Origin of the sequence: Massilia sp. BSC265 (assembly GCF_000740675.1) — a bacterium.
Taxonomy (GTDB): Bacteria; Pseudomonadota; Gammaproteobacteria; order Burkholderiales; family Burkholderiaceae_D; genus Telluria.
This window is the reverse complement of record NZ_JPXI01000039.1, coordinates 1-57,671: the sequence shown is the minus strand read 5'-3', so window position 1 is coordinate 57,671 and position 57,671 is coordinate 1. Positions and strand designations below refer to the sequence as shown.

Annotated in this window: 45 protein-coding genes (1 of these 45 running past the window's edge); 23 read left to right on the top strand and 22 right to left on the bottom strand. The window is 66.7% G+C overall.

Annotation, left to right across the window (positions count from 1 at the left end; all coding sequences use genetic code 11):
* The 5 genes from MA09_RS19135 to MA09_RS19120 all read left to right on the top strand — a co-directional run.
* A protein-coding gene (locus MA09_RS19135; RefSeq protein WP_036252085.1) for a multidrug effflux MFS transporter crosses the window boundary here: on the top strand, positions 1-1,111 show its 3' portion. 98 nt of this gene lie to the left of the window's left edge; the window shows 1,111 of its 1,209 coding nt (coding positions 99-1,209); its start codon lies off the left edge, out of view; its stop codon occupies positions 1,109-1,111.
* A gap of 48 nt (positions 1,112-1,159) precedes the next feature.
* Positions 1,160-1,405 carry a TetR/AcrR family transcriptional regulator gene (locus tag MA09_RS25605; RefSeq protein WP_081897690.1) on the top strand — a complete coding sequence of 82 codons (246 nt, stop codon included), beginning with the start codon at positions 1,160-1,162 and terminating at the stop codon, positions 1,403-1,405.
* Between the two features lie 1,120 nt (positions 1,406-2,525).
* Positions 2,526-3,998: a pilus assembly protein TadG-related protein gene (locus MA09_RS19130; RefSeq protein ID WP_051933605.1), complete on the top strand. Its 1,473-nt coding sequence runs from the start codon at positions 2,526-2,528 to the stop codon at positions 3,996-3,998.
* Positions 3,995-4,474, top strand: coding sequence for a TadE family protein (locus MA09_RS24910; protein ID WP_036252082.1), 480 nt, complete (start codon positions 3,995-3,997; stop codon positions 4,472-4,474). The genes MA09_RS19130 and MA09_RS24910 overlap by 4 nt, the downstream gene beginning before the upstream one ends.
* Positions 4,461-5,072: a TadE/TadG family type IV pilus assembly protein gene (locus tag MA09_RS19120; RefSeq protein WP_036252080.1), complete on the top strand. Its 612-nt coding sequence runs from the start codon at positions 4,461-4,463 to the stop codon at positions 5,070-5,072. Before MA09_RS24910 ends, MA09_RS19120 begins: the two co-directional genes overlap by 14 nt.
* A 276-nt stretch (positions 5,073-5,348) precedes the next feature.
* On the opposite strand, the gene MA09_RS19115 is transcribed toward MA09_RS19120, so the two are convergent.
* The 4 genes from MA09_RS19115 to MA09_RS19100 form a co-directional block, all read right to left on the bottom strand.
* Complete coding sequence (locus MA09_RS19115) at positions 5,349-7,478, bottom strand: GGDEF and EAL domain-containing protein (protein WP_051933604.1); 2,130 nt, start codon at positions 7,476-7,478, stop codon at positions 5,349-5,351.
* Between the two features lie 75 nt (positions 7,479-7,553).
* Entirely contained in the window at positions 7,554-8,549 is a 996-nt protein-coding gene (locus MA09_RS19110; RefSeq protein WP_036252079.1) for an aldo/keto reductase, read from the bottom strand.
* Positions 8,546-9,709, bottom strand: a complete 1,164-nt coding sequence (gene galK / locus MA09_RS19105) for a galactokinase (protein ID WP_081897689.1) — start codon at positions 9,707-9,709, stop codon at positions 8,546-8,548. Before galK ends, MA09_RS19110 begins: the two co-directional genes overlap by 4 nt.
* A 7-nt stretch (positions 9,710-9,716) precedes the next feature.
* Complete coding sequence (locus tag MA09_RS19100) at positions 9,717-10,772, bottom strand: UDP-glucose--hexose-1-phosphate uridylyltransferase (protein ID WP_161783238.1); 1,056 nt, start codon at positions 10,770-10,772, stop codon at positions 9,717-9,719.
* Between the two features lie 246 nt (positions 10,773-11,018).
* Here MA09_RS19100 and MA09_RS19095 point away from each other — a divergent pair, with 246 nt between their 5' ends.
* The 4 genes from MA09_RS19095 (at position 11,019) to MA09_RS19080 (ending at position 17,610) form a co-directional block, all read left to right on the top strand.
* Positions 11,019-13,346 carry a glycoside hydrolase family 2 TIM barrel-domain containing protein gene (locus tag MA09_RS19095; RefSeq protein WP_036252074.1) on the top strand — a complete coding sequence of 776 codons (2,328 nt, stop codon included), beginning with the start codon at positions 11,019-11,021 and terminating at the stop codon, positions 13,344-13,346.
* Entirely contained in the window at positions 13,343-13,843 is a 501-nt protein-coding gene (locus MA09_RS19090; RefSeq protein ID WP_036252071.1) for a hypothetical protein, read from the top strand. Before MA09_RS19095 ends, MA09_RS19090 begins: the two co-directional genes overlap by 4 nt.
* Before the next feature lie 138 nt (positions 13,844-13,981).
* On the top strand, positions 13,982-16,228 hold the full coding sequence (locus tag MA09_RS19085; protein ID WP_152594718.1) for a carbohydrate-binding protein: 2,247 nt from the start codon (positions 13,982-13,984) through the stop codon (positions 16,226-16,228).
* A 2-nt stretch (positions 16,229-16,230) separates the two neighbouring features.
* Complete coding sequence (locus MA09_RS19080; protein WP_051933603.1) at positions 16,231-17,610, top strand: acetylxylan esterase; 1,380 nt, start codon at positions 16,231-16,233, stop codon at positions 17,608-17,610.
* Between the two features lie 264 nt (positions 17,611-17,874).
* On the opposite strand, the gene MA09_RS19075 is transcribed toward MA09_RS19080, so the two are convergent.
* Positions 17,875-18,699 carry a universal stress protein gene (locus MA09_RS19075; protein WP_036252068.1) on the bottom strand — a complete coding sequence of 275 codons (825 nt, stop codon included), beginning with the start codon at positions 18,697-18,699 and terminating at the stop codon, positions 17,875-17,877.
* Between the two features lie 293 nt (positions 18,700-18,992).
* On the opposite strand from MA09_RS19075, the gene MA09_RS19070 reads away from it, so the two are divergent.
* On the top strand, positions 18,993-19,568 hold the full coding sequence (locus MA09_RS19070; protein WP_036252066.1) for a flavin reductase family protein: 576 nt from the start codon (positions 18,993-18,995) through the stop codon (positions 19,566-19,568).
* Positions 19,569-19,576: 8 nt separating this feature from the next.
* On the opposite strand, the gene MA09_RS19065 is transcribed toward MA09_RS19070, so the two are convergent.
* Positions 19,577-20,071 carry a nuclear transport factor 2 family protein gene (locus MA09_RS19065; RefSeq protein WP_036252063.1) on the bottom strand — a complete coding sequence of 165 codons (495 nt, stop codon included), beginning with the start codon at positions 20,069-20,071 and terminating at the stop codon, positions 19,577-19,579.
* 184 nt (positions 20,072-20,255) lie between these two features.
* Between MA09_RS19065 and MA09_RS19060 the strand changes: the two genes are divergently transcribed.
* The 3 genes from MA09_RS19060 (at position 20,256) to MA09_RS23830 (ending at position 27,671) form a co-directional block, all read left to right on the top strand.
* On the top strand, positions 20,256-22,184 hold the full coding sequence (locus MA09_RS19060; protein ID WP_036252060.1) for a PAS domain S-box protein: 1,929 nt from the start codon (positions 20,256-20,258) through the stop codon (positions 22,182-22,184).
* Between the two features lie 154 nt (positions 22,185-22,338).
* Positions 22,339-24,831, top strand: a complete 2,493-nt coding sequence (locus MA09_RS19055; RefSeq protein ID WP_036252058.1) for a heavy metal translocating P-type ATPase — start codon at positions 22,339-22,341, stop codon at positions 24,829-24,831.
* A gap of 182 nt (positions 24,832-25,013) precedes the next feature.
* Positions 25,014-27,671: an ATP-binding protein gene (locus tag MA09_RS23830; protein WP_051933602.1), complete on the top strand. Its 2,658-nt coding sequence runs from the start codon at positions 25,014-25,016 to the stop codon at positions 27,669-27,671.
* Between the two features lie 109 nt (positions 27,672-27,780).
* Here the strand turns inward: MA09_RS23830 and MA09_RS19045 are convergent, their stop codons facing one another.
* Genes MA09_RS19045 through MA09_RS19030 form a run of 4 tightly spaced genes read right to left on the bottom strand, consistent with a single transcriptional unit; the run spans position 27,781 to position 31,393 of the window.
* The gene (locus MA09_RS19045) at positions 27,781-29,151 is read right to left on the bottom strand and encodes a multicopper oxidase family protein (protein WP_036252057.1); all 1,371 of its coding nucleotides are present in this window, start codon (positions 29,149-29,151) and stop codon (positions 27,781-27,783) included.
* Positions 29,148-30,521: a TolC family protein gene (locus MA09_RS19040; RefSeq protein ID WP_036252054.1), complete on the bottom strand. Its 1,374-nt coding sequence runs from the start codon at positions 30,519-30,521 to the stop codon at positions 29,148-29,150. Before MA09_RS19040 ends, MA09_RS19045 begins: the two co-directional genes overlap by 4 nt.
* On the bottom strand, positions 30,521-30,892 hold the full coding sequence (locus tag MA09_RS19035) for a hypothetical protein (RefSeq protein ID WP_036252052.1): 372 nt from the start codon (positions 30,890-30,892) through the stop codon (positions 30,521-30,523). The genes MA09_RS19040 and MA09_RS19035 overlap by 1 nt, the downstream gene beginning before the upstream one ends.
* A 51-nt stretch (positions 30,893-30,943) precedes the next feature.
* A complete protein-coding gene (locus MA09_RS19030; protein ID WP_152594717.1) occupies positions 30,944-31,393 on the bottom strand; it encodes a hypothetical protein in 450 nt (149 codons plus the stop codon).
* A 102-nt stretch (positions 31,394-31,495) separates the two neighbouring features.
* Between MA09_RS19030 and MA09_RS19025 the strand changes: the two genes are divergently transcribed.
* Together MA09_RS19025 and MA09_RS19020 are read left to right on the top strand one after the other, a co-directional pair.
* A complete protein-coding gene (locus tag MA09_RS19025) occupies positions 31,496-31,906 on the top strand; it encodes a hypothetical protein (RefSeq protein WP_152594716.1) in 411 nt (136 codons plus the stop codon).
* Positions 31,907-32,006: 100 nt separating this feature from the next.
* Entirely contained in the window at positions 32,007-34,685 is a 2,679-nt protein-coding gene (locus tag MA09_RS19020) for a bifunctional acetate--CoA ligase family protein/GNAT family N-acetyltransferase (RefSeq protein ID WP_036252045.1), read from the top strand.
* A gap of 142 nt (positions 34,686-34,827) precedes the next feature.
* Here MA09_RS19020 and MA09_RS19015 read toward each other — a convergent pair whose 3' ends face one another.
* From MA09_RS19015 to MA09_RS19010, 3 genes are all read right to left on the bottom strand, one after another.
* Positions 34,828-36,075 (bottom strand): DEAD/DEAH box helicase, encoded by a 1,248-nt coding sequence (locus tag MA09_RS19015; RefSeq protein WP_036252043.1) that lies wholly within the window; start codon positions 36,073-36,075, stop codon positions 34,828-34,830.
* Between the two features lie 102 nt (positions 36,076-36,177).
* The gene (locus MA09_RS25480; protein ID WP_267872588.1) at positions 36,178-36,303 is read right to left on the bottom strand and encodes a hypothetical protein; all 126 of its coding nucleotides are present in this window, start codon (positions 36,301-36,303) and stop codon (positions 36,178-36,180) included.
* A 59-nt stretch (positions 36,304-36,362) separates the two neighbouring features.
* Positions 36,363-37,040, bottom strand: a complete 678-nt coding sequence (locus MA09_RS19010) for a hypothetical protein (protein ID WP_051933601.1) — start codon at positions 37,038-37,040, stop codon at positions 36,363-36,365.
* 216 nt (positions 37,041-37,256) lie between these two features.
* Between MA09_RS19010 and MA09_RS19005 the strand changes: the two genes are divergently transcribed.
* From MA09_RS19005 to MA09_RS18985, 5 genes are all read left to right on the top strand, one after another.
* Positions 37,257-38,555 (top strand): sensor histidine kinase, encoded by a 1,299-nt coding sequence (locus tag MA09_RS19005; protein WP_036252040.1) that lies wholly within the window; start codon positions 37,257-37,259, stop codon positions 38,553-38,555.
* The gene (locus tag MA09_RS19000; RefSeq protein WP_036252039.1) at positions 38,548-39,330 is read left to right on the top strand and encodes a LytTR family DNA-binding domain-containing protein; all 783 of its coding nucleotides are present in this window, start codon (positions 38,548-38,550) and stop codon (positions 39,328-39,330) included. The genes MA09_RS19005 and MA09_RS19000 overlap by 8 nt, the downstream gene beginning before the upstream one ends.
* A gap of 123 nt (positions 39,331-39,453) precedes the next feature.
* Entirely contained in the window at positions 39,454-39,885 is a 432-nt protein-coding gene (locus MA09_RS18995; protein ID WP_036252035.1) for a hypothetical protein, read from the top strand.
* Positions 39,886-40,111: 226 nt separating this feature from the next.
* Positions 40,112-41,353 carry a hypothetical protein gene (locus MA09_RS18990; RefSeq protein ID WP_229440784.1) on the top strand — a complete coding sequence of 414 codons (1,242 nt, stop codon included), beginning with the start codon at positions 40,112-40,114 and terminating at the stop codon, positions 41,351-41,353.
* A 35-nt stretch (positions 41,354-41,388) separates the two neighbouring features.
* On the top strand, positions 41,389-42,243 hold the full coding sequence (locus tag MA09_RS18985; RefSeq protein ID WP_200883098.1) for a ferritin-like domain-containing protein: 855 nt from the start codon (positions 41,389-41,391) through the stop codon (positions 42,241-42,243).
* Between the two features lie 44 nt (positions 42,244-42,287).
* On the opposite strand, the gene MA09_RS18980 is transcribed toward MA09_RS18985, so the two are convergent.
* Positions 42,288-43,271: an aldo/keto reductase gene (locus MA09_RS18980; protein WP_229440783.1), complete on the bottom strand. Its 984-nt coding sequence runs from the start codon at positions 43,269-43,271 to the stop codon at positions 42,288-42,290.
* 411 nt (positions 43,272-43,682) lie between these two features.
* Here MA09_RS18980 and MA09_RS18975 point away from each other — a divergent pair, with 411 nt between their 5' ends.
* Positions 43,683-44,993 (top strand): NAD(P)/FAD-dependent oxidoreductase, encoded by a 1,311-nt coding sequence (locus tag MA09_RS18975; RefSeq protein ID WP_036252034.1) that lies wholly within the window; start codon positions 43,683-43,685, stop codon positions 44,991-44,993.
* Between the two features lie 136 nt (positions 44,994-45,129).
* On the opposite strand, the gene MA09_RS18970 is transcribed toward MA09_RS18975, so the two are convergent.
* Entirely contained in the window at positions 45,130-45,867 is a 738-nt protein-coding gene (locus MA09_RS18970; RefSeq protein ID WP_036252033.1) for a sensor histidine kinase, read from the bottom strand.
* A gap of 184 nt (positions 45,868-46,051) precedes the next feature.
* On the opposite strand from MA09_RS18970, the gene MA09_RS18965 reads away from it, so the two are divergent.
* Positions 46,052-46,507, top strand: coding sequence for a hemerythrin domain-containing protein (locus MA09_RS18965; protein ID WP_036252031.1), 456 nt, complete (start codon positions 46,052-46,054; stop codon positions 46,505-46,507).
* 83 nt (positions 46,508-46,590) lie between these two features.
* Here MA09_RS18965 and MA09_RS18960 read toward each other — a convergent pair whose 3' ends face one another.
* Complete coding sequence (locus MA09_RS18960; RefSeq protein ID WP_036252029.1) at positions 46,591-48,216, bottom strand: response regulator; 1,626 nt, start codon at positions 48,214-48,216, stop codon at positions 46,591-46,593.
* A gap of 261 nt (positions 48,217-48,477) precedes the next feature.
* Between MA09_RS18960 and MA09_RS18955 the strand changes: the two genes are divergently transcribed.
* Positions 48,478-48,927, top strand: a complete 450-nt coding sequence (locus tag MA09_RS18955) for a hypothetical protein (protein ID WP_229440782.1) — start codon at positions 48,478-48,480, stop codon at positions 48,925-48,927.
* Positions 48,928-49,116: 189 nt separating this feature from the next.
* Here the strand turns inward: MA09_RS18955 and MA09_RS18950 are convergent, their stop codons facing one another.
* The 6 genes from MA09_RS18950 to MA09_RS18925 all read right to left on the bottom strand — a co-directional run.
* On the bottom strand, positions 49,117-50,121 hold the full coding sequence (locus MA09_RS18950; RefSeq protein ID WP_036252028.1) for a diguanylate cyclase domain-containing protein: 1,005 nt from the start codon (positions 50,119-50,121) through the stop codon (positions 49,117-49,119).
* Positions 50,122-50,252: 131 nt separating this feature from the next.
* Positions 50,253-53,315 (bottom strand): ATP-binding protein, encoded by a 3,063-nt coding sequence (locus MA09_RS18945; RefSeq protein WP_051933599.1) that lies wholly within the window; start codon positions 53,313-53,315, stop codon positions 50,253-50,255.
* Positions 53,312-54,412 (bottom strand): 5-methyltetrahydropteroyltriglutamate--homocysteine methyltransferase, encoded by a 1,101-nt coding sequence (locus tag MA09_RS18940; protein WP_036252025.1) that lies wholly within the window; start codon positions 54,410-54,412, stop codon positions 53,312-53,314. The genes MA09_RS18945 and MA09_RS18940 overlap by 4 nt, the downstream gene beginning before the upstream one ends.
* Before the next feature lie 100 nt (positions 54,413-54,512).
* Positions 54,513-55,367: a response regulator gene (locus MA09_RS18935; RefSeq protein WP_081897687.1), complete on the bottom strand. Its 855-nt coding sequence runs from the start codon at positions 55,365-55,367 to the stop codon at positions 54,513-54,515.
* 138 nt (positions 55,368-55,505) lie between these two features.
* On the bottom strand, positions 55,506-56,567 hold the full coding sequence (locus MA09_RS18930; protein WP_152594715.1) for a hypothetical protein: 1,062 nt from the start codon (positions 56,565-56,567) through the stop codon (positions 55,506-55,508).
* Between the two features lie 161 nt (positions 56,568-56,728).
* On the bottom strand, positions 56,729-57,671 hold a 943-nt coding region (locus MA09_RS18925), incomplete at its 5' end, for an HlyD family efflux transporter periplasmic adaptor subunit (protein WP_036252020.1).

The following is a 57,671-nucleotide window of genomic DNA, read 5'->3' as shown; positions in this document are numbered from 1 at the left end:
GGTCATGGCCGATGAATTCAACACCTCGTACACGAAGGTACAGCTGACGCTGACCGTCTTTCTCCTGGCGATGGGCGCCGGGCAGCTGGTGTTCGGGCCCATCATCGATGCATATGGGCGCAGGCGCCCCCTGGTCGCCGGTATCGTCGTGTTCATACTGACCTCGGTATGGGCGGCCGGAGCGCAGTCGATCGACATGTTGCTGCTTGCACGATTCTGCCAAGGCATGGCGTCGGCGCTTACGCTGGTGGTGGCACTAAGCACCGTGCGCGACGTCAGCACGGGCACCCAGGCAGCAAAGCTGTTCGCCCTGTTGATGACAATCGAAGGGCTAGCTCCCGTGATTGCCCCGGCAATCGGTGGATACGTCGGCTCGTTCTTCGGCTGGCGCGGCGTCATGCTCGTGCTGGCCGGCATGGGTGTGGTTGCGGTCGTGAATACGCTCTTGTGCCTGCCTGAGACGCTCCCTGCGGACAAACGCTCGTCGCTGCGTCCTGCAGAAATCTTCCGGACCTATAAGCGGATCGCCGGCGACAAGTCATTCCTCGTGCCGGCGCTGGCCCTATCCGCGGCTTTCTTTTTCTTGTTCGCCTATATTGCCGGCGCATCGCTTGTCTATCAGGCGCACTACGGCCTGTCCCCAGACATTTTTGGACTGGTCTTTGGCGGGACCGGCGTCGCAGTACTGCTGGGCGCGCTTTCCTGCAGCCGACTGGTTGTGTCGTTCGGCGTCGGGCGGCTTGCCATCATTGGCGTGGCGATGATGACTGCCGGTGCGGCAGTCGGTGCTGTAGGAGCCTTCGCGGGCGCGGGAATGCCTGTGATCGTCGTCGGCATGTTCATCGCCATGTTTGGACTTGGCATTGCTGAATCCACCCTGATGACGATGGCGATGTCGTCGCAGCAGACATCGATCGGATCGACCGCAGCCTTGCTGGGTGCCTTCCAGCTTGTGATTTCGTCTGCGGCGACACCGCTGGCCGGCGGACTTGCAGAACAGGGTGCGCAAGCATGGCTGGGATCCCTGGGGATCTTCGGGCTGGTGACCCTGATGCTGACGCTGATGGGCGTTCGGAAAGCGACCGGACTACGTAGCCTCGCGGGTCACTAATCCAGCTGACAGCCGCCGGCTCGTTAACAAGGCGACGGAAGGAACTCGATGAAGATTAGGTCGCCGTCAGTCGAGAGGATATGCGGCGCAGCCGTCAAGCATTTTGCAGAACACGGCTACGATGCATCATCCCTCAATGTGATCGCCGAACAGGTTGGCATACGCAAGGCATCGCTGTATACGCACTTCAGCGGCAAGGGTGCGGTGTTCAAGCCAGGTGTTCTTCGAGGCCTTCGAACAGGAAAGGGCGTTCGTGCACGCCTGTCTGCGCTTAAAATTGTCCTTGGGACTTAGGCAATGATGAGTGTAGGATCGGTCTTCATTGTTCTAGCTTGACCAACGTATGTAAGGGAACGAAAACGGGTAGGCGAAAAAGTGGTATTGGATGAATGCCAGTATCCATGCAGGGTTTGGGCCGAAATGCGAATCCCACCGTCTCCGCCAAGTTTTAAAGAAGAAGCCACCGCAAGGTGGCTTTTTTCTTTTCTGTCCGCGCAGGCCCGGCGCAAGCATCGGGTGCGCCTGACAAGCCCCGGAACCTGGGCTGGCGCGCATCTGGCGCTGTTTGATATCGCGCCGCCTGCCGACGGGCCGTCACGGCCATACGCGGACTTCGCTCTTTCCGCGCGAGGCCGTCACTGGGGCCAGACTCCTGGCATCGCCTGCGCTGTCAAAAAGGTCTCAGTCGGCTTCACGGCGACGCCACGCTGCAGGTCGTTTTCTGGCTGGCGGCGTCGGTTGAGCGCAGCTGTTGTCGATCGACGAGAATAAGCCGCAGCCAGGCGAACACGGCTGCCGTCCAAAACTTCCAGGTAACGAACCCAAGATGTAGCGGATGTGGCAGCCGGTCTGCTGTGACGAAGCCTGCAAGCATTCCCACACAAACAATCGACAAGGAAGCAGCAAGACGCCTGCGGCAAAGCGCAATTCGGGACCAAGGAAACAGAAATAGAAATATCAGGTAGGGGATGGAAGGTGTGAACCATCCGGTTCCTGCAGCTTTTGCCGCGACATACCCAGTACTTCCCAAGAACAATGAAGCGGGCAGAAGCGCGCTGCAACCGATGCCAAGCGCCTGAGGCTCCCTTCTATGGTCCCCTTGCATCACGTGTCCCTCCACCTGTCCTACTGCGTTGCTAGCAATTAAGCTTGACAGCATTTTGCTTAGCACTATTGCCTTGCGTTATTCCCACATCGCTCGCTATTGGTTCTGGCGTTGATGTTCCGCGGTCTTACTCAGGAAACTGACAGCGCAGCGCGACGGCGACCCCGTACCCGTCTCACGCGGTGCCGACCATGCTGAGTAGTGCCAAGCTACCTAACCAAAATTGTGCGGAGTCAATTATCCGGTGTAAGCAATCATTACACTTGCTCACAGGTGTTCGGCAAGCGTGGGGATTCGAAAGGAGGCAGCATGGGCATGGACCAGGGTAGGCCCCGCATGCGTTGCAATCATCATGCGGCTTTCAAGCGTCCACGTCGCGAGAGCGGTGCCATCGCAATAATGGCGGTAGGTGCAATTATCATCATCTGCGGGTTTTGCAGCCTGGCTCTGGATCTCTCCCGGGTCTACAACCGGAAGGTGGAACTGCAGAGCGCAGCGGACGCCGCTGCTGTGAGTGCTGCAACCGAGCTCGACGGTACGAAGGCGGGGCTCACTCGAGCGACACAACGAGTCGCCTCCTTGTTTGCGACTCCCGTCATGTACGGCGGCCCCAGCTATGGTTACATTCCGGAACCAATGGACTGGTCTGACGACGCTATCAAGTTTGCCGCATCGCCTAATGGACCCTGGCTGTCGAGTAGCGAGGCGGCAGCGAAAAGCGTTCCTAACGGTCTCCTGTTTGTGCAGATTGATACCCGCGGACTTGATCTGTCCTATGGTGAGGTGCAAACGCTGTTTCTGCCGGTTGTCTCGAACGGCGGCGCAATCACGTCGACGGCTGCACGCGCAGTCGCTGGACCGTCTGCAGTTGGCGTAATGCCGTTCGGCATATGTGCGATGGACCCTGTTGAAAAGCGGGACCGCAATGGCGAGTTGCAGGAATATGGGTTCCGACGAGGCGTGAGCTATGACCTCATGCAGCTCAACCCCGAGGACACGGAAACGGGGCAGACCTTCCTGATTCATCCGTTTACGGGCCCGGGCACCGCGCCGACATCGTCAAGCGATTTCAATACTGTCGCACCGGCAGTCTGCACCGGCGTGATGGGGATGGCGCGGGTGACGGGAGCAAAAGTCTCGGTCTCCTCTCCGTTTCCCCTCAATGATTACTACAGACAGTTTAATTCGCGATTCGATTCCTATACCGAACCATGCAGTCCGGCGACCGCCCCACCTGACAGGAACGTCAAGGAGTACAGCGCCAAGAATGGCAGCGTGACCTGGATGGAGACGGACCTTAAGGAGCGGCAGGCAGCGAAGGTCTATGAGGACTCGGACAATAAAAAGCGCACGACTGTTGCCGGTCCATCACCATCGCCGGCCTCTACGGCGGACGAGTTCGGGCCGCTATGGTCATACGCCAAGGCGGTCAGATATGCCAATCCGATGCCGTCAAGCGGCTACGTCGCGTTCCCTACCTCGAGCTGGAAGGATCTATATCCTGCCGGCCCCCCCCAGGCGAAGAGCAGCTATCCATCGTCGACGCCATATCAGACCGCGGGCCCGAACCATGGGCAGACCCCCACCAATCCAGGGGTGCAAAACAGGCGGGTACTGAATATCCCCTTGCTCTCCTGCCCAGTGTCGGAAAACCGCGCGACCGTGAAGGGGATCGGAAGGTTCTTCATGACCGTGAAGGCGGACGACACCCACCTGTACGCCGAGTTTGCCGGATTGGCGGAGGAACAGACGCTACGCACCCGTGTAAGGCTTTATCCATGAAAACATTTACCACCCGATGTGTCCGGCGGACCGAACAGGGGGGCGTTGCCGTGGAAGCGGCGTTCGTTTTGCCGATAATTATCTTGTTCCTGGCGATTCCGCTTTTTCTAGCGCGTATTTTCTGGTACTACAGCGTGGCTGAAAAGGCGGCACACGACGGGGCACGTTTTCTGTCCCAAGCCACCCGTGCCGAGATTCTAGAGGTAGCGGGTGGCGCCCCAGTCGGTGTTGCAGCACTTGCGGAAGCAGTCGTAGACGCCGAGCTTGAAGAAATCAGGCCCGGACTCGTGGTGGCAGGGGTCACTGTCCTTTGCGATAATTTTAAGTGTAGCGGCGCGGGTGTTCCCTCGATAGTCTACGTGGCAGTGGAAATACGCATGCGCGACGAGATTTTCGGACCACTCACCGCCCCACTCTTTGGCGAAGACGGCCTGCGTCTATCCGCAGGCGTCACGATGCGCTATGCCGGCAATTAAACGGATTTCCAGCGTGCGCTTGAGCCGCAAGAAACAGCAGGGGGTGGCTGCTGTCGAGTTCTCGCTCGTTGCCATTATTTTTTTCATGCTTTTCTTCGGCATCGTCGAAGTGGCCCGCGCGATGTACATCATGAATACCTTGCAAGAAGTGACCCGTCGTGCTGCCGCTTTTGCTAGCAACGCCGACTTCAGCAAGGACGCGGACATGCAGAAGGTGCGACAGCGAGCCATATTTCGTGACTCACCGGGATTCCTGCTGTTCGCCGAACCGGTTAGCGACAGGAACGTTGTGATCGACTATATGTGGATTCGGAAAGACGGGACCACCATGACCATGGTGCCGATCCCATCCGGCGCCTTACCCGCTAGTCCGGCAGCCAACTTCGCCAATTGCCTGAGCAACCCATACAGCCAGAGCTGCATACGGCTGGTGCGCGTCCGTATATGCAAAACAGCCGGTGCCGATGCGTGTGAACCGGTCGGATACAAGAACCTGTTGTCGCTCATTCCATTTTCATTCGGTTTGCCGCGAGCTAAGACAATCGTCACTGCCGAGACATTAGGCATGCCTGCCGGCGTTCCTGCATGCGAATGCTGACGATTGCCGACGTCGAGCGGGCGAGAGCAGGATTCCGTTTCCGTCCGCCGCGCCGACCGGCGGAGTGACCTGGCCCTTACCGGGGCCGCTGGTGCCGCGCGTGTCAGCCGCCGGTGTACCGAAGAATACGGCACCTTCGCCCGCGGGCAATGCCATGGCCTGTGTTTCCAGCTTCCCGGTCTCGCGGCGCAGGTGGTCCCCGAGGCCGCTTTGATTCACAGGCTTTGGATGACCGAGGGAGGATGCACCAGGTGGCCTTGCCGGATCCGCCGGCTATCAAGCATGCCCGATTCCGGTGCTGCTATACATCCGCTCGAACTCCCACATCGGCACCGGCCGCCCCAGCAAGTATCCCTGCAGCGTCCCACATCCTCCATCCACCAGGAAGCTGCGCTGCGCCTCATGTTCCACGCCCTCGGCCACGATGTCGAGCTTGAGCTTGCGCGCCAGCGCAATGATGGCCTCGACGATCGGCGCGGCATTCGGATCCAGGTGCACGTCGTGCACGAAGGAGCGGTCGATCTTCAATGCCGATAGCGGAAAGCGCTTCAGGTAAGCCAGCGAGGAATAGCCCGTGCCGAAGTCGTCCAGCGAGAAATGCACGCCCTGATCGCACAGCGCTTGCATGCGCTCGATGACCTCTGCGACGTTCTGGGCCAGCACGCTTTCGGTCAGCTCCAGGCACAGCTTGTCGGGTGGCGCGCCGCTGTCCAGCAGGATATGGCTCACACGTCCGGTGAAATCGGCGCTGCGCAACTGGTGGGCGCTGATGTTGACCGCGAGCTCGAGCTTGCCGAGCGTGCGGTCGTCGCGCCAGCGTGCCAGGGCACGGCAGCTTTCCTCGAGCACGTACTGGCCCAGCGGAAGGATCAGCCCCGAGGATTCCGCCAGGCCGATGAATGCATCGGGACCGAGCAGTTGGCCATCGGCACGGCGCCAGCGCACCAGCACCTCGGCCCCGACCAGGCGGCCGCGGCTGCAGAACTGCGGCTGGCAATACAGCTCGAACTGGTGCGCCGACAGGCCTTCGCGCAGTGCATGCTCGAGCGCCGCCTGGTGGTCGGCCGAGGCCTGCATGCCGGGATCGAAGAAGCGCGCCGTGTTGCGTCCCTCGGACTTGGCGCGGTACATCGCCAGGTCGGCCTGCTTGAGGAGGGTGTCGATGTCGGTCTCGGCGCCGTCGAACAGCGCGACGCCCATGCTCGGCGTGCTCAGGAACAGCCGGTCCTCCAGGTAATAGGGCTGGGCCAGGGAGACCTGGAGCTTTTCCAGGATGTGCTGGGCTTCCGAGACCGCCTCTCGTTCCCCTTCGGCGAGGTCCTCCAGCACCAGCACGAACTCATCCCCGCCGAGGCGCGCCAGCTGGTCGCAGTGGCGCACCGTGTGGCGCAGGCGGTCGGCCACCTGGCGCAGCAGCATGTCGCCGAAGTCATGGCCCATCGTGTCGTTCAGCAGCTTGAAGTTGTCGAGGTCGAGGAAGATCACGGCCCCGAAACAACCCGAACGCTCGCTGCGCGCCAGGGCCTTGTCGAGCTCCTCGGCCAGCAGGCGCCGGTTCGGCAGGCCGGTGAGGTGATCGAAGTTGGCCAGCTCGAAGATGCGCTGCTCGGTTTGCTTGCGTTCGGTGAGATCGGTATTGGTGCCGGAGACGCGCAGCGCCCGGCCGGTGGCGTCGCGGGTGACGAAGCCGCGTGACAGCACCGGCACGTAGTGCCCGTCGCGATGGCGCAGGCGCCACTCGACGCTGTAGGTTTCGCGCTGGCCGTCAAGCAACTCCTGCCAGAAGGGAAGGAGGCGCGGTTTGTCGTCGGGGTGCATCATTTCCAGCCAGAGGCGGGTATGGCAGCCCAGTTCTCCCGGCTGGTAGCCCAGCATGCCCCACCAGCGCTCGGAGTAATAGATCTCTTCCTTCACGAGATCGTAATCCCAGTGGGCGTCGGTCGAGCCCAGCAGGGCCAGGCGCAGCCGCTCCTCGGATTTCTGCAGGCTTTGCTCCGCCTCCTTCAGCGCGGTGCAGTCGGTGAAGCACACCACCACACGGCATAGGATGCCCTTATCATCGAATTCCGGGTAGGCGTTGCAGATCACCCAGCGTGGCGGGTCTGCCTTTCCGTTTCGGATGCCGAGGACCTGCTGCGACAGCTGGCGGCGGGTGCGCAGCACCACGTTCACGGGAAACTGTTCCTGTCGCATGGGGCTGCCATCGGCGCACAGCAAGTGCCAGGCCTTGCCATTGGAGCTGGTACCACGCAGCTGCGCGAGGCCGCGCCCGATCAGTTCGCAGGCAAGGCGGTTGGCGTGCAGGATGCGGCCGTCGACGCCATGCACGACGACGCCCGCCGGCAAGTGATCGAGCAGGTCGTCGAGCCGGCGTTGCAGGTCCGCGGCAGTACTGGGAGCCATCATGGCAGCTGGACTGGAGTGATCGTCTTGACGGCGATGGTAGCACGCCGCTCCTGTTCCATCACACGGCGGCACGGTTCAAGCGGACAGCATCTCCTCGATCGCCTCGACGTCGGCCGTGTCCAGTTCCGGCATCCGTGCCGCCTGTACCGCCTCGATGACCTGGGCCGGCCTGCTGGCGCCGATCAGTGCCGTCGCGACCGCCGGCTGGCGCAGCACCCAGCGCAGCGCCAGTTGCGCCAGCGACTGTTCGCGCTCCTGCGCGAAGGCGTTCAGGGCACGCGCGACGCGCAGGCGCTCGTCCGTGATGTGCTCCCTGCGCAGGAAGCCCACGCCGCCTGCCGCGCGCGAATCCGCGGGCAGCCGGCCGTCCAGGTAGCGGTCGGTCAGCAGGCCCTGCGCCAGCGGAGAGAAGGCGATCGCGCCGATGCCTTCCTGCGCCAGCACCGGCAGCAGGTCCGGCTCGACCTGGCGCACGAACATGCTGTAGCGCGACTGGTTGACGATGCAGGGCGTGCCCAGCCGGCGCAGTTCGGCCGCGGCCAGGCGCGTCTGTTCGCCCGAATAATTCGAGATGCCCACGTAGAGGGCGCGTCCGCTGCGCACGATATGGTCGAGCGCGGCCATGGTCTCTTCGATCGGCGTGCTCGGGTCGGGCCGGTGGTGGTAGAAGATGTCGACGTAGTCCAGTCCCATGCGCTTCAGGCTCTGGTCGAGGCTGGCGACCAGGTACTTGCGGCTGCCCCAGTCGCCGTAGGGGCCGGGCCACATGGTGTAGCCGGCCTTGGTGCTGATGACCAGCTCGTCGCGGTAGGGCCGCAGGTCGAGGTCGAGCAGGCGCCCGAAATTGCTCTCCGCCGATCCCGGCGGCGGGCCGTAGTTGTTGGCCAGGTCGAAGTGGGTGATGCCGAGGTCGAAGGCGGTGCGCACGATCTCGCGCTGGCGCGTGAGTTCGTCGCCGCCGCCGAAGTTGTGCCACAGGCCGAGCGAGACCGCCGGCAGGCGCAGGCCGCTGCGCCCGCAGCGGCGGTAGGGCAGCGCGCCGTACCTGTCGCCGGCAGCCTGCCAGCTCATGCCGTGATGACGCCTGCGCCCGCCGCGGCGCGGCAGACGTAGGTCGTCGCCTTGCTGCCGTTCGGCGCGGTGTAGTGCTGCTGCACGGCATCACGGGCGGCATCGACCAGCGCGTGCGGCACCAGGGCCACCACGCAGCCGCCGAAGCCGCCGCCGGTCATGCGCACGCCGCCGGCCGTCTTGACCACCGACTTCACGATGCCGACCAGCTGGTCGATGGCCGGCACGGTGATCTCGAAATCGTCGCGCATCGAGGCGTGCGAGGCTTCCATCAGCTCGCCCATGCGCGTCAGGTCGCCTGCCGCCAGCGCTTTTGCGGCAGCCTCGACGCGGGCATTTTCGGTCACGACGTGGCGCGCGCGGCGCAGCACCACCGGATCCAGCTCCGCGGCGCGTGCCGCCAATGTGGCCAGGTCGAGGTCGCGCAGGGCGCGCAGGCCGAAGTGGCGGGCCGCCGCCTCGCACTGCTCGCGCCGGGTGTTGTAGGCGCTGTCGACCAGGCCGCGCGCGACGTGCGAATTGAAGATCATGATGGCGGCATTGCCCGGGATCGGTACCGGCTGTACTTCCAGCGAACGGCAGTCGATCTTCAAGGCATGGTCCTGCACGCCGCAGGCGGAACTGATCTGGTCCATGTTGCCGCACTTGGTGCCGACGAAGTCGTTCTCGGCGCGCTGGGCCACCAGGGCCATGTCGACCGGCCCCAAGCCTTCGAAGCCGGGCAGGGTGGCGAACAGCCGGCACACCGCCACCGACAGCGATGCCGAGGACGACAGGCCCGCTCCCTGCGGCACGTCGCCGGCGATCGCCAGGTCCATGCCCTGCACGGGCAGGCCGCGCTCGACCAGGTCGCGCATCACGCCGCGCACGTAGTTGGCCCACATCGGCGCCTCCAGCCGTTCGATGGGGGCGTCGAGCGCATACTCATCGATCGCGCCGTCGTAGTCGGCGGCCGCGACGCGGACCAGGCGGTCTTCGCGCGGGCGCGCGACGATCACGGTACGGTAGTCGATCGCGCAGGGCAGCACCAGGCCGTCGTTATAGTCGGTGTGTTCGCCGATCAGGTTGACCCGGCCCGGCGCCTGGACCTGGAGGGAAGGAGCATGGCCGAAGGCGGCCTGGAAAGCGGCGGCCGCGCGGGCCTGTGGCATGTCGTTCATCGTGCTTTCAGGTGGTCTGGTGATGGAGATAATGCACCTCGGACTGCGCGCGCAGCTGGGCGGCGGCCTGCTCGGGCGTCAGGTCGCGCTGGGTCTCGGCCAGCATTTCGAAACCGACCATGAACTTGCGCACCGAGGCCGAACGCAGCAGGGGAGGGTAGAAGTGGGCGTGCAATTGCCAAGGGGTGGTGTCGTCTTCGGCCGAATTGGGACAATAAGGCGCGCCGTGCCAGCCCATCGAGTAGGGGAAGGAGGTCTGGAACAGGTTGTCGTAGCGTGTCGTCAGGCGCTTGAGCGCCATGGCGAGGTCGGCGCGCTGCTCCTGGCCCAGCTCTTCCAGGCGCTTGACCGGGAAACGCGGCAGCAGCAGGGTCTCGAAGGGCCAGCTGGCCCAGTACGGGACCACGGCCAGCCAGTGTTCGGTACTGACGACCACGCGTTCGCCATCCGCCGCCTCGCGCTCGACGTAATCGAGCAGGAGCGGCTTGGCCTGCTTCGCGAAATACTCGCGCTGCTGGCGGTCCTCCGTGGCGGGCAGGTCGGGCAGGAAGCTGGTCGCCCAGATCTGGCCGTGCGGGTGCGGGTTGGAGCAGCCCATCACGGCGCCCTTGTTCTCGAATACCTGCACCCAGCGGTGCTGCCGGCCGAGTTCGGCAGACTGCTCGCACCAGGTGTCGACCACGCCTTCGATCGCCTGCAGCTCGAGCAGCGGCAGCGACTTGCTGTGGTCCGGCGAGAAGCAGATGACGCGGCTGGTGCCGCGCGCGCTCATGCTCTGGAACAACGGGTCAACGCCTGGCGCGGCATCCGGCGTATCGGCCATCAGGGCGGCGAAGTCGTTGGTGAATACATAAGTGCCCGCATAGTCGGGATTCTTCTCGCCGTTGACGCGGGTGTTGCCGGCGCACAGGTAACAGCTCGGGTCGTGGGAGGGCTTGGCTTCGCGGTCGACGGCTTCCTGCTGGCCCTGCCATGGCCGCTTGGCGCGGTGCGGCGAGACCAGGACCCAGTCACCCATGAGCGGGTTGTAGCGGCGGTGAGGATGGTCGGTGGGATTGAACATCGAGGGCCTCGTTCGATTCAAAAACATGGAGGAAATGCTTGGGCGGCGGCTTGCCGCACGGATGGCGAATAGTAATGCCTTTCCCTTTTCATGAACGCATGCTTGGCAAATTGCTCATGTTCATGAGTGCTTGCTGGAAAAACTCAACGGCGTGAGTGTTTCGCGTGCCAGGCCGATAGCGCTTGCGGCGCACGCGCGGCCGTGCATAGACTGACAGCCCGTTCATGTTGCTCATCGTACATCAGAATGAATGCTCTCGATTTCGCCGGCGCGGGCTTGCGCCATGCTGCGGCCGCCTGCCTGCTGTCCTGGTTCGCGTTGCTTGGGGGCGCCCAGGCCCGAACGGTCGACCTGAACGGGTCGTGGCTGTTCTACCGTGACGACAGCCGCCAGGTCGCCGGCGTCGAGGGGGTGCCCGCCAATGGCTGGACCCCGGTCACGCTCCCGCATGCGGCGCGCATCGAGCCGCGCGTGCCCAAGGCGCCCTGGCAGGGGACCGTCTTCTACAAGAAGCGGCTCCAGCCCGAACTGCGCCCGGGCGAGCGCGCCATCCTGCGCTTCGAAGGCGTGATGAACGTGGCCGACGTCTGGCTCAACGGCCGGCACCTGGGGCAGCACCTGGGCGGCTACCTGCCGTTCGCCTTCGACGTGACCGACACCTTGCAACGGGGCGGCGAGAACGAACTGGTGGTGCGCGCCAATAACGAGGACAACCCGGTCACCGGGCCGAAGCCGCTGAAGGACCTGGATTACATCCAGCACGGCGGCATCTACCGGGGCGTGCGCCTCCTCATCAAGCCGGCGGTGCACGTCACGGACGAGATGCTCTCGAATACGCCGGGCGGCGGCGGCATCTTCGTGACCACCCCGCAGGCCGACAAGGCATCGGCCGTGGTACAGGTCAGGGCCGAAGTCAGCAACACCTCCAGTAGCGAACAGGCGGTGACCGTGCGCCACACCCTGTCCTGGCAAGGCAAGCAGGTAGTGCGGGCCGAGCAGCAACTGCGCCTGGCGGCAGGCGAGCGCCGCCACGTCACGATGCCGCTGCGCGTCAAGCAGCCGAAGCTGTGGTCGCCGAGGGCCCCCAATCTCTACCGGCTGGAGACGAAGGTGCTGGCTGCGGGCGGCGAAGATGTGGTGGCGACCCGCATCGGCGTGCGCCGGCTGGCCTTCGAGGGCGGCAAATTCCTGCTCAACGGAGAGCCGCTCACGCTGCGCGGCGTGAACCGGCACCAGGAGTACCCCTACGTCGGTTATGCGCTCTCGGAGCAGGCGGACTATCGCGATGCGCTCCTGATCAAGAAATACGGCTTCGACTACGTGCGCCTGTCGCACTACCCGCATTCCCCGAGCTTCATGGCCGCGGCCGACGAGCTGGGGCTGATGGTGCTGCCCGCCATCCCCGGCTGGCAGTTCTTCAACCCCGACCCCGCTTTTGCGCGCCAGGCCATCCAGACCTGCGCCGACATGATCCGGCGCGACCGCAACCACCCGAGCGTGCTAGCCTGGGAGTGCTCGCTGAACGAAACCAGGATGCCGGATGCGCTGGTGCAGGCCCTGCACGACACCGTGCACCAGGAGTACCCGGGCGACCAGGCCTTCTCGGCCGGCTGGGTGCCGCAGACCTATGACATCTACCTGCAGGCGCGCCAGCACCGCAGCAAGCATGCGCTCCCGAACAAGCCGCTGATCGTGTCCGAATACGGCGACTGGGAATACTATGCGATGAACGCCGGCTTCAACCAGGGCGACTGGGCCGACCTCAAGCCGGCCGAGCGTTCCAGCCGCCAGTCGCTGGCGCAGGGCGAGGCACGCCTGCTGCAGCAGGCGCGCAACGTGGCCGAAGCGCACGACGACAACTTCAGCACCCCGGCCTTCGCGGACGGCTACTGGGTCATGTTCGACTATGCGCGCGGTTATGCCCCTGACCTCGAGGAGTCGGGCGCGATGAGCATCGAGCGCCTGCCCAAGTTCGCGGCCGAGTTCTTCCGCTCGCAGCGCAGCAGCCAGGAAGCTTCGGCGCGCTGGGGCGGGGGACCGATGGTCTTCATCGCCAGTCATTGGCAGCTTGACTCCTCGCCCCGGGTGCGGGTGTTCAGCAATGCCGAGGAAGTCGAGCTGCGCCTGAACGGCAAGCCGGTCGCGCGCCGGAAAGTCGGGCCGACGCGCAGCCACCCGCACCTGGCCAATGCGCCGCTGGAATTCGATACAGGCGGGTTCAGCCCCGGCGAACTGGTGGCGCTGGCCTACGCCAAGGGGCGCCTCGTGGCCGAACACCGCGTCCGCACGCCGGGCGAGCCGGTGAAACTCGCGCTGGACATGGATGACCTGGGCGTGCCGCCCGTCGCGGGAGACCTGGTCTTCGTGCGCGCGCGCCTGGTGGATGCGAAGGGCACGACGGTGCCCATGAGTGGACGGGAAGTCGCGTTCTCAAGCGGTGGGGGCGCGGAGATCGTCGGCGCCGCAAGCGTCGGCACCGAATCGGGGATCGCCAGCGTACTGGTGCGCGTGCAGGGACCGCGTGCCGACATGCGGGCGGAGGCCGGCGCGCTGCGAGGGAGGCTCGGCGAATGAACAAGCTCGTGTCCACCGCCCTGGCGGTCGCGCGTCGTGGCGCGCCAGCTGCGCCGAAGACCCGCATCGAGGCGGCCGAGTTCAGGAGCGTCCTGTTCGACACCCGCATCATGAAGAAGCTCGGCGCCCTGGCCAAGGGCTGGCCGAATGCCGCCAATGCAATCGACGGCGATCCGAATACCTTCGCCCTCCTGACTGGCTCGGCTGGCGCTCCCCGCCCGCAGGCTGCCTTGAGCATCGCGTTTCCCGAGGCAGTGCCGTTCGACGGCCTGGTCCTGATGGCGCGCCAGAACCACCGCGACCATGAGGGAGACGTGCGCGAGCTGTCGGTCCCAGCTTCGACGGCGACGAGGCCGGCATGGAGGACAGGCGTCCCAGGCCGAACAGCAGGCCCTGAGGGCAGCGAATACGCCGCTCCACGCCTGGACGATCCGGTGACGGATCGTCTTTTTTCACCTGATTTTCGCGATGCCCCGGCCAAGCGATCATCTGTTTGAGTGCTTTCGAGTCCCCCGTTTTACAGCCCGGCGGCGCGCTTATGATGACTCGTCAAGAACAGTTCCCACGGGCGGCCTGACCCGCAGCACCTCAGGCATACGAAGGCATCCATCATATGAATAGCAAACGGAGACAGCATGATCCACAAGAAAGCTAGCGCCTCGTACTTCCTGCTCGCACTGCTGGCAGCCGCCGGCAGCGCGAGCGCCGTCGTAACCATTCCCGGCAAGCAGATCGAGTACCTGAACCGCGGTGCAGTCGCGATCGCGTCCACGAACGTGTCCAACCCTGGGGTCTTTGTCAGCTGGCGCCAGCTCGCCACCGATGCAGCGGGCACGCGCTTCAACGTCTACCGCGGTGCGACCAAGCTGAACGCCGCGCCGCTGGATGCGCTGAACTTCACCGATCCGACCGGGACCGCAGCCGACATCTATACCGTGCGCGAGGTCGTGGGCGGCGTGGAGGGGGCGGGCGGCAGCGCCGGCGCCACCTGGGCCAGGCCCTACAGGTCGATTCCGGTGCAGGCGCCGCCGGCAGGCGTCACGCCCCGGGGCGAGGCCTATACCTATGAGCTCAACGACGGCGCCCCGGCCGACCTCGACGGCGACGGCAGCTACGAGATCATCGTCAAGTGGCAGCCGAGCAACGCCAAGGACAACTCGCAGTCGGGCTACACCGGCAACACCTACCTGGATGCGTATAAACTCGACGGCACCCGCATGTGGCGCATCGACCTGGGCAAGAACATCCGCGCCGGCGCCCACTACACCACCTTCGTGGCCTACGACTTCGATGGCGACGGCCAGGCCGAGGTGATGGCCAAGACCGCCGACGGCACCGTGGACGGCAAGGGCGTAGTGATCGGCTCGCCTACCGCCGACCACCGCAACGCGAACGGCTACATCCTCACCGGTCCGGAATTCCTGACCGTCTTCAATGGCCAGACCGGCGCCGCCATGAAGACCGTGAACTACCTGCCCGCACGCGGCAACGTGGCGGCCTGGGGCGACAATTACGGCAACCGCGTCGACCGCTTCCTGGGCGGCGTCGCCAATCTCGATGGCAACCGGCCGAGCGCGATCTTCTCGCGCGGCTACTACACGCGCGCAGTGATCGCGGCCTGGGACTGGCGCGACGGCGCGCTCACCAGCCGCTGGGTGTTCGACACCGATGTGGCAGGCAGTGCCGCGCGCGGGCAGGGCGCGCACTGGTTCGCCACCGGCGACGCCAACGGCGACGGCCGCGACGACATCGTGTACGGCGCCGCCACCATCGACAGCCATGGCCAGCTGCTGTACGCCACCGGCCTGGGACATGGTGACGCGCTCCACTTCGGCAAATTCGACCCGAACCGGGACGGCCTGCAGGTCTACATGATCCACGAGAGTCCGTCGACCTACGGCGCGAACGGCTCCGGCCTGCACGACGCGGCCACCGGCGCCCTGATCTGGGGCGCAAGCGGCTCGAACGCGGACATCGGGCGCGGCGTCTGCTTCGATGTCGATCCGGCTTACCCCGGCGCGGAATGCTGGGCCTCGCGCGGCGGCCACCGCACCGTCACCGGCAACCTGATCCACACGAGCGCACCGGGCTCGATGAACTTCGGCGTCTGGTGGGACGGCGACCTGTTGCGCGAACCGATGGGCAGCGTCGCGGTCCAGAAATGGAACCCGGCGACCCGGACGTTCTCTACCCTCATCGATACGGGCGCCCACGGCGCCGTGACCAACAACGGCACCAAGGCGACGCCGGTGCTCACCGCCGACCTGTTCGGCGACTGGCGCGAGGAGCTGGTCTTCCGTAACAGCAGCAATACGGAACTGATGGTGTTCAGCACCGCGATCCCGACGGCCACCCGCATCAACACCCTGATGCACGATCCGCACTACCGCAGCCAGGTGGCTGCGCAGAATGCCGGCTACAACCAGCCGCCGCACACCAGCTTCTACCTGGGCCATGGCGCCACTTCCTTCCCGCAGGCGCCGGTTCACGTCCCGTATGACGGCACCGGGACGATCCAGGCAGAAACCGCGATCGTCGGCGGCAACGCGGTAGTCAGGAGCGACCATGGGGGCTTCCGCCACATGGGCTACCTGAACTTCCCGCTGGACGGCGGCAGCGCGGAATTCAAGCGCATCAACGGCGGCGCGGGCGGACCCAAGACCATCACGATCCGCTACGCGAACGGCGACCCGGCCACCCTCACCGGCAAGCTGCTGGTGAACGGGATACCCCACGGGCTTGCCTTCAGGCGAACGGGCGGCTGGAGCACCTGGGCGGCCATGAACGTGACCGTCCACCTGGCCCCTGGCCAGAACAACACGCTGCGCTTGGAATCCACGGGCCGGGGAATGGGCAACATCGACGAGCTGATGGTTCCGTAAAGATGACAAAGCTCCACCAGATCGCCCTCTCCAGGACGAGGTCGGGCGCCGCCGGCGTGCTGCTGGCGGCGCAGCTCCTGTGGGCCGGCCCGGACTGCGCGGCCGCGCAGTCCGAGGTGCAGGTGCTGCAGGCGGCCTATCCCGACCAGCCCCTGAAAGTCGGCCTGTCGAACCCGGACTGGACCTACCGTGTCGGCGACAACGCGGTCTTCCACATCAGGATCGACAAGAAGCCCTATCCACGCGACGGGATCAGGATCACCTATCGCATGGGGCCGGACATGCTGGAAGGGCCGGAACGCAGCGCGGTCGTGCCCGAGCACGGCCTGTTGCTGGCAGCGCCGGGCGGGGACGAGCCGGGTTTTGTCCGCTGCATCGTCAGCGCCAGCATCGACGGCAAGCCGGTCGAGGCGATGGCGACGGCGGCCTTCAGCCCGCTCGAACTGCGCCCGGTCCAAAGCGAACCCCCGGATTTCGACGCCTTCTGGGCCGCGCAGAAGCGCGACCTGCTTGCCGTCGAACCGGACTTCCGGCTGCTGCCGGCGCCGGCGCTGTCGACGCCGGAGGTCGAGGTGTCCTACCTGAGCTTCCAGAACGTGGGGCCGGGCAAGCGCACGACCCGCATGTACGGCGTGCTGTCGGTGCCGCGCGGGCCCGGCCCCTTCCCGGCGGTGCTGCACGTGCCGGGCGCGGGCGTGCGCGGTTACAAGGGCACGCCCGAACTGGCGGCGAAGGGCTTCATCACGCTGCAGATCGGGATCCACGGCATTCCCGTCGACCTGCCCGCCGAGGTGTACGAGCAGCTGAACTTCGGTGCGCTCGACGGCTACAACCGCTACAACCTGGACGACCCGCGTGCCTACTACTACCGCCGGGTCTACCTGGGCACGCTGCGCGCGCTCGACTACCTGGTCCAGCATCCGAAGTGGAACCGCAAGCACCTCGCCACCCAGGGCGGCAGCCAGGGCGGCCAGCTGTCGATCATGGCCAGCGCCCTGCATCCGCGCGTGTCCCTGACGATCGCCTCCTACCCGGCCTATAGCGACGTCACCGGCTACCTGCACGAGCGCGCCGGCGGCTGGCCCGGGCTGTTCCGCAAGGACGGGGAAGGGCGCAGGCGCGACCTGCCGGTCGAGCCGAAAGCGGTCACCTCGGCCTACTACGACACGGTGAATTTCGCGAAACGGCTGCGCACCCCGGTGCTGTACTACGCCGGCTACAACGACATGGTGACGCCGCCGACCTCGACCTTCGCGGTCTACAACGTGATCCCGACCGCCCGCAGCTTCGTCGTCGAGCCGAACCAGGTGCACCTGACCTCGCAGGCGCACCGCGACACGATGGACCGCTGGCTGATCGAACACGCGGCAGGAAAGCGCTGATAGCGATCTTCGCGCCCGCTTTGCAAATCGATGGAGTCCTCCATTATTTTTCGCATGATGGAGGAAGGCCGGCCCGTTCTTCGTCTTCATGGATGACGGCCGCGTGCGGCATGCCCGCACGGCTGTCGACTCCATGGGCTTCGTTCGCTTGGAGGATGCTCTTGCGCGGCATGCTGGACAGCCCGGTGCGCGACGCCGCTGAAGTCTGCGCGGGCCGGTCAGGCTGGTCGGAGAGCAGGTCTTGTAAGCAGGGAAGTCGGCGCCTCAGTGCGCGTACAGCACCGGCAGCCTGGCACGGTCGAGCAGCAGCCGGGTCACGCCGCCCAGCACGATCTCGCGGTAGCGGCTGTGGCCGAAGGCGCCGGTAACCAGCAGGCCGGCGCCACTGCCGGCGGCGATGCCGAGCAGGGCTTCGCCGATCGCGGCCTGGGTGCGCTCGACCAGCACCTCGACCCGCACGCCGTGGCGCGCCAGATGGAGTGCCATGTCGGCGCCCGGTTCTTCCCCGTGCAGCCCGGACTCGAGGTCCGGATTGACCAGCACCAGCCGCACCGCGCGGGCCCGCACCAGCACCGGCATGGCGCCGGCGATGGCGCGGATCGCCTGCGCGCTGCCATCCCAGCCGACCACCACGGTGTCCGCGATCGGCGCGCCGTCGTAGGAGGGCGGCACCACCAGCACCGGCCGCACGCCGTGCATCGCCAGGTATTGCGGCAGCCCACGCACGGTGGCGGCGTCGCCGGCGTCCATGCCGGTCACGACCAGGTCGGCATAGCGCGCCTGCAGCAGCAGGGCGTCGCGGTGCTCGTCCTCGACCATGCGCTCTTCGATCGATGCGACGCCCAGCTGCTGCGCGCGCTCTGTGAAGCGCCCCAGGGCCGCGCGCGCCGTGCTGCGCAGGGTCTCGAATTCGCCACCCGGCGGCACCCCCATCGGGCCAGTCAGCATGGCATAGGCGGGCCAGGACATGCCGGTGGCGGCGCAGCCCACCAGGTGCGCCTCATGGGCATTGGCGAGCCAGGCTGCAGCGCGCAGGCGGGCGTCCAGAAGCGGGCTTTCGTCGACATGGACAATGATGGTCTTGTACATGGCAGCTCCTCTGCAGGCTAGGGCCGGGCCGTAGGGAGTGAATGCGCCCGGCAGCGATAACTCTACCCCCGGTAGAAAGCTGCGTCACATGTGCGGCTGATGCAGATCAAACCTTTGTTGAATTCCTGTGGGTTCACCCAGCTTCGGCGCCAGCGCACTGCTGCTGGCGCTGGCGGCCGTGCCGGCCCTGCTCGCAGCCCGGGCCGGCCGGGCGAACGCGCCGCAGGAAGGAACGGGCGCTCCGCCGTTCGGCTTCCGTGGCAGACTAGGGTTTTGCCCGCACTGGAAACCGCATGAACGAGCACATCCTCCCCGTCCCCCTCGAAAAGGCCTACCGGCTGCTCAACCACGGCCCGACCGTGCTGGTCTCGGCGCGCCACGCGGGCGTGGACAACGTCATGGCCGCAGCCTGGGCCTGCGCCCTGGATTTCGCCCCGCCCAAGCTCACGGTGGTGCTCGACAAGTCGACCCGCACCCGCGCCCTGGTCGAGGGCAGCGGCGCTTTCGTGGTCCAGCTGCCGACGGTGCGCCAGCTGCGCCTGACCCACCAGGTGGGGAACCGCTCGCTGAACGACGAGCCAGGCAAGCTGGCGCAGGCCGGCGTCAGCCTGCTGCGCATGGAGGGCGTCGAGGCGCCGCTGGTGGAAGGCTGCTCGGCCTGGCTGGCCTGCCGGCTGGTGCCGGAACCGCACAACCAGCAGGCCTATGACCTGTTCATCGGCGAAGTGACGGCCGCCTGGGCCGATGCGCGCGTGTTCCGCGACGGCCACTGGCATTTCGAGACGGCGGACCCGTCCTGGCGCAGCATCCACCACATTGCCGGCGGCAATTTCTATGCGATCGGCGAGGCGATGCGCGCCGCAGACTGAAGGCTGTTCTATTGCGGCGCGCGCGTCTCCTGCCTGGCGGGCTGGGCGGCAGTCCTGATCTCGGTACCCTGGTGCAGCGCGATGCGCCAGCCTTCGGGATGGCGGGTCCACACGCGCACGTAGCGGCCCCGGCTCGGAACCGGCTGACCGAGGTCGAGCCGTGCGGCGCGCCAGGTGCCGGTGACGATCGCGACGTCATTGTCGAGGATCTCGACCTTCATGTCTTCGAGCGCATAATCGCGGATGCGGTATTCGTCACGCGCCAGCGCCTGCAGGAATTCGGTCTTGCTGCGCAGCCTGCCGTTGGTCTCGATGTGGCGGTAGTTGCCGCCGATGAGACGCCGCAGCAGTTCGATGTCGCGCTCGTTCAAGGCAAGCGCGCGCTGCCGCTCGGCTTCGCGCACGCCGGCGGTGGCGCTCTGCGCGGGCGTATTCGACGCAGCCGCGGGGACGGACAGCAACAGGCTGGCGAGGCCGAGCAGGAGGGCAGGAAAAAGGCGCATGGAGGTTCTCGGAGTCACTCTACTACAATCATGAATAAACTTTCCTTACCATAATGTCACATATTTCCCAATATGCGACATATTGTTGGTAGTTGTGACACATTCATTTTGTGTCGGAAATGCAGTTTCTGTTACAGTTTCGGTCTGGACGGCGACCGCGCCGTCACCTGACCACACGGATGTTATGCCTGCTGCCCCACTGCCACCAGACGAACTTGACCGGCTGTCGATGCTCGACGCCCTCCACCTGCTCGATACGCCGCCCGAGCCCGTTTTCGACCGCGTTACCCGCCTGGCCAGCCGCCTGCTGGACGTGCCGATGGCGATGTTTTCGCTGGTCGATGCCGACCGTCAGTGGTTCAAGTCGCGGGTCGGGATGATCGAATCGGAGACGGCGCGCGAACACGCCTTCTGCGCCCACGCGATCGGCATGAGCAAGCCGCTGGTGGTGAGCGACGCGCTGGAGGACGGCCGCTTCAACGACAATCCGCTGGTCAGCGGCCCGCCGAAGATCCGCTTCTATGCCGGGGTGCCGATCCGCACCACGTCCGGTCTCGCGATCGGCACGCTGTGTGCGCTGGACACCCGGCCGCGCACGCTGGGCGAAGAGGAAGCCCAGGTGCTGAACGACCTGGCCGCGATCCTGACCAAGGAAGTGCAGTACCGCGAGCGCATGGCGGTTGCGCGCGACCAGCTGGCGCGCTCGAGCGAGGTGCTCGGCGCCAGCGAAGCGCGCTTCCGGACCATCTTCGACATTGCCAGCGTGGGCATCGCGCTGGTGGCGCCGGACGGCGGCTGGATCAGCGTCAACAAGGCCTTGTGCGACATCGTCGGCTACGGCGAGGAAGAACTGTGGAGCCGCAGCTTCCAGCAGATCACCCATCCTGACGACGTGGCGGCCGGCGCCGAACAGCTGGCGGCGATGGAACGGGGCGAGATCGACCAGTTCCAGATCGAGAAGCGCTACCTCCGCAAGGACGGCGGCACGGTATGGATCAACCTGAACGTCTCGCCCAAGCGCAATGCCGAAGACAAGATCGAATACTACGTGGCGGTGATCAAGGACATCGATGCACAGAAGACGGCGCAGGCGGGAATCGCCGCGCTGAACCTCGACCTGGAGCGCCGGGTGCAAGCCCGTACCGCCGAGCTGGTCGAAGCCAACCGTCTGCTCACCGAAGCGGTGGAACGCCAGCGCGCGGCCGAAGCCGAACTGCGGGCGCGCGAAGCGGAAATCCGGAACGTGGTCGAGAACGCCTACGACGCCTACATCAGCGTGGACGAGCAGGGCGTGGTCACGGCCTGGAACCGCCAGGCCGAGGACACCTTCGGCTGGCCACGCGAGGAGGCGCTTGGGCGCAGGATCGACGAGCTGATCGTCCCGGAAGCATACCGCGACCCCCAGGGCATGGGGCGCGATCTGGCGGCCCAACTCGCGGGCGCCGTCGACCAGCGCCTCGAACTGCCGGCGCAGCGGCGCGACGGCAGCATGCTGACGGTCGAGGTGCGCATTCGCGCCCTCGAATCGGGTGGGCGCACGGCGTTCAGCGCCTTCCTGCACGACATCACCGCGCGCAAGCAGGAGCAGGCCCAGCGCGAGTATGAGAACCGGCACGACCTGCTTACCGGCCTGCTGAACCGACGCGCACTCCTGGAGGCGATCCCGGTAGCCCAGGCCAGGGCCAGCCGCAGCGGCAAGTCGGTCGGGATGCTGTTCATTGACCTCGACGGCTTCAAGGCGGTCAACGATTCGCTCGGCCACGAGGCCGGCGACGCCTTGCTGCGCGAGATCGCCGGGCGCCTGCGCGCCGGGGTGCGCAAGACCGACAGCGTCTACCGCCTGGCCGGTGACGAGTTCACCGTGCTGCTCGAAGACATGGCCGATACCTTCGACGACGCCCACACCGTGGCGGAAAAGCTGATCGCGAGCATCTCCGAGCCGGTGCTGCTGCCGGGACGCGCAATGCGCGTGCGCGCCAGCATCGGCATCGCCCTCGACGCCGGCGAGGCGGCGCGTTCGCCCGAGGAACTGTTGAAGGAGGCCGACCACTTCATGTACCAGGCCAAGAAGGCAGGGCGCGGACGGGTGTGCTCGGCGCGCCAGACCTCCTGAGCGTTCGGAGCCCAAGCCCTTGCCCGAAAAAGTGCACCTTGGTGCACTTTTTTTTCGGCCTTTTTCGTGAAAGAGGCTTGACCTTCCCATCATGGGAAGGAATATCCTTCAGGTATGGCCTCAGGTGGGACATTCGATGACTGAAGGAAGCAAGATGGACAAGAGAATCAATTCCGAGGCGAGCAGCGTCCTGCGCATCGAAGGCATGACCTGCGCCTCGTGCGTTGCGCGGGTCGAGAAGGCCTTGCACAAGGTGCCCGGCGTGCGCGGGGCGGCGGTCAACCTGGCCACCGAGAAGGCGACCGTGCAGGGCGAGGTGGCCGTAGCCGCGCTGGTGGCGGCGGTGCGCGAAGCCGGCTACGAAGCATCGGAGGCGGAGGCGTCCGGCATGGCGCGCCAGGCGAGCGGCAGGAAGACCGGGGCGGGCGGCCTGCCGGCATGGTGGCCGGTGGCCGCCAGCGCGCTGCTCAGCATGCCGCTGGTGGCGCCGATGCTGGCCCAGCCCTTCGGCCTGGACTGGATGCTGCCGGGCTGGCTGCAGCTGCTGCTTGCGACCCCGGTCCAGTTCTGGCTGGGCGCGCGCTTTTACCGGGCAGGCTGGAAGGCCTTGCGTGCCGGCAGCGGCAACATGGACCTGCTGGTTGCCATCGGCACCAGCGCCGCCTACGGGCTGTCGCTGTACCTGTTGCTGGCGGACGGCCACCATGGCGCACCGCACCTGTACTTCGAGTCGTCGGCCGTCGTGATCACACTGGTCCTGCTCGGCAAGTGGCTGGAGGGCCGCGCCAAGCGCCAGGCGGTGGCGGCCATCGGGGCGCTGGAAGCCCTGCGCAGCGACGACGCCCTGGTGCGGCGCGACGGCCGCGACCTGCGCATCCCGCTGGCCGAGCTGCGCGTGGGCGAGCTGATGGTGGTGCGCCCGGGCGAGCGGGTGCCGGCCGACGGCAGCGTGGAAGAGGGCCGTAGCCATCTCGATGAATCCCTGCTTACCGGCGAGAGCCTGCCGGTCGCGAAGGGGCCGGGCGATCGCGTTGCGGGCGGCGCCATCAATGCCGACGGCCTGCTGCTGGTGCGCGCCAGCGCCGTGGGCGCCCAGACCATGCTGTCGCAGATCATCCGCATGGTCGAGGACGCGCAGGCGGTCAAGGCGCCGATCCAGCGCCTGGTGGACCGGGTCAGTGCGGTATTCGTGCCGGCGGTGCTGCTGGTCTCGCTCCTTACGCTGCTCGGTTGGGCCCTGGCGACCGGTGACTGGCAGGCCGCACTGCTCAACGCGGTGGCGGTGCAGGTGATCGCCTGCCCGTGTGCGCTGGGCCTGGCCACCCCGGCCTCGATCATGGTCGGCACCGGCGCCAGCGCCCGCCACGGCATCCTGATCAAGGATGCGGAAGCGCTGGAAACCGCCCATGCGCTGGACGTGGTCGTCTTCGACAAGACCGGCACCCTGACCGAAGGCCGGCCACGGTTGGTGGCAGTCGAAGGCGCGGAAGGGGAGCGGGTGCTGCAACTGGCCGCCGCCGTGCAGCAAGCCAGCAGCCACCCGCTGGCGCACGCGGTACTGGAAGCGGCGCAGGAACGCAAGATTGCCCTGCAGCCGGCGGCTGCTGCCCGTGCGCTGCCGGGACGCGGGGTGCAGGCCGATATCGGCGGCGCCACGGTCTTCCTCGGCAACGCGCGCCTGATGCGGGAGCTGGGCGCGCAGACCGCCGGCCTGGAGGGCCGCGCCGCGCTGCACGAGGCGCAGGGGCGCACCGTGTCCTGGCTGGCGCTGGGCCGCCCGGCAGGCGCCGAGGTGCTCGGCCTGCTGGCCTTCGGCGACAGCCTCAAGCCCGGCGCGTCCACGGCAGTGGAACGCCTGCGCGCCATGGGCATCGAATCGGTGCTCCTGAGCGGCGACAGCGAGGGCGCAGTGGGCGCCGTGGCACGGCAGGCCGGGATCGCGCGCTTCCATGCGGGCGTGCTGCCGGGCGACAAGGCCAGCTTGGTGGCGGAGTTGATGGCGGCTGGGCGCAAGGTGGCGATGGTCGGCGACGGCATCAACGATGCCCCGGCGCTGGCGGCGGCCGACGTCGGCATCGCGATGGCAAGCGGCACCGACGTCGCCATGCAAACGGCGGGCATCACGCTGATGCGCGGCGACCCGGGCCTGGTGGCCGATGCGGTGGCGATCTCGCAGCGCACCTATGCCAAGATACGCCAGAACCTCGGCTGGGCCTTCGTCTACAACGTGGTGGGCATCCCGCTGGCGGCCTTCGGCCTGCTCAACCCGGTGCTGGCCGGCGCGGCGATGGCGCTCAGTTCGGTCAGCGTGGTGGCCAATGCGCTGCTGCTGCGCGGATGGCGGCCGTCGCGAGGTGCCGTGCCGCCGGCCATCACGCCGCAACCCATCGAGGAAGAATTCATTACCCAACGGGCCCCAGCGCCCATTCAACCAGGAGCACGAGATATGTATCAACTGACCGTAGAAGACATGAGCTGTGGCCATTGCGTCGGCCGCGTGACCAAGGCCGTGCAGGGCATCGACGAGGCGGCGACAGTCAGCATCGACTTGCCGACCAAGCGGGTGAGCATCGACAGCAAGGCCGACCTGGACCGGATCGTCGCCGCGATCGACGCCGCCGGCTATCCGGTCAGCGCACGCGGCTAAGACAGCAGACTAATCCGTGCTCAACTTTGACAAAATGAGCTATATTTTTATGTAACTTGAATAAAGGAAGAAGCACGGGCGCAACACGACGATTGGTCAGCATTCCACTGGGATGACACATGCGATACGGTGTTTTAGCAGAACCGGCAGATCTGGCGAAACACCCTCCATCCGATGCGCAGTTGCGCAACGTCCTCTTGGTGCTCGCCGTGCTGGCCGTCTTGTTCTCGTTGCTGGCGCCGTTTGCGCGCACGCCGCTGCCGGTGGCGCCCGAATTCATCCCGATGGTCCAGTCGGTGCTCGTCGGCAGCAACCTGCTCACCGGCATCCTGCTGCTGGGCCACGTGCATACCAGCCGGTCCTGGTCGCTCGGTATCCTCACGCTGGGCTACCTGTTCACGGCGCTGATCGCGCTGGCCCACATGCTGACCTTTCCCGGCCTGTTTTCCGCCCATGGCGTGCTGGGCGGGAACAGCCAGACCAGCCCCTGGCTGTTCCTGATCTGGCACGCGCTGTTCCCCCTGTTCGTGATCGGCTCCGCATGCAGCTACCGGCGCCCGCTTCCTGACCATTTCCTGCGTGTCGGTGCGCTGCTGACGACTCTGTTCGTCGCCGTGCTGGTGCTGATCTGCACCACCGGCGCGCCCCACCTGCCGGTGCTGATGGACGGCCACCGCTTCCGTCCCGCCTACCGCTGGATCAGCGCCACGGTGCTGGCCCTGGCCCTGCTGGCATTGTGGAAAACCGCGCAGAAGCGCCCCCGTGCCGTGCTCGACGTGTGGCTGACGATCGCGATGTCGGCCTGGGCTTTCGAGGTGCTGCTGTCCTGCCTGCTCAACGCCGGCCGCTTCGATCTCGGCTTCTATGCCGGACGCCTGTACGGCCTTGCGGCTTCGCTGTTCGTGCTCGGCGCCCTCGCCATCGACAACATTGCCTTGCATGCGCGCCTGCGCGATACCTTCGAGGAGATGATCGAGACCCGCTCCCGGGCGCAGTGGCAAAGCCTGCTCGGCTCGGTGCTGCGCCAGCTGCCCGACGGCGTGCTCATCGTCGACCGCGATGGCCGCTGCGTGATGGCCAATGACCTGGCCGAGCAGATGGCGGGCGGTTTCGAACATGGCGGCCAGGGCGCCATGCCCGGTCCGGCCGCGATGCTTTCCTTGATTGGCGAACCGGTGCGGCGCGCAATCCGGGGCGAAGCCTTCCGCGATGCCGTGCTGGAGAGCCTGACGCGCGACGGGCGGCGCGTGTACGCGGTCAGCGGCGCGCCGCTGCGCGATGCCGCGGCCGAGGTGGCGGCGGCAGTGATCGTCCTGGACGACATCACCGAACGGACCGAGGCGAGCGCCGCGCTGGCGCGGGCGCTCGACCAGACGCGCTACCTCATTGAACATACCCCGCTGGCCGTGATCGAGTGGGACCGCGATTTGGTGATCCGCCTGTGGAACCGGCGCGCCGAGGAACTGTTCGGCTGGAGCGCCCAGGAAGCGGTGGGCCGGCGCATCGACGCGCTCCCGATGAGCCACGAAGAAGACGCCGGCAAGGTGGCCGGCGCCATCGGGCGCCTGCTCGACTCGGCCACGCGCTACGTCAAGTCGAGCAACCGCAACCGCACGCGCGATGGCCGCACGCTGTTCTGCGAGTGGTACAACTCGGTGCTGCACGACGAGGAAGGGCGGATCGACCGGGTGTTCTCGCTGGTGCTCGACGTCAGCGAGCGCGAGGAAGCGATGGAGGCCTTGCGCGAAGCCGACCGTCGCAAGGACGTGTACATCGCCACCCTCGCGCACGAGCTGCGCAACCCGCTGGCGCCGATCGCCAATGCCGCTTCGCTCCTGCGCGGCAAGGCGCTGCCCCAGGAACGGATCGAATGGATCGCCGCGATGGTCGGGCGCCAGACCGCCCAGATGGCGCGCCTGCTCGACGACCTGCTCGACGTGACCCGCATCAGCCGCGGCAAGATCGAACTGCACCGCGCACCGGTGGAACTGGGCCGCCTGCTGCGCGATACCCTGCAGACCAGCATGCCGCTGATCGAAGCCGGACGCCACCAGGTGGCGCTCGACTTGTGTGACGAGCCGGTCTGGGTCCAAGCCGATGCGCTGCGCCTGACCCAGGTACTGGCCAACCTGATCAACAACGCGGCCAAGTACACGCCGCCGGGCGGCCGGATCCGGATCCAGGTGAAGGAAACGGACGGGGAGGCGACGGTCGTGGTGAGCGACAACGGCATCGGCATCGCGCCGGACATGCTGGCGCGGGTGTTCGACGCGTTCGTCCAGGTGTCGAGCGCCAGCCACCTGGCGCAGGGTGGCCTCGGGATCGGGCTGTCGCTGGCCAAGGGGCTGGTGGAACTGCACGGCGGGCGGCTCACGGCCCATAGCGGCGGACCGGGACAGGGCTCGGCCTTTACCGTCAGCCTGCCGGCCATCCGGCCGGCGGCCACGCTTGACGTGGCCGAGCAGCCGGACGGCGCGGGGCCGCGCCTGCGCAAGCATGTGCTGGTGGCCGACGACAATGTCGATGCCGCCGAGTCGCTGGCCTGGCTGCTGCGCTCGGAAGGGGCGACGGTCGACGTGGCACACGATGGCGCGGCGGCCCTGCGGCTGTTCAACGCGCACCCGGCGGACATTGCCGTGCTCGACCAGGGCATGCCCGAGGTGGACGGGCTGGAGGTGGCGGCGATCCTGGCGCGGCGCGTGCCGCGGCCCTTCCTCGTCGCGGTGACGGGGCGGGGGCGGCAGGAGGACCGGGCGGCGTCGCTGGCAGCGGGGTTCGACGAGCACCTCACCAAGCCGGTGGCGCCGCGGCAGCTGATCGACCTCTTGGCGAAGGTGTAGGGTGGGCGGGTCTCCCGCCCACGCGGTGATCGCTGCGGGCTGCGATATCGCCGCGGATGATCTTGCTGCTAACTATCACCGCGTGGGCAGGAAACCTGCCCACCCTACGTTAATGCTTGTGGCTGCCCGGCTTGCGCGCCTTCAGCGCCGGCTGGTCGGACGCTTCCGGCGCACCGGGCGCCTGCGGAGCCGCCGGCACCTCCCCGGTCCATTCGCGCGCGACGGTTCCTGCCGGATGCTTGTACCAGCCCGGATCGCGGTAATCCCCCCGCGCCAGTCCCTCGCGCACCTTCAGCACCGTGAACATCCCGCCCATCTCGACGTTCCCGAACGGTCCCTTCCCATCCATCATGGGCAGGGTGTTCTGCGGCAGGCGCATCTTCATGTCGCCCATCGAGCCGCCGCGATCGCCCATCACCATGTAGCCGGGCACCAGGCTGTTGATCTTGCGCGCCACGCCGCGGTGGTCGACGGCCGCCAGGTTGGGCACGTCGTGGCCCATCGCGTTCATCGTGTGGTGCGATTTATGGCAGTGGAAGGCCCAGTCGCCCGGGTTGTCGGCCACGAACTCGATGGCGCGCATCTGGCCCACCGCGATGTCGGTCGTCACCTCCGGCCAGCGTCTTGATGCCGGCACCCAGCCGCCGTCGGTGCCCGCGACCTCGAACGTGTGGCCGTGCAGGTGGATCGGGTGGTTGGTCATGGTCAGGTTGCCGACCCGGATGCGGATCCGGTCGCCCAGGCGCGCCACCATCGGGTCGATGCCCGGGAACACGCGGCTGTTGAAGGTCCACAGGTTGAAGTCGAGCATGGTGTTGGTGCGCGGCGTGTAGCTGCCCGGCTCGATGTCGTAGGACGACAGCAGGAACACGTAGTCGCGGTCCACCGCATGCTGCTTCGGGTTCTTCGGGTGGGTGACCCAGAAGCCCATCATGCCCATTGCCATCTGCATCATCTCGTCGGCATGCGGGTGGTACATGAAGGTGCCGGCGTGGCGCGCCACGAATTCGTAGACGAAGGTCTTGCCGGGCGGGATGGCGGGTTGGGTCAGGCCGGAAACGCCGTCCATCCCGCAGGGCAGGATCTGGCCGTGCCAGTGCACGCTGGTGATCTCGGGCAGCTTGTTGGTGACGAAAATGCGTACGCGGTCGCCCTCGACCACTTCGATGGTCGGCCCCGGGCTCTGGCCGTTGTAGCCCCACAGGTTGGCCTGCATGCCGGGCGCGAGCTCGCGCACCACCGGTTCGGCGACCAGGTGGAATTCCTTGACGCCGTCCTTCATGCGCCAGGGCAGGGTCCAGCCGTTCAGGGTGACCACCGGGTTGTAGGGGCGGCCGTTCGGCGGCGCCAGGGGCGCGGCGGTGGCGCTCGCGGTGTGGACCGGGGCTTCCGGCAGCGAGGCGGCCCCGGCCTTGCTGACCAGTGAAGCGCCGAGCATGGTGGCGCCGGCGCCGGTGAGGAAGTTTCTGCGGTTCGTCATTTCTGGTGTTCCCTTACTTGTTCGTTCTGCCGGCCCCCCAGCGCGCCTTCGAGCGTGGCGTCGGCGAGCCAGAATTCCTTGAGGGCCTCGATATAGCCGCTCACGGCCTGCGCCTGTTCGCGGGCATCCGCCAGCAGCTCGAAGGGGCTGGCCAGCATGCCGTTGTAGCGCAGCAGGGTCTCGTCGGCGATCTTCTTGCGCAGCGGGATGATCTCGTCGCGGTAGTGGCGGGCGAGATCGTAGCCGGCGCGGTAGCCGAGGTAGCTCTCGCGGGCCTCGCTGCGGGCGGTAATGGCGGTGTCGGCGACGCGGTGCACGGCCTGCATGTAGAGTGCCTCGGCCCGGGCGACGCGCGCGCCGCCCCAGTCGAACAGCGGCAGTTCGAGACCGACCTCGTAGCCGTTGGCGCGCTCCGCTCCCGTTTCGTTCTTGTTGTGGTAGCCGAGCTCGAGCACGTTGACGAAGCGGGTCGTGCGGGTCAGGCCGAGGTCGGCGGCCAGCTGCTGCGCCGCCGTGCGCGCGGCCTGCACGTCGAGGCGGCGCGCCAGGGCGGTCTGTTCGATGCGTGCCAGTTCGTGCGGTGCGGGCGGCAGGTCCGGCAGGCGCTCCGGCAGCGTGTAGCCTGTCTGCTCGCCCCACAGGCCGAGCTGGCGGGTCAGGCGCTCGCGCGCGGCATCGAGCAGGCGGGTGGCGCGCATCACGCCGGCTGCGGCCTCGGCATAGAAGACCTGCTCGCGCGCCAGGTCGAGCTGGCTGGCGTTGCCGGCCTTGACCATCCGTTCCATCAGTTCCGAGGCGGCGTCGGCGGCGCTATTCACCTGGCGCGCATAGGCCAGGCTTTGCTGGGCGGCGACCGCCTCGACCCAGGCCTTGCGGGTTTCCAGGACGTGGCGCTCGATCGCGGCGGCGACCGTCAGGCGGGCGGCATCGGCACGCCGGGCTTCCATGCGTTGGCGTAGCGGCATGGTTAGCAGGCCGGCCAGGTCGAAGCCGATCGAGCGCTCGATCTCGGCCTCGCCATGGCCGGACAGGCGGGAAAAGCCGAACGAGGGATTGCGCAGGCGCGTGGCCTGGGCCAGGTCGGCCTGGGCCAGGCCGACTTCCCAGTAGGTGGCCTGCAGGCCCGGATGGTTCAGCAGGGCGATGCGCACCGCGGCGTCCATCGAGACCGGCTCCTTCAGCAGGGCGCCGACCTCCTGCGCCACCGCGGCGGCCGCAGCCTCATCTCCCGGACCGGTGAGGCGCGGGGCGGCGCCGGTGCGTTCCTGCACCAGGGAGGCGACGGCAGCCGCGCTTTCCTGCGGACTGGTCGTGGCGCAGCCGCCCAGGACGATCAGCGCGGCGCAGGGCAGTAACAGGGCGGCGCGCATCAGTGATGTCCCTTCCCGTCGTGGCCGCCATGACTGCCATGGCTGCCATGACTGCCATGACTGCCGTGGGCGGCATGGTCGTGCGCAGGCGTGGGTTCCTGTCGTGCGGCCTTTGCGGAGGCGGCTGGAGCGGGAGCGGCAGCACGCTCGGGCATGGTCAGCATCATCGGGTTGTAGCCCAGGACGCTGCGGTTGGCCTCGACCCAGTGGCGGTCGGGCGTGGTGGCCTGCTTTCCGGCCGGGCGGTAGGCATGCGCAGCGTGGTAGCGGGTCTCGGGTACGGCGGCGCCGGCGTCGTCGGGACGCGGCGGTGTAGCGCCGGCAATGGCGGGCGCGAGTGCCAGCAGCGCCGGCAATAGCAGATACAACATGTGAACCTCGTTCGGTTGAATGCAGGACGGCCGCGCAGGCGACCGGGCGAATCACGCGAGGATGGTGCGGGGAGGGCGTTCGGGCAGGTCGGCGTCGGCCAGGGCGACCCGTTCCGGCGCGGCGGACGGGCAGCAGCAGCACGGGCAGCAGGACGGCGCCTGGCGGTTGGATGCCGGCGCCATGGCGGCGCCGACCGAGCAGGCGGAACAATTACCGCAGGATTGCTGGTGCGAGGAGGCAGCCTCGTCCTGCGCGCCATCGGTTGCAGCAGCCTGGGTGGCGGCATGGGTCGCAGGATGCTGGCCGGCCTGCGCGGCGTCACCGTGGCAGGGCGGCTTGGCCGCAGCTTTAGCAACATGCGTGGCCAAATGCCTGGCCGTCTCGTTCGCGGGTGCCGTGCCGACGCCGTGCGCGCAGGTCATCGCCGCCGCGGCGAACCCCTGGAAGGGGACGGCCAGCAGCACGAACCAGACGAGCAGGGTGCGGACGAGTGTTTTCACGGGGGCCATTCTAGCATGGGTTTTCAGGGCGGCGACCAGCTGCTTGTTGCACATCAAGAAACATACTGTTAGTATGCCGAAGGCATTGACTTGGAGGCCGCGATGCACATGCTGTTCCGCCTGTTCGGCCCGCGCCGCAGGAAAAACCAGGAGGAGATCGCCGGCCGTGCGGCCGAGGTGATCATCCACGTTCTCTTCGACGTCGGCCTTGACCGCTTCCTGGCCGGCACCATCCTGCTCGACCGTGAATTCCGCCTCCGTTTCTACGCGGTGGCGCCGCAGCCTTCGCCGGCGATCCTGGCCAGCATCGCCGTGGCCGAGCTGGACGAAGCGCGCGTGTTCCGTACGCAGGTGCTCGAAGCGGGGATCGACGGCCCCACGCTCGCGACCCATGCCGACATCATGGCCGACGGCATCATGCAGGCCCTGCGCAGCCAGTCGCCGGCCCTGTGCGCCCTGCCGGCCACGCGCCGCGAGCGGCGCAGCGTGCTTCGCAGTATCCGACCAAGCTGAAACCTGCCCGGCAGGGCGTGCGCGCTGCCTTCGGAAGGGGCGCTATGCTTTCCACGCCGGGCGCCAGGTCGCCCGTCCCACCCCAGGAAAGGCTACTTACATGAGCGTTCGCAACCTCGAGCACCTGTTCGCACCGAAGTCCGTGGCGCTGATCGGCGCTTCCGAACGGCCGGGCAGCCTGGGCGCGACGCTGCTGCACAACCTGCTGGCCGGCGGATTCAAGGGTGAGGTGTGGCCGGTGAATCCCAAGTACGGCGAGCTGGCCGGACGGCACTGCCATGCGAGCGTGTCCGAACTGCCGCAAGCGCCGGCACTCGCCGTGATCTGCACGCCGCCTGCCACCATCCCCGCGATCGTGCGCCAGCTGGGCGAGCGCGGCACCCGGGCCGCCGTGGTCCTGAGCAGCGGCACCACTGATGGACAGGGATCGCGGGGACGCAGCCTGCGCCAGGCGATGCTCGATGCCGCCCATCCCTACCTGCTGCGCCTGCTGGGCCCGAACAGTGCCGGCATGCTGGCGCCCGGACTGGGCCTGAACGCCAGCGTCGCCACCAGCGGTGCGCTGCCGGGGCGGATCGCTTTCGTGTCGCAATCTGGCGCGCTGATGGTCGGGGTGCTGGACTGGGCGCGCACCCGCGGCATCGGCTTCTCCCACTTCATCGCCCTGGGCGACGCGGCCGACGTCGACCTCGGCGACGTGCTCGACTACCTCGCCAGCGACGGCGGGACCGGCGCCATCCTGCTCTACCTGCAGGACCTGCGCTATGCGCGCAAGTTCATGTCGGCCGCGCGCGCGGCGGCGCGCAGCAAGCCGGTTCTGGTCCTGAAGGCCGGGCGCGAGGACGATCCCGCGCCCGCCGCGGCCAGCGAAAGCGGCGCGCTGGCGCGCCGCGACGACGTGTTCGATGCCGCGATCCGGCGCGCCGGCATGCTGCGCGTGTACACCACCGACCAGCTGTTCTCGGCAGCGGAAACCCTGGCCTACGCGCGCCCGCTGCACGGCGAGCGCCTGGCCATCGTCAGCAATGGCGCCGGACCCGGCGTGCTGGCGCGCGATGCGCTGGCCTATGGCGGCGGGGTCGAAGCTTCCTTCTCCAGTGAAACCAGTGCGCGCCTGGACGGCTTGCTGGCGCCCGGCTGGCGGCGTGGGAACGTGGTCAACCTGCAGGGCAGGGCGGTGCCGGACCTGTACCGCGAAACCCTCGATATCCTGCTGCATGACCCGCAGGTCGACGCGGTGCTGGTGATCCAGTCTCCCACCGCCACGGTGGCCAGTCGCGACGTGGCGAATGCCATCGCGCCGCTGGTGCGCACGGCTTCCAAGACGCTGTTGTCGTGCTGGCTGGGCGGGTCCGCGGTGCTTGATGCGCGGGCGATTGCCTCCGGCGCGCGCATGCCGGCCTTCCGCACCCCGGAAGACGCGGTGGCCGGTTTCCTGCAACTGGTGCACTACCGGCGCAACCAGAACCTCCTGATGGAGGTGCCGCCTTCGATGGTGGGCTCGGTGGCGCCCGACCGCGCCGCGGCGCGCGCGCTGGTGCGCGAGGCGGTCGCCAACGGGCGCTACCTGCTGTCCGACCCCGAGACCAAGGCCATCCTGCGCACCTACGGCATGGCGGTGGTCGAGACGCGCCAGGCGGCCAGCGTCGAGGAGGCGGTGGCTGCGGCGCAGCGGATCGGCTATCCGGTGGCGGTCAAGATTCTGACGCCCGACGTGATGCACAAGTCGGACTTCGGCGGCGTGACGCTCGACCTCGACAGCGACGAGGGCGTGCGTGCAGCCGCGGCGCGCATGCGCAGGCGCCTCGCCGAGCTGTTCCCGCAGGCGAAGTTCGAAGGCTATTCGGTGCAGGCCATGGCGAGGGTCAGCAATGCGCACGAGCTGATCGCGGGCGCCGCGACCGACCCCGTGTTCGGGCCCGTGATCGTGTTCGGGCAGGGCGGGGTGACGGTAGAAGTAGCCGACGACCACTCGGTGGGCCTGCCGCCGCTGAACCTGGTGCTGGCGCGCGACCTGGTGGACCGCACCCGCGTGGCCAGGCTGCTGGCCGGCTACCGCAACCGGCCGGCAGTGAACATGGACGCGGTGCTGGCCGCGCTCGTGCAGGTCTCGCGCATGGTCTCCGACATTCCCGAGATCGTCGAACTCGACCTGAACCCGCTGCTGGCCGACAGCAAGGGCGCGACCGTGCTGGACGCGCGCATGCGCCTGGCGCTGGCCGACCGCTCGGGCAGCACCCTGGACCGGCTGGCGATCCGGCCCTATCCGCGCGAGCTGGAAGAGACCATCGACTGGCAGGGCGCGCCGCTGCTGCTGCGCCCGATCCGGCCCGAGGACGGACCCGCCCACCTGGCCTTTTTCGATGCGCTCACGCCGGACGACGTGCGCTACCGGATGTTCGTGCGCATCCGCGAGCTGCAGCCTTCGCAGCTGGCGCGCTTCACCCAGATCGACTACGACCGCGAGATGGCTTTCATTGCCACACGCCCGAACGCGCAAGGCGTGGCCGAGACGCTGGCGGTAGGGAGGGTGGTGGCCGACCCGGACAACATCACGGCGGAATTCGCGGTGACGGTGCGCTCCGACCTCAAGGGCATGGGGCTGGGAAAGATCATGATGCAGAAGCTGATCGACTATTGCCGTTCGCGCGGCACGCGCGAGATCGTGGGCGAGGCGCTGCCGCAGAATTCGCGCATTACCGGGCTGGCCAAGCGCATGGGGTTCACCGTGAGGTCGACCGGCCTGGAAGGCATGCGCGAGATGAAGTTGGTCTTGTAGGGTGGCCGGGTCTCCCGCCCACGCGGTGATAGATCGACGAAACGATGTCGTGGCCGTGCGGAGGCCGTTGACTGGGTGGGCAGGAAACCTGCCCGCCCTGCGGAAGAATATTTCAACTTAGGCACTCAAGTGAAAGATTATTTCACCTCCGGAAGCGCACATCCTCCTGCACCACCCTGGCCTCGCCCTTCGGCTTCTTGGGCTTCTTCGGTTTCTTGACGATCTGCCCGCCCGCCGTGGTCTCGGGCACGCGGTGATCCGGCTCGAAGCCGCTTTCCTCCACGCGTTTGATGGTCTGGCGGGTCAGCGCCTCGATCGCGGCCAGGTACTCCACCTCGTCCGCCGCCACCAGCGACACCGCCTCGCCCGAGGCCCCGGCGCGCCCGGTGCGCCCGGTACGGTGCACGTAATCCTCGGCCACGATCGGCAGGTCGACGTTCACCACCACCGGCAGGTCGTCGATGTCGAGGCCGCGCGCCGCGACATCGGTCGCCACCAGCACTTTTACCTCGCCGGCCTTGAAGCGTTCCAGCGCGCGCAGGCGCGCCGGCTGCGGCTTGTCGCCGTGGATCGCGTCGGCCGGGATGCGCTTGGCGTCCAGCAGGCCGACCAGGTCGTCGACGCCCTTGCGGGTCTTGGCGAAGGCCAGCACCTGGCTCCAGCCGTGCTTCTTCAGCAGGTGCAGGAACAGCTCGGGCTTGCATTTCTTGTCGACCGGGACCAGCCACTGCTGGATCGCGGATACCGTCGTATTGCGCGGCGTTGCCTCGATGCGCACCGGTTCGCGCAGCAGGCGGTTGGCCATGGCGCGGATCTGGTCGGAGAAGGTGGCCGAGAACAGCAGGGTCTGGCGCTTCTTGGGCAGGGCCGCGAACACCTGGTCGAGTTCCTTCGAGAAGCCGAGGTCCAGCATGCGGTCGGCCTCGTCCAGCACCAGGGTGATGACCTCGTTGAACTTCACCGCGTTCTGGCGGTGCAGGTCGAGCAGGCGGCCCGGCGTGGCGACCAGCACATCGACGCCCTTGCGCAGGTTCATCATCTGCGGATTGATGCTGACGCCCCCGTAGGCCACCATGGTGCGCAGGTTCAGCCCGGCGCCATAGGTACGGAAGCTCTCGTGCACCTGCTCGGCCAACTCGCGCGTCGGCACGAGGACCAGGGCGCGCACGGCATTGCCGCCGACCGGCTTGTCGCGCTTGAACAGGCGCTGCAGGATCGGCAGCGCGAAGCCGGCGGTCTTGCCGGTGCCGGTCTGGGCGGCAGCCATGACGTCCTTGCCGGACAGGACGGCAGGAATCGCCTGCTGCTGGACGGCGGTCGGGGTGGTGTAGTCGAGCGAAGCGAGGGTCTGGACGATCGGTTCGATCAGTCCAAGCGAAGCGAAGGGCATGGAAACCTTACGACGAGTAAATGTACAGGCCGTAGTTTACCCTGCCCATGGTCGTAAGCGAAGGGCAAGCGAAGGGAAAGCCGTCCAAGGGGAAGCAGTCCCTCAAGCGGCGACGACGATCGCGGACAGGTCGACGATCGGCTTGGCCGGCTCGCGCTGGTCCTTGCAACCGGTCAGCAGCAGGCAGGCAATCGCAAGCGCGGCAGGGATGAGGCGACGCGGCGGCATGATGGCTCCTTGATAAGAGTCTCCATCATACGCTAGTCCGCGCCAACGATGCATACAAATCAGAAGCTGTACGAGATGCTGGCGCGCAGCACCGGATAGACCTTGTAGTCCGAGAGTTCTTCCTGCAGGCGCAGTTTTTCGACGGCGAGGTCGTTCGCGAGCTTGTCGCACAGGGCCTTCGAGGTGCTGCAGCCGAAGGCGATCAGCTTGGCATTTGCCTTGCCCTGGTAGAAGGCGCCGACGTCGGCGCTGAAGTTCCAGCGCTTGTTCGGGCTGAGGGCATTGCCCCAGCCGATGCCGACATAGGGCGCGGCGCGGCGGAAAGTCACTTCGGCTTCCAGCCTGCCGAGGTCGGCGGTCGAGTAGGTGTTGCCATTGAAGTTGAAACTGCGGTTCGCACCCGGCACGCCGACGGCATCGAAGCGGCTGCCGTTGTACACGAGGCCGCCGGTCAGGCGGAAACTGCTGTTCGGGATGACGTACCAGTCGAACAGCACGTCGAAGGTCGACAGCTTGCCCTCGAACTTGTAGTCGACCAGGCCCGAGCGCTTGTCGAAATCGTGCTTGAAGTAGTTGGCGCCGAAGCGGCCGTTCAGATTGCTCTCCATCGGGACGACCAGGTGGAGACCGGCGCCGGTAGTGCCGAGGTCGGCGGTAACGGCGGCGCCGATTTGCGCGTGGGCCGATGCGGTGACGGCGAAGGCCGCGAGCGCGAGGAGGGAATGCTTGAGTGCCATGCCGGGAAAGCCTTGAAATGTTAAATCAGGGCAGCATTGTAGCCGCAGAGTCTGGCTGCCGCGCGGAAAGCGGACCCGGTGAGGCCTATGCGCAACGGATTTTTTATGCCGGCCAGGCCCGCTTTCGTCGCCGCTATCCCGCCTCCGTCGCATAATGTCCCCCGGCAATAGAGACCGGCACTAATCTGGCGCTGCCCTGACTACTGAAAGAAGATCATGATCTCAAGCACTTTCCACATTGGACGATTGCTGGCCGCCTGGCTCGGCTGCTACCTTGTCGTCGCCATCATCGTTGCCGAGGCGACCGAGGATTATGTCGAACGCGACATCGGCGGCTACTTCGCATTGCTGGCCCTGTTCCTCGGCCTGTGGGTGTTGTCCGGCGTGTTCTCGCACATGCGCCGCGTGCGCCTGATCGCCGGCACCCTCAACAGCGGCACCCTGTCCAACCGCCAGCGCCGCCAGATCGAGATTCCCTTCGAAGCGGGCGAGGCATTCGACCTGATCGACGCCGCGATCCGCGAACTGCCCGGCGCGATCCTCGTGGAAAGCGCGCGCGACAGCCTCCAGGTGCGCGCCAAGGTCAAGCGCATCAATCCCTATGCCATGCACCACGACGGCCAGCCGCCGGCCGCCAGCTGGGCCTTCATTCCCTTTGGCGAACGCCGCAACCAGATCCTGGCCACGGTGACGCCGAACGGCGAATCGGCCGGCAGCGTGACCCTGATCTGCGAGCCGGAAGACCCGGCCTGGACCGACGCCTTCCTGGTCGACCACGGCACCAACCTGGAGAACGCCGAAGCGATCGTGCGGGCGATTACGCGCCGCGTGGCCGCACGCCGCCGCGGCGAGCAGGCCGAGGTCCGCCAGACCGCGACCGAGAAGGAACTCACGGTGGCCAAGCTGAACCTGCTGCACGCCCAGGTCGAGCCGCACTTCCTGTACAACACCCTGGCCAGTGCCCAGGTGCTGACGCGCACCGACCCTGCCCGGGCCGACGAGATGCTCGGCAACCTGATCCAGTATCTGCGGCACTCGCTGCCGCGCACCGAGGATGCGCCCTCGACCATCGGCGAGGAACTGGAACGGGCCCGCGCCTACCTCGACATCCTCAAGATCCGCATGGGCCCGCGCCTGCAGCTGCAGGTCGACGTGCCGGACGCGTTGCGCGCGGTGCTGTTTCCGACCATGATGCTGCAGACCCTGGTCGAGAACGCGATCAAGCATGGGCTCGAACCGAAGCCGGGCGGCGGCACGGTCTGGATCCTGGCGCGCCAGGTCGACAGCGCGGTGGCAGTGACGGTGGCCGACGACGGCCGCGGCTTCACGGCCGAAGGCGGCGGCACCGGGGTCGGCCTGCGCAACGTGCGCGAGCGCCTGCGCCTGGCCTACGGCAGCGCGGCCGCGTTCTCGATCGTGGCCAACTTCCCGAGCGGGGTGGCGGCCACCATCACCGTTCCCCACACCATCAACAGTGCAGTGCAGCCGACTGGAGCAGGAGCCCAACATGCCTAATTCCCGAATCAAGTGCGTGGTGGCCGAAGACGAGGCCCTGCTGCGCGAATCGCTGGTGCAGCTGCTGGGGCAGGTGTGGCCGGAACTCGAGATTGTCGCCAGCTGCGAGGATGGCGGCAGCGCCCTGGAAGCGATCGCCGAGCACCGCCCGCACGTGGTGTTCCTGGACATCCGCATGCCCGGCCTGAGCGGCATGGAGGTCGCATCCAGCCTGCTGGATGCCGGCATCAAGACCGAGGTGGTGTTCGTCACCGCCTACGACCAGTACGCGATCGACGCCTTCGAGCGCGGAGCAAGCGACTACCTGCTCAAGCCGGTGGCGCGCGAGCGCCTGGCCGGCACGGTGGGCAGGGTGCAGGCGCGCCTGCAGCGCGGCGGCCAGGACGTGCAGCAGTTGCAGGCCCTTTTGCAGCAGCTGCAGGCGGTCGCGCCGCCCCAGCCGAAGGCGCCGCCGCTGGTCTGGCTGACGGCCAGCCGCGGCCAGGAGACGCGCCTGATCCTGGTCGACGACGTGGCCTACTTCCAGTCGGACAGCAAGTACACGGTGGTGATGACGGCGGACGGCGAGGCGCTGTTGAGGAAACCCATCCGCGACCTGCTCGAGGTGCTCGATTCCACCCACTTCAAGCAGGTGCACCGCTCGACCATCGTCAACCTGCGTGCCGTGGCCGGCGTCACCCGCGACGAAAGCGGGCGCGGCATCCTGCGCCTGAAGAACCGGCCCGAGACGCTGGCGGTAAGCCAGCCCTTCATGGCGCTGTTCCGTAACATGTAGGCGTCAGCTCATCTGTAACAAGGTGTGAAAGGCTGCACAGAGTGTAAGAGTGTGGGCTGGCGCACATAGGGAACGCCGTTGCTGATGGTAAAGTCATTCCATCAATAAACTTTAGAGGCAAGCATGAAAGCCCTGATTCTTTTTGCGGCCCTCGCCGCAGCGTCCTTCCCGGCCCTGGCCCAGACCAATGTCAGCATCAGCGTCGGCCAGCCAGGCTTCTACGGCAGGATCGATATCGGCGATTTTCGCGACTACGGCCCGCCGCCGGTGTACGTGGCCCAGCCGGTGATCATCGAGCGCCACCGCCACGTGCGCGCCGAGCCGGTCTACCTGCGCGTTCCGCCGGGTCACCGCAAGAACTGGGGCAAGCATTGCCGCAAGTACGGCGCCTGCGGCCAGCCGGTGCTGTTCGTGCAGGACCGCTGGTATGCCGACGTCTACGCGCCACGCTACCGCGAAGTCCATTACCGCGAGCGCTACGACGACCGCGGTCACGGTCACGGTCACGGTCACGGCAAGGGCCATGGCAAAGGCCACGGCCGCGGTCACGACTGAGTCTTTCCTCCATCGCGGGCGCCTGCGGCGCCCGCATTGAACTCGGCGGCATTTGCCGCCGAGTTCATTTCTGCCTCATCTGTTTGCCGCAAGCCCGACCATACGGTGTGTATGTTCGGCATGCTTGGTATTTTTCAATCGAATCTCCGGTTGAAGTTCGCTGTCAAACCGCTATCGTGAATAGCCGCACCTGCAGCCGACCACTTCTTTCACCCCGGAGGAACACATGGCATTCAGCCTTTTCGATTCCAGAGGTACGCCCATCGACCAGCAGCGCTACACCTGGCGCGACATGGTCCGACAACCCATCAGCAAGCTCGATGACGACGCCTTCACGCGCATCCGCGTGATCATGATGAACGGCATCGAGATCGAGGCCCTGCGCTTTTCGCACATGGCGGCGCGCTTCAACAGGGACCTGCGCCTGCCGCTGGCGCTGGTGCGGCGCTCGGAGCAGCACCAGGCCACCATGATCAACTGGCTGCTCTCGCCCGACCATTCGCCGCTCGAGATCACGATCGCCTACGAACAGGTGGCGATCGAGCTGACCGCCGCCGTGGCGCAGCGCGAGCCCGATCCCTACCTGGCCCAGGTCTACCGCTTCGGCCTGCTGGAAGACTTCGACCACCTGTACCGCTATTCGGCCCTGCTGGACCGGCTCGAAGGCAAGGACGCCAACAACATCACCCAGAGCTACACCGACATCCTGCCGGCGCGGCCCACCTGGGAACACCACCGCCACCCTTCCGACGACCTGCGCGAACCCTACGAGCGCGCCCGCGCCGACATGCTGAGCAAGCTGCATGCGCTGACCATCACCGCGGCCGAGCAGCAGACCCACAATTACTACATGAACGTGGGGCCGAAGTTCGCCGACCCGGTCGCGCGCCAACTGTACGCCGAGATCGCCTCGGTCGAGGAGCAGCACGTCACCCAGTACGAGTCGCTGCTCGACCCGCTTGAAACCTGGCTCGAGCAATGGGTCCTGCACGAGGCCAACGAGTGCTACAACTACTACAGCTGCGTCCAGTCCGAGACCAATCCGCGCATCCGCGCGATCTGGGAGCGCTTCCTGGACTACGAGCTGGGCCACTTCCACGTGGCGGCCGAGGCCTTCCAGAAGTATGAGGGACGTGACATCGCCGAGATCGTCACGGCACCGTTCCAGGACCCGATCCCGCTGGTGAGCCAGCGCGACTTCTACCGCGACGTGCTGGTCAACGAGGTGAATCTGCGCGCCAACGGGACCCGGTTCGTGCCGAAGGAGCAGGAAAGCCGCGCCACCATCGACTACCGCGCCATGCTGCACGGCGACGGCGAACCGAGCATGCCGATTTCTGCCGGCTATGTGTGGACCCCGGGCACGGAGCTGATGCACCTCGGCCCGGACGGCGGCGCACCGCTCGCCACCGGTACCGCAGCCGCGGCGCACAGGCCTGCCCAGCCGGGCGGCATGCTGCACCACTAGCCGCCGGCACATTCATACGACATCCAGGAGGATATATGGCAGAACAGAAGGACCACGTGGGCATGAACAAGACCGGTGTACAGATGTCGCCGCTCCAGACCAAGGCCATGCTCAGCGACGACAAGATCATCACCCGCGGCCAGCCCGGCGACGAGACTGCGATGGCGCAGCTGCGCGAAGCCTACATCGCCGAAACCGAAGGCCTGGGATCGATTCCCGTGCCCGGCAACATGAAGGGCATGGCCAGCATGGCGGTGAACATGGTCACCGGTAACAAGCCGCAGATCCTGCTCGACAAGATGGCCGAGCGCCTCGCCATGGAACGCACCGCGACCCGGCTCTACGATGCGCTGCTGGTCAAGGTCGATGCGCTGCATGGGGGCGGGGGGGTACCCGTGGGTACCATCACGCGCGAACAGGTGGCGAGCATCCGCGGCGACGAGGCGCGCCATGCGCTCTTGATGCGCGACGCCATTGCCTCGATGGGCGGCGACCCGACCGCCATGACCCCGAGCGCCGACCTGGTCGGGGTCGAAGCCATGGGGCTGGTGCAGGTGCTGAGCGACCCGCGCACCAACATGGCCCAGTCGCTGCATGCGATCCTGACCGCTGAACTGTCGGACGGCGTCGGCTGGGAGACCCTGATTGCGCTCGCTCACGAGCACGGTCAGGCCGACCTGGTCGACGGCTTCAGCGATGCGCTGCTGCAGGAGCGCAAGCACCAGGCCTTGATCCAGACCTGGTACGAGGAAGCCGTGGGCCTGGACGCGGGGGCAAGCGCGCACGCCTCAAGTATCAGCACGGGCGAATCGAGCCGTGCCAACGTGGCGGCGGCGGATCCCGGCACGCCGGGTTCGCCCGGCAATCCGACGGGAGGCTCGGGTACCTGAAGCGGCGCGCATGGGCGGCCGCAGGGCCGCCCATCGGGGCCTGCCTATTCTGGCAGCGGCGCCTCCGGCGGCAGCAGGCCTTCGGCCACCAGCTCCTGCCAGAACTGCGCCGGGATCTCCGCCTCCATCAGGTCGGCGTTGCGGCGCAGGTGCCGCGTGCTGCTGGCGCCCGGGATGGTCGACACCACCACGGGGTGAGCCGCGCCGAATTGCAGGGCCGCCGCCGGCAGGTCGACGCCATGGCGTGCCGCCACGTGGCGCAGCCGTTCGCGGTGTTCGAAGTGTTTCGGCTTGGCCGGCACGTAGTCGTAGTGGTCGCCGCCGGCAAGGAAGCCCGAGTTGAACGGTCCGCCCAGCACGATGCCGGCGCCACGTTCAAGGCACAACGGGAACAGGGCCTCGAGCGGCGTCGTTTCCATCAGCGTGTAGCGTCCCGCCAGCAGGAAGATGTCCGGGTCGGAGTCGCGCAGCGCGCGCAGGCAGGGCTCGACCGTGTTCACGCCCAGGCCCCAGGCCTTGATCATGCCTTCTTCGCGCATCCGCACCAGTTCTTCGAAGGCGCCGCCGGGACCGGCCGCGATCCGGTAGTCGTGGTCGAAGCGGTCGCCGAGATGGTCGGGCGAGAGGTCGTGCACGTAGACGATGTCGATGCTGCCCAGGGCCAGGCGCTGAAGGCTATCCTCCACCGAACGGCGCGCGCCAGTGGCGCTGTAGTCGGTCACCCGACGGAAGGGCAGCGAGGAAACGAAGGGCGGGGCGATGTCGCCGGCCGGATCCGGCACCAGCACGCGCCCGACCTTGGTCGACAGCGTGTAGTCGTGGCGCGGCCGGGTGCGCAGGGCCTGGCCGAAGCGGTGCTCGGACAGGCCGGTGCCGTAGTGTGGAGCGGTATCGAAATAGCGGATGCCTGCTTCCCATGCGGCGTCGACGGTGGTGCGGGCCGCCTCGTCGCCCGTGGTGTGGTACATGTCGCCCAGCCCGGTGCCGCCAAGGCCCAGGCGCGAGATCGGTCGGTAGCGCTGGTTCACGTGGAGTCCTTTCATTGTCGCGTGGTCGGGCCATGCTACACCTGTGCATGAGGCGCATGATTGCGGGAGAGCGGCAGGGAGGGGCTATCCAGCGATCTGCTTGTTGATGTCGCGTAAAAAGTAACTAACCCACGAGCAGCGGCTGCATACCGCGATACCTCGACGCCACAGGCTACGCACAAGCCGGCACTACTCCACCAAGGCGCCCAGGAAGAGGGAGCACAGACCTTGAAGACGGCGCCTCCTTGCACGCGCAGCAACCAATTCCCCGGCGCCGTCGCGGCCACGAAGATGCGACGCGGGCAGGGTGGCGCGCGGCCAGTGGGAGGCCTGCTTTGCGCTAACGTAGTAAGATTGCCACATCGCCCATGTGCTGGCATTGCCGGACGGGCGCCATGAGAGGAGCTTACTTTGCGTAGCGAATTCGTGATCGTGGGTGGCGGTGCAGGCGGCCTGGAACTGGCCTGCAAACTGGGCCGCAAGCTGGGCCCGTCGAAGGTGACGCTGGTGGACAGCCGGCTCTATCACATCTGGAAGCCTTCGCTGCACGAGGTGGCGGCCGGCACCCTGGACATCCACCAGGAAGGACTGTCCTACCAGATGCTGGCGCACGACAACGGCTTCAACTTCGTGTTCGGGCCGATGACAGCCCTCGACGCCGCATCCAAGTCCATCACCGTGGGCGCGATCCTCGCCGCTTCCGACAACGACGAGGTGCTACCCGAGCGCCGCATCCATTATGGTTCCCTGGTCCTCGCGGTCGGCAGCACCTCGAACTACTTCGGCGTGCCGGGAGCGAAGGAGCACACGATTTCCCTGAATGCCACCGAGGACGCCGAGCGCTTCCGCCTGCGCATGCTGCGGCTGATGCTGGCGGCCGAGCAGGAACGCGAGGGTGGTGGCGAAGGTGGCAGTCCGGGACTGGACGTGGTGATCATCGGCGGCGGTGCCACCGGCGTGGAGCTGGCTGCCGAGCTGCGCGAAGCTTCCAGCGCCTACGTCAACTACGGTTTCGACCAGCTCGACGGCAAGCGGGACGTGCGCATCACCATCCTCGAAGGCGCCCCGCGGGTGCTCGCGCCGCTGCCCGAAAAGGTGTCGCTTGCGGCCACCGACCTGCTGGGCAAGCGCGGCATCCGCGTTGTTCCGAACTGCCGGGTTACCGAGATTCATCCCGATCGGGTGATCGACAAGGACGGCAAGGTGTATCCGGCCAAGCTGTGCGTGTGGGCGGCCGGAATCAAGGCGCCGGACCTGCTGGCCACGCTGGGCCTGCCGACCGCCAAGGGCGGGCAGGTCGAAGTCGACGCGCACCTGCGCGTGAAGGGCGCCGCCGACATCTATGCGCTGGGCGATTGCGCTGCCTGCGTGGACGGCAAGGGCAACGCAGTGCCGCCGCGCGCCCAGGCCGCCCACCAGCAGGCCGATTATCTGGTCACGAGTTTCATCCGCAAGTCCAAAGGGCACCCGCCGCAGGAACGGCCGTATGAATACCGCGACTACGGGTCATTGGTGTCGGTCGGACGCGACACGAGCGTGGGTAGCCTGATGGGCTCGCTGCGCGGCGCCAGTTGGTTCGTGCAGGGCACGATGGCGCGCCTGATGTACACCAGCCTGCACCTAATGCACCATCGCGCGGTGCTCGGCACCATGCGTACCGGCGTGCTGGCGCTGGCGCGTTTCCTGGTGCGGCGGGCCACGCCGCTGGTCAAGCTGCACTAGGGAGCGGTTTGGAAGGGGGGGGGATAGTCCAGCGGACCGTTGTTCCCGCCCACACGGTGACAGTGGGGGTATGCATCGCCGCATGGGCGGCACGGCCGCCCACCCTACGAAACCGCCTTCGGTAAGCCCCGGGGACTCAGCCTTCCGGCACCTGCTTCGGCAGCGTCATGCGCAGCACGGCGCCACCGCTTTCGCCGGTGCCGAGTTCCAGCGTGCCGCCGAGGAAGCGCGCCCGCTCGCGCAGCAGGCGCAGGCCATGACAGCTGGTCGATTCCAGCACCTTGTCAGCGTCCGGCAGCCCGGTGCCGTTGTCGCGGATCGTCAGCATCACCTGCTCGCCGTCGTCGTCCAGGATCACGTCGACCTCGGTCGCGCGGGCATGCGCGGCCACGTTGCGCAGGCCTTCCTCGACGCAGCGCAGCAGCACTACGCCCTGGGTGCGGGTGTACGAGCCGTCCTCGTCGGGCAAGCTGGCGCGCGCCTTGATGCCGTTGGCCGCGGCAAAGCTCGGGACCAGTTCGGCCAATGCGGCCTTCAGGCCAAGGAACTCGAGCTTGTCGTTCCAGAGCTCGAGCTGCATCTTGCGGTTGGTCTCGATGATGTTCGCGAGCAGCCCCTTCATCTGCGCGCTGCGGTCGCGCATCGACTGGTTTTCGGCCGGGATGTGCTGGCTGAGCAAGGCGAGATGCATGGTCAGCGCCGTCATCGACGAGCCCAGGCTGTCGTGGAGCTGGCGTGCCAGCAGGCGGCGTTCCTCGTCCCAGCAGGCGGCGAGGTAGCCGAGCATCTCGGTGAGTTCAGCGGTGCGGTCCGCGGCCGGCGCTGTCGTGGCGACTGCGGCTGGAGCGGGCTGCGGATGTGCCGGTTCGGTCATCGTAGGCTCGATTAAATGTTTCCCAAATCATACAACAGTTGGCGCGATGGCGGCGCGCAAAGCCCGTGCATTGTACATACCGGGCGGCGGAACCAGCGTGCGCTGCCGTACAGTCGCGCCGCCCGTTTCGGGCGAAGCTTGGGGCGTGGCGCATGCTACTTTATCAACAACCGGGGGTAATACAATGACGACCGCAAGCAAATCGCAGGATGCCATCACGCTGCTTACCGCGCAGCACCGCGAAGTCCACGAGATGTTCGAGAAATTCGAGAACATGACCGACCGTGCCAAGGTCAGCAAGAAGAAACTCGCCGACGAAATCTGCCAGGCGCTGATCATGCACACCACGATCGAAGAGGAGATCCTGTATCCGGCGGTGCGCGAGGCTACCGAGGAAACCGAGGACATGGTCGACGAGGCTGTCGTGGAACACGCGTCCGCCAAGGACCTGATCGCACAGATCCAGGAGATGGACCCGGGCGACGACCTGTACGATGCCAAGGTGAAGGTGCTGGGCGAGATGGTCGACCACCACGTCGAGGAAGAAGAGCAGGAAATGTTCCCGAAGATGAGGGAACTGAAGCTGGACCTGGAGGCGCTGGGGCAGGAGCTGGCGGCCCGGGCCGCCGAACTGGGATAATAACAGCTCGTCCTGGCTTTGCCAGGACTCCCGGCAGCGCCGGGACTATTTCAGGCCGCGGCCGGGTCGGAGGACCGGGACCGTCAGGCGGCGTCCGCCGCCGACAGCGCCGCCGGCGCCAGTGCCTCCAGCAGCCGGTCCATGTCGACCGGCTTCACCAGGTGCTGGTCGAAGCCCGCTTCCATCACCCGCCGGTGGTCTTCGGCCAGTCCATAGCCGGTCAATGCGATCAGGCGGATGTGGCGCGTGGCCGGGTCGCGGCGCAGGCGGCGCGCCACTTCGTAGCCGTCGATCCCGGGCAGGCCGATGTCGACCAGCGCCGCAGCCGGCCGGCCGGCCAGCGCCGCCGCCACGCCTTGCAGGCCGTCGGCCGCCGTGTCCACCGGGAAGCCGTGGGCGGCCAGCATGGTCGCCATCATCTCGCGGCCGTCCTCATTGTCTTCGATCAGCAGCACCGCGGGCTTGCCGGAGCTGTCGCCGCTTGACTGCTGCACGATTGGCGTCACCACCACGGGTTCGGTGCGCGGCAGGCGGATCATGAAGGTACTGCCGTTGCCGCTGCCTTCGCTATGGGCGCTGACGCTGCCGCCATGCAGTTCCACCAGCCGCCGCACCAGCGACAGGCCGATCCCGAGGCCGCCCTGCGAGCGGTCGATCGAGATCGCGCCCTGCACGAACACGTCGAACACGTGCGGCAGCAGTTCTTCGGGGATGCCGACGCCGGTATCGCGTACCGTCAGCAGCACATCGTCGCTCGACTGGGCCACCTTGACGTCGATGCTGCCGCCCGTGGGCGTGTACTTGAGCGCGTTGTCCAGCAGGTTGGTGGTGATCTGTTCCAGACGGGTCGGGTCGCCGTCGACCCAGTTCGGGGCGAGGTCGACGCTGAAGCGGTAGCCAGCGGTGCGGCCGGTGGCGCGCAGGGTTTCCAGGCATCCAGACACCAGATTCGACAGGTCGGTAGGCTTGCGCGACAACAGGATCTTGCCCGACATCGCGCGCGACAGGTCGAGCAGGTCGTCGACGATGCGCGACAGGTGCTGGCTCTGGCGCTGGATGATCTGCTTGGCGCGCGCCACCGTCTCGCCGTTGGCGCCGGCCATGCCGATCAGCGCGGAAGCGCTGCTGATCGCCGACAGAGGATTGCGCAGCTCGTGGCCGAGCATGGCGAGGAATTCGTCCTTGGCGTGGCTCTTGCGCTCGGCGTCGCGGCGTTCTTCCATTTCGCGCACGAGGCGGCGGTTGGTCGCGGTCAGCTCGGTGGTCCGCTGCGAGAGCTTTTCGGCCTGGCGCTTGAGCTGCTCGTTCTTCATCGCCAGCGCCACGAACACCGAGACCTTGGCGTGCAGGATCTGGGGGATCACCGGGGTAAACAGGAAGTCGGCCGCGCCGCGCTGGTAGGCCTTGAGGCGGTCGATCTCGTCGGCCAGGAAGGCGGTGACGAAGATGATGGGAATGTCCGCCGAGCGCGCGCGCTGGTGGATCGCCTCGGCGGTCTCGAAGCCGTCCATGCCGGGCATGTTCACGTCGAGCAGGATCACAGCGAAATCGTGGAGCAGCACCTGGCGCAGCGCTTCCTGGCCCGAGCGGGCCGAATGCACCGTGTAGTTGCTTTCATCCGCCCATTGGTCGAGCAGGCTCGTCAGCGCTAACAGGCTGGCGGCGTCGTCGTTGACGACCAAGATCTTGGGTTTGTCAGTGTCTGCCACGATGGTTCTTGTGCTTTCGCTAAAAGGATTTACCTTCTGGAAAGATCATACCAAATCAAATTGTTACGTCAAAGAAAAACGCGCTGTAATAACGGCGAATAATATCACGAGCAATTTACGTGCAAACAGGCAAAACGCAATCGTGCGCATGGCCGCATGTACGGTGCCGCACATACGTGCCCTAGCGCCTGTGCGATAGTGGAATCGTCCAGTTCAACCGTATCGATGGAGGACGGGGCTGCCTACATGAAAGGACAGAAAATGAATATCGACTCAATCGTAAATCAGGATTATCACGGCAAATCGTTCCGTGAGCTCGTCAATTCGCCGTTGACTGCTTTGAATGGTGTGACCGAACAACAAGCCGCCGCCTTTGCAGCCATTGGCGTGCACACGATCGGCGATCTTGCCAACCTGAAGCTTGTCAACTACGCCGTCGCCATCAAGGCCTTGTCCAGCTGCGAAGGCGCATCGGGCAAGGAGCAGGCAGAGGAAGAATTGCTCGACGACGGCGTCGAGATGACCTTCCCGGCCAGCGATCCGGTATCGGTCCAGTCCAGCATCACCCGCATCGAAGTGGCGCCGGACAAGGTCGACGCCAAGCGCGACCACCAGCATGCGCAGGCAATCGAGGCGCATAACGAAGAGATGTTGCGGAATGCCGAAATCAATACCAGGTATCTGCAGAAGGATGAGGGCGGGAACCGCTGACAAGCAGGCGAGACTTCGTTCATGCGGGCCACGGGCGGCGGAGCTGCCCGTGGCCCCTTTGGTTTACACCTTGCAAGGGGCGTGATCGGTGCTAATCATGGTGCTGAGAAAGACCTGGGCGACATCATGTCGCCCGATATTGCGCAGACAGAAATTGCGCAGACAGAAACCCGGGCGCGGCGTCCGCGCTCAGCGATGCGCCACGGTCTCCACCGCACCCGCACCCGCATTTGCCGGCGCCGGCATCTTGGCCGCCGCCTGGCGGTTCGCCGCCGGCGAGCAGAAGCGGTTCTTGCCGGCGCGCTTGGCTTCGTACAGTGCGTAGTCGGCGATGCTGATCAATGCGTCCACCGATTCGGCATCGTCGGGATAGATGCTGATGCCGATCGAAGTCGACAGGCGCAGGGTCAGGTCGTTGATGAAGTAGGGCTCGGACACGGCTTCGACCAGCTTGGCGGCCGGTCCCTGGGCGTCTGCCAGGCTGTGGATCTCGCCCAGCACCACCATGAACTCGTCGCCGCCAAGGCGCGCCACGGTGTCTTCCTTGCGCGAATTCGCCAGCAGGCGCTGCGAGACCATCTTGAGGATGTCGTCGCCGTAGGCATGGCCGTAGGTGTCGTTGATCGCCTTGAAGCCGTCCAGGTCGAGGTACATGATCGCGGCCTTGGTGTGGCTGCGGTGGGCATGCTGGAGGGCAGTCTCGATGCGGTCTTCCAGCAGGCGGCGGTTCGGCAGGCCGGTGAGGGCATCGTGGAGCGCCAGTTCCTGCTGGGCACGGCTATACTGGGCCAGTTCCTTGTAGAGCAGGCGCACTTCCAGCATGTTGTGGATGCGCTTGTGCACCTCGAGCAAGTCGAAGGGCTTGCTGATGAAGTCACGGGCGCCCGCTTCCAGCGCGGCGATCTTGAAGCTCGGCTGGGCCGTGAGGGCCAGCACCGGCAGGTAGCCGCCCTGTTCGATTTCCTTCAGGCCCTTCATGACCTGGAAACCGTTCAGCCCGGGCATCTGCAGGTCGAGCAGGATCAGGTCGTAGTTGTGCTCGCGATGCAGCGGGCATACCTGTTCAGGCAGCATCGTCGAACTGACGCAGGTGTAGCCTTCCTCGCGCAATATCTCTTCCATCAGTTCGATATTGTCGGGCGAGTCGTCCACCACCAGGATCTTCGCGTTCAAAATGTCTTGTCTGCTCGGCATGCTCGTTCTCTTCTGCTCTGTTGGGAGCGGTGTTCCATTTCCTTTTGGAATGGACACCTCCCATCTCTTCATAGTCTAGCAAAACCCTAAAAATTTCTTGTAGGACAGCGCCGCGTGTCGCGGTAGGAGCATCAAGGACTGTACCCGCGCACCTCTCCTGCCACACGCCGCCCGGCCGGTCCAGCCACCGATGCTACCGCGGCAATCAGTTCGCCCGGTTCCACCGGCTTGGAAATATGGGTCGAAAAACCTGCTTCCAGCGCCTTCAGGCGGTCTTCCGGCCGGGCGAAGGCGGTCAGGGCAATGGCCGGCAGCTGGCCCCCGGCTGCGCGCGGCAGGGCCCGGACCCAGCCGATCAGTTCGAACCCATCGACCTCGGGCATTCCCAGGTCGCTCACCAGCACGTCCGGCCGGTCGGCGCGCAGGGCATCGAAGGCTTCGCGCGCGCTGGCAGCCACCCGCACCCTGGCATGGCAGTCGGTCAGGATGCGGGCGATCAATTCGCGCCCGTCGCGCGCATCGTCCACCACCAGCACCGTCAGCCCGGCCAGGTCGCGTACGGCGGCCTCGGCCGGCTCCGGCGCCAGCGTCGGGGCGACGGAGCCGCGTGCCGATCGGCTGGCCGCCGCAGGCGCTTCGGCGCGCGGCAGCTCGATCGTGAAGCTGGAGCCCTGGCCTTCGCCGGCGCTCTCCGCACGTACCATGCCGCCGTGCTGTTCGACCAGGTGCTTGACGATCGACAACCCCAGGCCGAGGCCGCCATGGCGGCGCGTCATCGATGCATCTTCTTGCCGGAAACGCTCGAACACGTGGGTGATGAATTCGGGGCGGATGCCGGCGCCGTTGTCGCGCACGGTGATCGCTACCATCGCGCCAGCTTCGGTGTCCCGCTCACTGATTTCGACCGCCACCCGGCCGTCCCGCGGCGTGAACTTGATCGCATTCGACAGCAGGTTCCAGATTACTTGTTGCAGCCTGCCGGTGTCGCCAGCCACGAGCGCGCCGGGCGCCAGGTAATGTCGTTCGATGGCGATGTGCTTGGCGTCGGCTGCCGGGCGCACGGTTTCGATGGCGGCATCGACGAAGGTGCTCGGGGCGATCGCCTGCATGTCGAGCAGCACCTTGCCGGAGGTGATGCGGCTCATGTCGAGCAGATCCTCGATCAGCTGGGCCTGGGCACGCGCGTTGCGTTCGATCGTCTGCAGGCCGCGCTGCAGGTCGGCGCCGTCGCGGCTGCCGCGGCGCAGGACCTGGGACCAGCCGAGGATCGCCGACAGCGGAGTGCGCAGTTCGTGCGAGAGGGTGGCCAGGAACTCGTCCTTCATCTGGCTGCTGCGCTCGGCCTCGGCGCGCGCCTCGCGCTCGTTCTCGAGCAGGACCTTGCGCTCCTCGGCGGCGCGGCGGGTGGCTTCGTACAGGCGGGTGTTGTCGACTGCGATTGCCGCCTGGGCGGAGATGCCGCGCACGATGCGCTCGCTGCGCTCGGTGAACACGCCCGGTTCCGGATGGCCGAAGAACATGGTGCCGAGCAGCTCGCCGGATCGCGCGGCCACCGGCACCGCCATGTAGCTGCGCACCGCCGGGTGGCCGGCCGGCAGCCCGAACTGCGGGGCGCTGCCGGCGTAGCGTGGGTCTTCGGCGATATCGTCGATGCGCACCATGCCTTCGGCGCGCAGCTGCGGCGGGCAGAGCGCGCTCGCGCGCGGCGCGCCGAAGCTCTGGAATTCCCCCGATGTGGCGCCCGCCAGCGTCACCGTCGAAAACAGGATGCCGTCGCCTTCCTGTCCGTAATGGAGGAAGGCGCCGAAGCGCGCGCCGCTGACGCCCAGGGCGGCCTCGGTGGCCGCGCGCAGCAGCGAGCGCAGGTCGCGGGTCGAGGCCAGGATGCTGCCGGTATTGTTGAGCAGTTCGAGCACGTGGGACTCGTCGCGCAGGGCCTGCTCGGCGCGCTTGACCTGGTCGACGTCGGTGTTGGTGCCGAACCAGCGCACCACGCGGCCCTCGGCATCGCGCACCGCGCTGACGCGCGTCAGGTACCAGCGGTAGCTGCCGTCTGCGCCGCGCAGCGGGAATTCCATCTCGAAGGGCTCGCCGCTGCGGATGGTCTCGCGCCAGCGCGTCATCACGGCCGAAAGGACGCTGGGCTCGATCACTTCCTGCCAGCCCCAGCCTACGCTTTGCTGCGGCGTGCGCCCGGTGTATTCGTACCAGCGGTCGTTGAACCAGACGATGCCGCCGTCGGTGCCGGCCATCCAGGCCAGCTGCGGGATGGTGTTGGCCAGTGCGCGCAGCAGTTCCTCGCTCTGGCGCAGGGTGTCTTCGGCGCTCTTGCGACCGCTGATGTCCTGCACCACGCCGGTCATGCCGACGAGGGCGTCCTGGCCCTTGCGTTCGGCGTAGTCGGGGCGGCCGACCAGGGCCACCCAGCGCGGCGCGCTACTGCCTTCGCTCCCGGCGCCGCCGGTTGCAAGGCGGCACTCGATGTTCAGGTCGGCGCGCGCCTTGAATGCCTTGAGCACGGCGCGTCGGACCTGGATGCGGTGCTCGGGAGCCAGGCGCCCGCGCAGCTGCGGCCAGGGGAGCGGGGTCTCGGCGGGCAGGCCCAGGATGCCGGCCGCACGCAGGCCGAGGACCACGCGGTCGAGCGCGGCATCCCAGCGCCAGTCGCCCAGGCGCCCGGCCGCCAGCGCCACCTGCAGCCGGTTGTTGTTCTCGACCAGGGCCTGCTGGTCCAGTTTGCGCTGCGTGATGTCCTGGAAGTACAGGGTCAGCCCGTCCGGCGAGGGGTGCAGGCGCATCTCGAGCCAGCATTGCAGGCGTCCGTAATAAAAATCGCGCACCACGGTCTCGCGCCGCTCCATGGCGCGGCGGCAGTCCTCGGCCACCGAGGTGCCGTGCAGGTCCTCGAACTCATCCCACAGGTTCTTGCCGACCAGGCCCGCGCGGCTTTTGTCGAGCGGGGCGATCATGTCGAGGGCGCGCCCGTTGATATAGGTGATGCGCCAGTCGCGGTCGACCGCGCAGAAGCCGTCGGACAGGCTCTCGAGCATGTTTTCCATGCGCTCGTTGGCGCGGCGCAGCGCTTCCTGCGCCGCCAGCAGCTCGTCCTCGGCGCGTTGGCGCGCGGCCAGTACGCTCTGGGCATTGCGCAGTGCGGCCGAACGCATCATCTCGAGTTCGTGTTCTTCGCTCATGCGGCCCCTTCCAGGAGAGCGGCGGCCAGGCACGTGCCTTCGACCCGTGCGCGCACCTTGGCGAAGGCGGTGGCGCGGCTGATGCTGTCGTTGTCGAAGAAGGGGGCGAAGCCGGCATCGTCGGTCGTTCCCAGGCGATGCGGGTCGAGGTACTGCGCCGCCAGCAGCACCCGGTCGCGCACCTGCTGCGCAGTCTCGATGCGCGCATCGAGCGGGTCGGTGACGCCGACGAACACGCGCTGCTCGGGACGCGCATAGTCGCGGGCGATGCGCAGCACGCGCTCCGGATCCGGCTGGCCGGCCATCGCAATATAGAAACTGCCGGCACGGATCTCGAACAGCGCCGGCAGCAGCTCGGCGTAGTCGACCTGTCCCTCGGCCGCGGCGGCGCCGGGCGCGCAGCTTCCCGGACGGCGAATCCCGGCTGCCGACACGTGCACCCCGATCAGGGCGCGCTCGGCGGTGGAGAAGCGCGCCAGGGCCATGTTGTTCAGGTGGACGAAGCTGGCCAGCAGGGCGCCGCTCGGATCGAGCCGCATCGCCAGCGGGCCTTCGGCGAAATCGATCTGCACCTTGTGGGCGCCGGCTTCGAGGCAGCGCCGGATCTCGGTTTCGTGTTCACGCACCAGGTCGTCGAGGAACTGCTCGCGCGGATATCCTTCCACGCCGTCGGGCGGGTAGAGCAGCGACAGCGCCGAGGGCGAGATGATGGCCTGCTTGACCGACGTGTGCGGGTGGGCCGTGTAGCGACGTGCCGCCCGCAGATACTGGTCGGCGTAGCGCTGGTAACGGAAGGGACCGTGCGTCAGGCGCGGCATGCGGTGGGTGACGCCGCCGGGACTGTGGCCCAGAGGTATGCAGAACCCGTCCGGCGCGGTATTGGCCGCGCCGTGCACCGGATAGCACCAGAAGTTCTCGATCTTTCCCTGCTCCCCATCGCTGATGACGAGCGCCCCGGTCGCCTCGAAGTCTGCCACGGTCGCGCGCACCGCCGCATCGAACAGGGGCGCGAGTTCGCGGTCCGGGGCGCCGCCACGGATCGCGGCGACCAGCTCGGGCGGACGGGGAATGCTGCCGATCGGTTCAGTCGGAATCATCTATGCTGGCCTGAAGACAGGTGGCAAGCGCACGGCTGCGCCTGGCCTGGTACGGGCCATTGTAGCCCAGCCGAAGCCCCTTGACACGCGGGCACCGGCCTCACCTGGCTGGCGCCGGCTGGCGCGCCACCTTTGCCAGGGCGTCCTGGAGCTGGTCCAGCTCGTAGGGCTTCTGGAGCGACAGGTAGGGAAACTCGAGGTGGCGCAGCAGCGAGTCGCCGTAGCCGGAGGCGAAGATCACTTTCAGCGCCGGATTGTCCTGGAGCGCGCGGCGCGCCAGGTCTACCCCCGACATGCCGGGCAGGCTGACGTCCGAGAACAGCACGTGGTAACGCTGCTTCGCCAGCAGGGCGAGCGCGTCGTCCGGATGCGCCACGCCGTCGGCTTCGTGGCCGAAGGCCTTGAGCATCTCGCAAACCAAGTACTGGGAATCGAGATTGTCCTCGACCACCAGGATGCGCAGGCCGGCGTCGTCGGGCTCCGGCTCGCCGGCGGCCGGCGCGCCAGCAGGCGGCGCCAGCAGGATGTGAATGCCGCCGATACCGCCGTTGCCGTCTGTTAGCGGCGTCAGGCGCAGGTCGCAGCGGTGCTCCAGCGGGCCGTCCGCATGGCGGAAGCTGAGCAGCGTGCCCGCCACCAGGCCGGGCTGGCCAGACCAGGCCTGCTGCATGGCAGCGCCGGCGGCCGACAGCGGCGGCGGCAGCACCGAGGGCACCGAGCCGCCCGGCACCCGGCCGCAGCCCAGGCCCGCGAGCTCTGCATAGGCCTCGTTGAAGACCAGGACGGTCTCACGCCCCCACACCAGCAGTCCCGGCAGCGGGGAATTGAGCAGCAGGTCGGCGGCCACACGCAATGGCGCCGGCCAGCCGGCAGGATCGCCCAGGCTGGTTCCGGACCAGTCGAAGGAGGCGGCACTGCGGGCAACATATTGCGGAGACAGTTCGTATTCAGGCATGGACGGGGTGTTGTAAGAGCGAAAACATGGCGGCAATCCTACACCAAATGCCGCAGCACTGCCGTCTCCATCCGTGCGTCCACCTTTTGCCGCCAGGTCCTGCAAGCTTCCCCCCCGCAGCCGGCCGACAGGTCCTAACTACCTCTTTAATGCACGCAAAGCGCGATAATCGTGGAAGGCCATTCCGCCATAGCCGGCGTTAGTTCCGAAAAGAGTATTGACCGACGCCACATTACTTTCCATTCGACTATATCCTTCTTCGCAGAAGGTAATCTTGGCGGGTTCCAGATTACAAGTCGTTTCGACCCCTACCATCGTCTGTTTCCCTTTTGTAAGCGCATAAGAAATCGGATGCTCGGCATGCGAAGTAATGCTGTCGGCGCCCATCGCGTAGTCGCGGTAAGCCATCAAGGTGGTGCGATCGACGGTATCGACCATCCAGTGCGACAGGGTACGGGTCACGTCGTTACGGGTAATTGGCACATACTCATATCCCATTGCAATATCTGCATTCAAATACAGACCGCTACGGTGCGCGGCTTTCATCTTGGTATACAAATCGATCAGCTGGTTCCCCAAGCTGACCTGGTTCTGGTTCCAGTCAGGCAGCCCATGCGGTTCGATGTCGAAATGCAGGCCGACCGGGCGCGCGCCCGTCAGGCCTGCGACGAACGCATTGGCCCGCTTGAGTATGTCCAGCGCCAGGTGGTGGTTCTCGGCGCGCGACCACTCGGGTGCGCCGAACAGCAACTCGACCTTGACCGAGCGGGCTGCGGCACGGTCGATGAAGCCTGCCAGCAATGCGGGTTTTCCCAGCAGTGACTGGCTGTGCACGTAGATGATGTTGATCTTGCGCTGTGCTGCGAAGTCGAGCATCGACTTCTGCTTGGCCACGGTAGCGATGTCGCTGTCGAACCAGCTCCACATTGCCCGGGTGGCCGTGGCGCTAGTGGACTGAACTGCCGCGGTCGATACGGTCACGGTCGCCATCGTGGCATCCGCCATCGAGGAAACCGTCCGGGTGGTCGATGCGGGGGCGTCGTCGACCTGTTGCGCGACACGGAAGGCAGGTAGGCTTTCCGACCCTTCGGCACTGCCGCTGATGTTGCTGCTCGGCTCCGCTTGATCGACTCCGGCGCCACCGCACGCTGCCAAGGATGCTGATAATACTGCAAGTGGAATATATCGCTTAAAGAACATAATGCTGCCCGGTAAGTTTCTGAGGACGCACAGATTAACTTACCGGGCAGAAAAAATGCGAAGAGGAACCGCTAATTTATTTTGATGGCGAATTGGTCATTCATAGCTGACCGTAAGTCAAATTGAATGAGTGGAAACCCATCTTTATATTATCGAATTGATTATCTGGAAACATAAAGCTTGCTGAGCCAAACTGAATTTCCTTTTTGGTCGGAAGGAAAGATGTCGAACGTGACATCGACCGGCAGGATATTAATCCGGTATCGGTCTGGCAAGGCCGGCACCGGGTCCAGCATGGCGATCACCGAGTGATGGCGCACCACCAGCGGATTGGCGCGGTCCGCCGGCAGGCGCTGCGCCGTCGTCTTCACTTCGGCTACCATGGCGCGGTGCGTGTACCCGTCCAGGAAGCGGATCGTCGCCCATTTTCCTACGCTGGCCTCGGATGCCGACGCGGGATCGACATAGACTTCCACCTTGGGTGCGCGACGCGCACGGACGTCGGCCACCTCCGTGTTCTCGGCCAGCCATTCTCCGGTTTTCGGGAACACTTGGGATACCATGCCGTCGCGGGGCGCCACCAGCCGCAGCGCGGCGATGCGTGCCTCGACGTCCGCCAGGCGTTCAGCCAGAGCCGCGAACTGCGTGTCATCCGGCGCGGGGCTTGCAGCAATCCGCGAAGCGACAGCGGCGGTGTGGCCCCGGGCCTGCAGCAGGGCCACATAGGCTTCATCGAGTTCGGACTGGGTTGCGGCCTGCTCGTCCACCAGATCGCGCATGCTGCGGTACTGTGATTGCCGCAAGGCCAGCATGGGCTGCGCGGCCGGGTTCGGCGGCGCTGCCGGCGGCGCGCCGGCAGCGGTCTGCGCCTGCATGCGCCGCCGCGCCGCCGCCAGCGAAGCCCGCAGCGCGTCGCGCTGCGATTCGAGCAGTTCGTTGCGAAGCTGCGCGACGGTGTCGCCGGCCCTTACGGCATCGCCTTGGGCGACACTGTGGACCAGCCTTCCGGCCAGCGGTGTCTTCACCAGGCTATGGTCGATCGCGACGAAACCCGGCATGCTGGCGAAGACCGCGTCGTACACGACGCGCGCCAGAAACAGCAGC

What these genes read in the sequence shown, in the direction of transcription:
- MA09_RS18930 (WP_152594715.1), bottom strand. Translation starts at nt 56,567, where the DNA reads ATGTTCTTTAAGCGATATATTCCACTTGCAGTATTATCAGCATCCTTG.
- MA09_RS19080 (WP_051933603.1), top strand. Translation starts at nt 16,231, where the DNA reads ATGACAAAGCTCCACCAGATCGCCCTCTCCAGGACGAGGTCGGGCGCC.
- MA09_RS19095 (WP_036252074.1), top strand. Translation starts at nt 11,019, where the DNA reads ATGAATGCTCTCGATTTCGCCGGCGCGGGCTTGCGCCATGCTGCGGCC.
- MA09_RS19090 (WP_036252071.1), top strand. Translation starts at nt 13,343, where the DNA reads ATGAACAAGCTCGTGTCCACCGCCCTGGCGGTCGCGCGTCGTGGCGCG.
- MA09_RS25480 (WP_267872588.1), bottom strand. Translation starts at nt 36,303, where the DNA reads ATGCCGCCGCGTCGCCTCATCCCTGCCGCGCTTGCGATTGCCTGCCTG.
- MA09_RS19010 (WP_051933601.1), bottom strand. Translation starts at nt 37,040, where the DNA reads ATGGCACTCAAGCATTCCCTCCTCGCGCTCGCGGCCTTCGCCGTCACC.
- MA09_RS19130 (WP_051933605.1), top strand. Translation starts at nt 2,526, where the DNA reads ATGGGCATGGACCAGGGTAGGCCCCGCATGCGTTGCAATCATCATGCG.
- galK (WP_081897689.1), bottom strand. Translation starts at nt 9,709, where the DNA reads ATGAACGACATGCCACAGGCCCGCGCGGCCGCCGCTTTCCAGGCCGCC.
- MA09_RS18955 (WP_229440782.1), top strand. Translation starts at nt 48,478, where the DNA reads ATGAATATCGACTCAATCGTAAATCAGGATTATCACGGCAAATCGTTC.
- MA09_RS19110 (WP_036252079.1), bottom strand. Translation starts at nt 8,549, where the DNA reads ATGAGCTGGCAGGCTGCCGGCGACAGGTACGGCGCGCTGCCCTACCGC.
- MA09_RS18990 (WP_229440784.1), top strand. Translation starts at nt 40,112, where the DNA reads ATGGCATTCAGCCTTTTCGATTCCAGAGGTACGCCCATCGACCAGCAG.
- MA09_RS19025 (WP_152594716.1), top strand. Translation starts at nt 31,496, where the DNA reads ATGCACATGCTGTTCCGCCTGTTCGGCCCGCGCCGCAGGAAAAACCAG.
- MA09_RS19100 (WP_161783238.1), bottom strand. Translation starts at nt 10,772, where the DNA reads ATGTTCAATCCCACCGACCATCCTCACCGCCGCTACAACCCGCTCATG.
- MA09_RS18970 (WP_036252033.1), bottom strand. Translation starts at nt 45,867, where the DNA reads ATGACCGAACCGGCACATCCGCAGCCCGCTCCAGCCGCAGTCGCCACG.
- MA09_RS19060 (WP_036252060.1), top strand. Translation starts at nt 20,256, where the DNA reads ATGCCTGCTGCCCCACTGCCACCAGACGAACTTGACCGGCTGTCGATG.
- MA09_RS19120 (WP_036252080.1), top strand. Translation starts at nt 4,461, where the DNA reads ATGCCGGCAATTAAACGGATTTCCAGCGTGCGCTTGAGCCGCAAGAAA.
- MA09_RS19035 (WP_036252052.1), bottom strand. Translation starts at nt 30,892, where the DNA reads ATGTTGTATCTGCTATTGCCGGCGCTGCTGGCACTCGCGCCCGCCATT.
- MA09_RS19015 (WP_036252043.1), bottom strand. Translation starts at nt 36,075, where the DNA reads ATGCCCTTCGCTTCGCTTGGACTGATCGAACCGATCGTCCAGACCCTC.
- MA09_RS19000 (WP_036252039.1), top strand. Translation starts at nt 38,548, where the DNA reads ATGCCTAATTCCCGAATCAAGTGCGTGGTGGCCGAAGACGAGGCCCTG.
- MA09_RS18940 (WP_036252025.1), bottom strand. Translation starts at nt 54,412, where the DNA reads ATGATTCCGACTGAACCGATCGGCAGCATTCCCCGTCCGCCCGAGCTG.
- MA09_RS18945 (WP_051933599.1), bottom strand. Translation starts at nt 53,315, where the DNA reads ATGAGCGAAGAACACGAACTCGAGATGATGCGTTCGGCCGCACTGCGC.
- MA09_RS18950 (WP_036252028.1), bottom strand. Translation starts at nt 50,121, where the DNA reads ATGCCGAGCAGACAAGACATTTTGAACGCGAAGATCCTGGTGGTGGAC.
- MA09_RS19005 (WP_036252040.1), top strand. Translation starts at nt 37,257, where the DNA reads ATGATCTCAAGCACTTTCCACATTGGACGATTGCTGGCCGCCTGGCTC.
- MA09_RS18935 (WP_081897687.1), bottom strand. Translation starts at nt 55,367, where the DNA reads ATGCCTGAATACGAACTGTCTCCGCAATATGTTGCCCGCAGTGCCGCC.
- MA09_RS19020 (WP_036252045.1), top strand. Translation starts at nt 32,007, where the DNA reads ATGAGCGTTCGCAACCTCGAGCACCTGTTCGCACCGAAGTCCGTGGCG.
- MA09_RS24910 (WP_036252082.1), top strand. Translation starts at nt 3,995, where the DNA reads ATGAAAACATTTACCACCCGATGTGTCCGGCGGACCGAACAGGGGGGC.
- MA09_RS18995 (WP_036252035.1), top strand. Translation starts at nt 39,454, where the DNA reads ATGAAAGCCCTGATTCTTTTTGCGGCCCTCGCCGCAGCGTCCTTCCCG.
- MA09_RS19115 (WP_051933604.1), bottom strand. Translation starts at nt 7,478, where the DNA reads ATGATGGCTCCCAGTACTGCCGCGGACCTGCAACGCCGGCTCGACGAC.
- MA09_RS18965 (WP_036252031.1), top strand. Translation starts at nt 46,052, where the DNA reads ATGACGACCGCAAGCAAATCGCAGGATGCCATCACGCTGCTTACCGCG.
- MA09_RS25605 (WP_081897690.1), top strand. Translation starts at nt 1,160, where the DNA reads ATGAAGATTAGGTCGCCGTCAGTCGAGAGGATATGCGGCGCAGCCGTC.
- MA09_RS19075 (WP_036252068.1), bottom strand. Translation starts at nt 18,699, where the DNA reads ATGTACAAGACCATCATTGTCCATGTCGACGAAAGCCCGCTTCTGGAC.
- MA09_RS19040 (WP_036252054.1), bottom strand. Translation starts at nt 30,521, where the DNA reads ATGCGCGCCGCCCTGTTACTGCCCTGCGCCGCGCTGATCGTCCTGGGC.
- MA09_RS18985 (WP_200883098.1), top strand. Translation starts at nt 41,389, where the DNA reads ATGGCAGAACAGAAGGACCACGTGGGCATGAACAAGACCGGTGTACAG.
- MA09_RS19055 (WP_036252058.1), top strand. Translation starts at nt 22,339, where the DNA reads ATGGACAAGAGAATCAATTCCGAGGCGAGCAGCGTCCTGCGCATCGAA.
- MA09_RS19085 (WP_152594718.1), top strand. Translation starts at nt 13,982, where the DNA reads ATGATCCACAAGAAAGCTAGCGCCTCGTACTTCCTGCTCGCACTGCTG.
- MA09_RS19065 (WP_036252063.1), bottom strand. Translation starts at nt 20,071, where the DNA reads ATGCGCCTTTTTCCTGCCCTCCTGCTCGGCCTCGCCAGCCTGTTGCTG.
- MA09_RS19070 (WP_036252066.1), top strand. Translation starts at nt 18,993, where the DNA reads ATGAACGAGCACATCCTCCCCGTCCCCCTCGAAAAGGCCTACCGGCTG.
- MA09_RS19045 (WP_036252057.1), bottom strand. Translation starts at nt 29,151, where the DNA reads ATGACGAACCGCAGAAACTTCCTCACCGGCGCCGGCGCCACCATGCTC.